This is a genomic window from Variovorax sp. OK212 (assembly GCF_900112425.1).
GTDB lineage: Bacteria > Pseudomonadota > Gammaproteobacteria > Burkholderiales > Burkholderiaceae_C > Variovorax.
Map to the genome: position 1 here is coordinate 1 of NZ_FOLP01000022.1, position 56,642 is coordinate 56,642.

The 56,642-nt window shown below is 64.7% G+C and carries 50 protein-coding genes and 1 pseudogene; 19 read left to right on the top strand and 32 right to left on the bottom strand.

Features of this window, described 5'->3' with window-relative positions; translation table 11 throughout:
- Nucleotides 1-178: 178 nt before the first annotated feature.
- Nucleotides 179-607: a DUF2000 domain-containing protein gene (locus BM004_RS34280; protein WP_093220245.1), complete on the bottom strand. Its 429-nt coding sequence runs from the start codon at nt 605-607 to the stop codon at nt 179-181.
- 243 nt (nt 608-850) lie between these two features.
- Here BM004_RS34280 and BM004_RS34285 point away from each other — a divergent pair, with 243 nt between their 5' ends.
- The 11 genes from BM004_RS34285 to BM004_RS34335 all read left to right on the top strand — a co-directional run bounded on the left by BM004_RS34285 (nt 851) and on the right by BM004_RS34335 (nt 11,844).
- Complete coding sequence (locus BM004_RS34285; RefSeq protein WP_093220247.1) at nt 851-1,342, top strand: Lrp/AsnC family transcriptional regulator; 492 nt, start codon at nt 851-853, stop codon at nt 1,340-1,342.
- A 448-nt stretch (nt 1,343-1,790) separates the two neighbouring features.
- Nucleotides 1,791-2,600 (top strand): hydroxypyruvate isomerase family protein, encoded by an 810-nt coding sequence (locus BM004_RS34290; RefSeq protein ID WP_093220250.1) that lies wholly within the window; start codon nt 1,791-1,793, stop codon nt 2,598-2,600.
- A gap of 122 nt (nt 2,601-2,722) precedes the next feature.
- The gene (locus BM004_RS34295; protein WP_256220185.1) at nt 2,723-3,595 is read left to right on the top strand and encodes a Bug family tripartite tricarboxylate transporter substrate binding protein; all 873 of its coding nucleotides are present in this window, start codon (nt 2,723-2,725) and stop codon (nt 3,593-3,595) included.
- 274 nt (nt 3,596-3,869) lie between these two features.
- The gene (locus BM004_RS34300) at nt 3,870-4,856 is read left to right on the top strand and encodes a LysR family transcriptional regulator (protein WP_093220255.1); all 987 of its coding nucleotides are present in this window, start codon (nt 3,870-3,872) and stop codon (nt 4,854-4,856) included.
- Between the two features lie 317 nt (nt 4,857-5,173).
- Complete coding sequence (locus BM004_RS34305) at nt 5,174-6,721, top strand: acetolactate synthase large subunit (RefSeq protein WP_093220257.1); 1,548 nt, start codon at nt 5,174-5,176, stop codon at nt 6,719-6,721.
- Between the two features lie 39 nt (nt 6,722-6,760).
- The gene (locus tag BM004_RS34310) at nt 6,761-7,768 is read left to right on the top strand and encodes a Bug family tripartite tricarboxylate transporter substrate binding protein (RefSeq protein ID WP_093220260.1); all 1,008 of its coding nucleotides are present in this window, start codon (nt 6,761-6,763) and stop codon (nt 7,766-7,768) included.
- A 2-nt stretch (nt 7,769-7,770) separates the two neighbouring features.
- Entirely contained in the window at nt 7,771-8,565 is a 795-nt protein-coding gene (locus BM004_RS34315) for a hydroxypyruvate isomerase family protein (RefSeq protein WP_093220262.1), read from the top strand.
- Nucleotides 8,562-9,053 carry a lipocalin-like domain-containing protein gene (locus tag BM004_RS34320; protein WP_177206702.1) on the top strand — a complete coding sequence of 164 codons (492 nt, stop codon included), beginning with the start codon at nt 8,562-8,564 and terminating at the stop codon, nt 9,051-9,053. The genes BM004_RS34315 and BM004_RS34320 overlap by 4 nt, the downstream gene beginning before the upstream one ends.
- Nucleotides 9,054-9,099: 46 nt before the next feature.
- The gene (locus BM004_RS34325; RefSeq protein ID WP_177206703.1) at nt 9,100-10,074 is read left to right on the top strand and encodes a zinc-binding dehydrogenase; all 975 of its coding nucleotides are present in this window, start codon (nt 9,100-9,102) and stop codon (nt 10,072-10,074) included.
- On the top strand, nt 10,071-10,817 hold the full coding sequence (locus BM004_RS34330; protein ID WP_093220272.1) for an SDR family oxidoreductase: 747 nt from the start codon (nt 10,071-10,073) through the stop codon (nt 10,815-10,817). Before BM004_RS34325 ends, BM004_RS34330 begins: the two co-directional genes overlap by 4 nt.
- Nucleotides 10,818-10,842: 25 nt before the next feature.
- Nucleotides 10,843-11,844: a Bug family tripartite tricarboxylate transporter substrate binding protein gene (locus tag BM004_RS34335; RefSeq protein ID WP_256220180.1), complete on the top strand. Its 1,002-nt coding sequence runs from the start codon at nt 10,843-10,845 to the stop codon at nt 11,842-11,844.
- A gap of 302 nt (nt 11,845-12,146) precedes the next feature.
- Here the strand turns inward: BM004_RS34335 and BM004_RS34340 are convergent, their stop codons facing one another.
- The 17 genes from BM004_RS34340 to BM004_RS34420 all read right to left on the bottom strand — a co-directional run bounded on the left by BM004_RS34340 (nt 12,147) and on the right by BM004_RS34420 (nt 30,999).
- Nucleotides 12,147-13,037, bottom strand: a complete 891-nt coding sequence (locus tag BM004_RS34340) for a MaoC family dehydratase (protein ID WP_093220275.1) — start codon at nt 13,035-13,037, stop codon at nt 12,147-12,149.
- On the bottom strand, nt 13,034-14,041 hold the full coding sequence (locus tag BM004_RS34345; protein WP_093220278.1) for a Bug family tripartite tricarboxylate transporter substrate binding protein: 1,008 nt from the start codon (nt 14,039-14,041) through the stop codon (nt 13,034-13,036). The genes BM004_RS34340 and BM004_RS34345 overlap by 4 nt, the downstream gene beginning before the upstream one ends.
- Before the next feature lie 52 nt (nt 14,042-14,093).
- The gene (locus BM004_RS34350) at nt 14,094-14,927 is read right to left on the bottom strand and encodes an enoyl-CoA hydratase/isomerase family protein (RefSeq protein ID WP_093220281.1); all 834 of its coding nucleotides are present in this window, start codon (nt 14,925-14,927) and stop codon (nt 14,094-14,096) included.
- Nucleotides 14,924-16,135, bottom strand: a complete 1,212-nt coding sequence (locus tag BM004_RS34355) for a CaiB/BaiF CoA transferase family protein (protein WP_177206704.1) — start codon at nt 16,133-16,135, stop codon at nt 14,924-14,926. Before BM004_RS34355 ends, BM004_RS34350 begins: the two co-directional genes overlap by 4 nt.
- A gap of 35 nt (nt 16,136-16,170) precedes the next feature.
- Entirely contained in the window at nt 16,171-17,142 is a 972-nt protein-coding gene (locus BM004_RS34360; protein WP_093220286.1) for a Bug family tripartite tricarboxylate transporter substrate binding protein, read from the bottom strand.
- Entirely contained in the window at nt 17,139-18,371 is a 1,233-nt protein-coding gene (locus BM004_RS34365; RefSeq protein ID WP_093220289.1) for a CaiB/BaiF CoA transferase family protein, read from the bottom strand. The genes BM004_RS34360 and BM004_RS34365 overlap by 4 nt, the downstream gene beginning before the upstream one ends.
- Nucleotides 18,372-18,396: 25 nt before the next feature.
- On the bottom strand, nt 18,397-20,106 hold the full coding sequence (locus tag BM004_RS34370; protein WP_093220291.1) for an FAD-binding protein: 1,710 nt from the start codon (nt 20,104-20,106) through the stop codon (nt 18,397-18,399).
- Between the two features lie 2 nt (nt 20,107-20,108).
- Entirely contained in the window at nt 20,109-21,284 is a 1,176-nt protein-coding gene (locus BM004_RS34375; RefSeq protein ID WP_093220294.1) for an acyl-CoA dehydrogenase family protein, read from the bottom strand.
- 26 nt (nt 21,285-21,310) lie between these two features.
- On the bottom strand, nt 21,311-22,339 hold the full coding sequence (locus BM004_RS34380; RefSeq protein WP_177206705.1) for a glycoside hydrolase family 88 protein: 1,029 nt from the start codon (nt 22,337-22,339) through the stop codon (nt 21,311-21,313).
- The gene (locus BM004_RS34385) at nt 22,308-23,945 is read right to left on the bottom strand and encodes a CoA-transferase (RefSeq protein ID WP_093220299.1); all 1,638 of its coding nucleotides are present in this window, start codon (nt 23,943-23,945) and stop codon (nt 22,308-22,310) included. The genes BM004_RS34380 and BM004_RS34385 overlap by 32 nt, the downstream gene beginning before the upstream one ends.
- A 5-nt stretch (nt 23,946-23,950) precedes the next feature.
- The gene (locus BM004_RS34390) at nt 23,951-24,928 is read right to left on the bottom strand and encodes a tripartite tricarboxylate transporter substrate binding protein (RefSeq protein WP_093220301.1); all 978 of its coding nucleotides are present in this window, start codon (nt 24,926-24,928) and stop codon (nt 23,951-23,953) included.
- Nucleotides 24,929-25,002: 74 nt separating this feature from the next.
- Entirely contained in the window at nt 25,003-25,974 is a 972-nt protein-coding gene (locus BM004_RS34395) for a Bug family tripartite tricarboxylate transporter substrate binding protein (RefSeq protein ID WP_093220304.1), read from the bottom strand.
- Between the two features lie 125 nt (nt 25,975-26,099).
- Entirely contained in the window at nt 26,100-26,987 is an 888-nt protein-coding gene (locus BM004_RS34400) for a MaoC family dehydratase (RefSeq protein WP_177206706.1), read from the bottom strand.
- 7 nt (nt 26,988-26,994) lie between these two features.
- Entirely contained in the window at nt 26,995-27,984 is a 990-nt protein-coding gene (locus tag BM004_RS34405; protein ID WP_093220306.1) for a tripartite tricarboxylate transporter substrate binding protein, read from the bottom strand.
- Nucleotides 27,985-28,010: 26 nt separating this feature from the next.
- Entirely contained in the window at nt 28,011-28,787 is a 777-nt protein-coding gene (locus tag BM004_RS34410; RefSeq protein ID WP_093220309.1) for an enoyl-CoA hydratase-related protein, read from the bottom strand.
- On the bottom strand, nt 28,784-30,022 hold the full coding sequence (locus BM004_RS34415; RefSeq protein WP_093220311.1) for a CaiB/BaiF CoA transferase family protein: 1,239 nt from the start codon (nt 30,020-30,022) through the stop codon (nt 28,784-28,786). The genes BM004_RS34410 and BM004_RS34415 overlap by 4 nt, the downstream gene beginning before the upstream one ends.
- Nucleotides 30,019-30,999 (bottom strand): Bug family tripartite tricarboxylate transporter substrate binding protein, encoded by a 981-nt coding sequence (locus BM004_RS34420; protein ID WP_093220313.1) that lies wholly within the window; start codon nt 30,997-30,999, stop codon nt 30,019-30,021. Before BM004_RS34420 ends, BM004_RS34415 begins: the two co-directional genes overlap by 4 nt.
- 214 nt (nt 31,000-31,213) lie before the next feature.
- Between BM004_RS34420 and BM004_RS34425 the strand changes: the two genes are divergently transcribed.
- Nucleotides 31,214-32,386 carry an MFS transporter gene (locus tag BM004_RS34425; protein WP_093220315.1) on the top strand — a complete coding sequence of 391 codons (1,173 nt, stop codon included), beginning with the start codon at nt 31,214-31,216 and terminating at the stop codon, nt 32,384-32,386.
- Between the two features lie 28 nt (nt 32,387-32,414).
- Here BM004_RS34425 and BM004_RS34430 read toward each other — a convergent pair whose 3' ends face one another.
- The 7 genes from BM004_RS34430 to BM004_RS34460 form a co-directional block, all read right to left on the bottom strand.
- Nucleotides 32,415-33,086 (bottom strand): RraA family protein, encoded by a 672-nt coding sequence (locus BM004_RS34430; RefSeq protein WP_093220318.1) that lies wholly within the window; start codon nt 33,084-33,086, stop codon nt 32,415-32,417.
- A gap of 9 nt (nt 33,087-33,095) precedes the next feature.
- Nucleotides 33,096-34,049 (bottom strand): 2-hydroxyacid dehydrogenase, encoded by a 954-nt coding sequence (locus tag BM004_RS34435; protein WP_093220320.1) that lies wholly within the window; start codon nt 34,047-34,049, stop codon nt 33,096-33,098.
- Between the two features lie 40 nt (nt 34,050-34,089).
- Nucleotides 34,090-35,535 carry an FAD-binding oxidoreductase gene (locus BM004_RS34440; protein ID WP_093220323.1) on the bottom strand — a complete coding sequence of 482 codons (1,446 nt, stop codon included), beginning with the start codon at nt 35,533-35,535 and terminating at the stop codon, nt 34,090-34,092.
- Nucleotides 35,519-36,106 (bottom strand): amino acid synthesis family protein, encoded by a 588-nt coding sequence (locus tag BM004_RS34445; RefSeq protein ID WP_093220326.1) that lies wholly within the window; start codon nt 36,104-36,106, stop codon nt 35,519-35,521. Before BM004_RS34445 ends, BM004_RS34440 begins: the two co-directional genes overlap by 17 nt.
- 57 nt (nt 36,107-36,163) lie before the next feature.
- On the bottom strand, nt 36,164-37,066 hold the full coding sequence (locus BM004_RS34450) for an NAD(P)-dependent oxidoreductase (RefSeq protein ID WP_093220328.1): 903 nt from the start codon (nt 37,064-37,066) through the stop codon (nt 36,164-36,166).
- Nucleotides 37,067-37,225: 159 nt separating this feature from the next.
- Entirely contained in the window at nt 37,226-38,107 is an 882-nt protein-coding gene (locus BM004_RS34455; RefSeq protein ID WP_093220331.1) for a LysR family transcriptional regulator, read from the bottom strand.
- 341 nt (nt 38,108-38,448) lie between these two features.
- Nucleotides 38,449-39,285, bottom strand: a complete 837-nt coding sequence (locus BM004_RS34460) for an AraC family transcriptional regulator (protein ID WP_177206707.1) — start codon at nt 39,283-39,285, stop codon at nt 38,449-38,451.
- A 145-nt stretch (nt 39,286-39,430) separates the two neighbouring features.
- Between BM004_RS34460 and BM004_RS34465 the strand changes: the two genes are divergently transcribed.
- Both BM004_RS34465 and BM004_RS42175 read left to right on the top strand, forming a co-directional pair.
- Entirely contained in the window at nt 39,431-40,114 is a 684-nt protein-coding gene (locus BM004_RS34465) for a glutathione binding-like protein (protein ID WP_093220336.1), read from the top strand.
- Between the two features lie 148 nt (nt 40,115-40,262).
- Nucleotides 40,263-40,400, top strand: a pseudogene (locus tag BM004_RS42175) (hypothetical protein); the annotation flags it as partial.
- Between the two features lie 100 nt (nt 40,401-40,500).
- Here BM004_RS42175 and BM004_RS34475 read toward each other — a convergent pair.
- Nucleotides 40,501-40,932 carry a MarR family winged helix-turn-helix transcriptional regulator gene (locus tag BM004_RS34475; RefSeq protein ID WP_093220339.1) on the bottom strand — a complete coding sequence of 144 codons (432 nt, stop codon included), beginning with the start codon at nt 40,930-40,932 and terminating at the stop codon, nt 40,501-40,503.
- Between the two features lie 109 nt (nt 40,933-41,041).
- Here BM004_RS34475 and BM004_RS34480 point away from each other — a divergent pair, with 109 nt between their 5' ends.
- The 5 genes from BM004_RS34480 to BM004_RS34500 all read left to right on the top strand — a co-directional run bounded on the left by BM004_RS34480 (nt 41,042) and on the right by BM004_RS34500 (nt 48,685).
- Nucleotides 41,042-41,983 carry a quinone oxidoreductase family protein gene (locus BM004_RS34480; protein WP_093220342.1) on the top strand — a complete coding sequence of 314 codons (942 nt, stop codon included), beginning with the start codon at nt 41,042-41,044 and terminating at the stop codon, nt 41,981-41,983.
- Nucleotides 41,980-43,434 (top strand): efflux transporter outer membrane subunit, encoded by a 1,455-nt coding sequence (locus BM004_RS34485; protein WP_093220344.1) that lies wholly within the window; start codon nt 41,980-41,982, stop codon nt 43,432-43,434. Before BM004_RS34480 ends, BM004_RS34485 begins: the two co-directional genes overlap by 4 nt.
- Nucleotides 43,431-44,555 carry an efflux RND transporter periplasmic adaptor subunit gene (locus BM004_RS34490; protein ID WP_093220347.1) on the top strand — a complete coding sequence of 375 codons (1,125 nt, stop codon included), beginning with the start codon at nt 43,431-43,433 and terminating at the stop codon, nt 44,553-44,555. Before BM004_RS34485 ends, BM004_RS34490 begins: the two co-directional genes overlap by 4 nt.
- An 11-nt stretch (nt 44,556-44,566) precedes the next feature.
- Nucleotides 44,567-47,656: an efflux RND transporter permease subunit gene (locus BM004_RS34495; RefSeq protein WP_093220350.1), complete on the top strand. Its 3,090-nt coding sequence runs from the start codon at nt 44,567-44,569 to the stop codon at nt 47,654-47,656.
- Nucleotides 47,657-47,785: 129 nt separating this feature from the next.
- Complete coding sequence (locus tag BM004_RS34500) at nt 47,786-48,685, top strand: MlaA family lipoprotein (RefSeq protein WP_143072603.1); 900 nt, start codon at nt 47,786-47,788, stop codon at nt 48,683-48,685.
- Nucleotides 48,686-48,974: 289 nt separating this feature from the next.
- Here BM004_RS34500 and BM004_RS34505 read toward each other — a convergent pair whose 3' ends face one another.
- The 6 genes from BM004_RS34505 to BM004_RS34530 form a co-directional block, all read right to left on the bottom strand.
- The gene (locus BM004_RS34505) at nt 48,975-49,643 is read right to left on the bottom strand and encodes a GntR family transcriptional regulator (RefSeq protein ID WP_256220182.1); all 669 of its coding nucleotides are present in this window, start codon (nt 49,641-49,643) and stop codon (nt 48,975-48,977) included.
- Nucleotides 49,644-49,651: 8 nt separating this feature from the next.
- Entirely contained in the window at nt 49,652-51,307 is a 1,656-nt protein-coding gene (hutH, locus tag BM004_RS34510) for an HAL/PAL/TAL family ammonia-lyase (RefSeq protein WP_093220357.1), read from the bottom strand.
- A 391-nt stretch (nt 51,308-51,698) separates the two neighbouring features.
- On the bottom strand, nt 51,699-52,499 hold the full coding sequence (locus BM004_RS34515; protein ID WP_093220360.1) for an aldolase/citrate lyase family protein: 801 nt from the start codon (nt 52,497-52,499) through the stop codon (nt 51,699-51,701).
- An 82-nt stretch (nt 52,500-52,581) separates the two neighbouring features.
- A complete protein-coding gene (locus tag BM004_RS34520) occupies nt 52,582-53,436 on the bottom strand; it encodes an isocitrate lyase/PEP mutase family protein (RefSeq protein WP_093220362.1) in 855 nt (284 codons plus the stop codon).
- A complete protein-coding gene (locus tag BM004_RS34525) occupies nt 53,433-54,752 on the bottom strand; it encodes an MFS transporter (RefSeq protein WP_093220365.1) in 1,320 nt (439 codons plus the stop codon). The genes BM004_RS34520 and BM004_RS34525 overlap by 4 nt, the downstream gene beginning before the upstream one ends.
- A gap of 108 nt (nt 54,753-54,860) precedes the next feature.
- Entirely contained in the window at nt 54,861-56,363 is a 1,503-nt protein-coding gene (locus tag BM004_RS34530) for a M81 family metallopeptidase (RefSeq protein ID WP_093220367.1), read from the bottom strand.
- Nucleotides 56,364-56,642: the final 279 nt, after the last annotated feature.

Genomic DNA, 56,642 nt, shown 5'->3' on the forward strand with positions numbered 1-56,642 from the left:
CTGAGGCAAACTATTACCGGCAACTCGCCAGTCAGACCGCCACGATGGCGGCATGACTTAAACCAACCGGCCTCCATGAAAGCCGGGGCGATTCAAGACAGCGTGCTAGCTTGCAAGGCGAGTCGAGGAGCGAACCTTATGCCCGACTTGGTGCGGCGCAGATTTGTTTGCTGAACAATCATCTAAGCAGCTTCAAATTTCCCACGATCTTGTTAATTGACTTGCGATGGCCGGCAAGGCCGATTGCCAGATATCCCAAACGTTCGGGCATCACATCCGCCATGACTCGGCGGAATTCTTCGTAATCGACGGTCGTTTGACCTTCGAGGGGAAACACGACGACGTCGCAATTCGCGGCCGCGGATGCCTTCTCACTTATTGCGATTAACTCGCCGGGCGAAGCACCGAGGATAGAAATGCCCGTAAAAATCACTCCAGGATAGGACGTTCCTGTTCCATCCTGAAATTTCTCACCAACCAGAGCCGGATGCCTCTGCCCCAGAGTAAATGCGACAACGGCCGCAGCGTTGGCCGCCTTTCCAATCGGCAGTTCGTTATTAATGATGATGACACTTCGCTCGGGCGTTGCTCCGAATGCTTCAAGCATGAATAGACCTTGGTGAATTCTGGAATAGGCAGGGACCGCATGTCGATGCTCGGGGGGCATTCAGCGCGTTGTCGATGATGGGCCGTAGGGTGTCGAAGAGAACGCTACACCTGCAAGCGCTGATCTGACGCGGCTAGCGGCTACACCTGTATCCCCGTTAGATTTGGATGTAAGTACAGAATCGTTTCTCGTAGGATGACGCTTCGAAGTAATTTTATTGAGCAACCGATTGAAGGAACGGCCATGAGCGAAGATACGAAACCTGTTCGGCGCATTCGGGACCATGAGGGTCAGGTGGACGCCACCGACAAAAAATTGTTAGGCCTTCTGGCGCAGAACGCGGAACTTGGCTATGCGGAACTGGGCGAGAAAACTCACCTTTCTGCCCCCGCAGTGCATGAGCGCGTCAAGCGACTCAAGCGCAATGGTGTGATTCGGGCGACTGTGGCATTGCTTAATGGCTCAAAGATCGGAAGGAGTCTCTTGGCGTTCGTGCATCTTGAAACGAGCAACTGGGAGACAACTCGGCGGGTACTCGATATGTCTGCATTCCCTGAAATCGAAGAAATACACACGGTGGCCGGCGATACAGCCATGATCTTGAAGGTGCGCACTGAGAGCCCAGCAGCCCTTGAGGATCTTCTAAGCAAATTCCATCAATTGGACGGATTCAAGGGCGTGAGAACCTTCATCGCCCTAGGGACCTACCTCGAACGTGGTCCTCTACCCAAGTAACTTGACACGCTGAGCACTTGAGTTCCCGGTCTTCTACAAAGGAGAGTCGTGCTGCCGGCCAAGCTTCCACGCCATACAGTCGCTACGCATCATTGTGGCGATCTGCTGGCCCAGCTGCTATTCACTCAGCGAAGGCTGCGGCACCCGTTCGAATCCGCCGTCGCCAGCATGCGCAATGCCCTCTCGCCAGCATAATCGAGCGCTCGTAGGCCGGCCATGCTCCTTCGGGAACTCGAGTATCCATTCGTTCGAAACACGAGGAAATTCCTGTGTTGACGGCGGCTTCGCCTCACCCGTGCCGCGGCGGGTCGACAATGACCACCATGCAGCGTTCGGCCGCGCGGCCAAAGTGCAATTAATAGCGTAAGCTCGTCAATCAAAAAATCTTATCGATCTGTAGGCATCCTGTATTGGACGCTTCAGGGATCACCAGTTCCAATGCGGCATTATGGAAACACCGCTGATTGCCGCCAGCCTAAGATGGTTGTTCACTGAATGGCCGCTGGCCGAACGCTTCAGCGCGGCTGCAGCCTGCGGCTTCCGAGCGGTGGACTTGAGCATTCCCTATGAACTGCCCTTGCCGGAACTGCGCGAGTCGCTACTCCAGCATGACCTGCGCTTTCTCTACTTGCTAGCCGCGCCAGGCGACTGGGATGCCGGCGATCGCGGTTTGGCCACAGTGCCCGGGAGACAGGAAGAATTTCGAGCTGGCATGCATGAAGCGATTCGATATGCATCAGGACTCGGCCGCCCGTTGATTCATCCACCCGCCGGCAACGTGCCCGAGGGTGCTGACCCCGCAGAATGCGCGCATGTGCTGGTTGAGAACCTGCGCTGGGCCTGCATGCAAGCCTCCGAGCACGGCCTGCGGCTGGTGCTGGAGCCGGTATGTCAACGTGACTTCCCGAGATACCCGATCAACACTGTGAGCCAAGTGATCGATCTCACCAAGCGAATCGGAGCGGCAAATCTAGGCATCGTGCTGGATTTCCATCACGCGCAGTGGCAGCACGGGCACGACATGGCGCAAGTGCATGCCGAGCTGCGCCACGCAATGCCATTGCTGTGGTACGTGCAGATTGCCTTTGCGCCGGATCGCCTGGGTCCCGACGAATCGGGCCACGACGTACACGCCACCATCGCCGAGGCGCAGCGTCTCGGTTACCGAGGCGCATTCAGTTGCGAGTACCGGCCTGCCGGCAACTCGCAAGCGAGCCTGCGTTGGGCGAATCGTTATGGCATACGTGGCACCACGTGACCGCAAGAGGAGACACAACTTTGACTTGGCTACATCGCCGCTCCCTGCTGTCATTGGGCTTGGCATGGGCCACGGGCGCACGCGCCCAGTTCACCGCCGGGGACAGCCCTATCAGATTGATCGTGCCTTACAGCGCCGGGGGCTCGCTCGATACCATCGGTCGTTCCGTTGCTGAAGGCATGGGCCGTGCCCTGGGCGTACCGATGATCGTAGACAACCGTACCGGTGCCTCGGGAGCGATCGGCGCGGCAACAGCTGCGCGTGCTGTTCCCGATGGCCGCACGCTCCTCCTTGGCGGATCCAGCACACATGCGGTACTGCCGGCGGCATCACCCAAACTACCCTACGACGCGGTCGCCGACTTCACCCCGATTTCGATGATCGCCGAGGTGGAAAACGCGCTGGTCGTCGGCCCGACGCTGCCCGTCAACAGCGTGTCCGAGCTGGTGGCCTACTGCAAGGCGCGGCCCGGGCAACTGGCTTTCGGTTCCTCGGGCGCGGGCGGCATCACACACCTGGCTGGTGAGCTGTTCAAGATCGCTGCTGGCGTGGACGCGATCCACGTGCCCTACAAGGCGAACTCCGAAGTGGACCTGGCCCTGCTGAGCGGGCAACTCCAGTTCGCATTCGCCACGCTCGCTACGGCCATCCCGCACATACGGGCTGGCCGCATGCGTGCCCTCGCGTTGGCCAGCGCGCAGCGCTCAGCCTTCCTGCCAGCGTTGCCAACCACGTCCGAAGCTGGCTTTCCGAGCATCATTGCAGTGTCTTGGGCAGCCTTGTACGGACCGGCGAAAATGGACAGCGCACACATCACGCGGCTAAATGCGGCAGTCCAGACCTCGCTGAAGCGCCCTGAGTTGAAGACGCGGTTCAACGCAATTGTTACTCGCGCGCTGGGAAGCACGCCGGAGGAACTGACCGAGTATCAGAAGCGCGACCATGCGCGCTGGAGCCGTGTGGTCCAGGCTGCTGGCATCAAGCTAGAAAGCTGAGCCATGCTTCGGTCTAAAGTCGACTTGCGACGGCCCTAGCCTGAACTCTCTGCCCATCTGATCTATCTGCCTCAGCATCAAGCGGCGAAAGCCGGTCGCCGGACAGGCAGGCATCACCTTTGCCCGCGGCAGAAACGGGCCGTCCGGCATACTCCCATTCTTTGATTCGATCGCAGCGGAGATCGAGTGGTGCAGCCCGCTCGTAACCGGGGATAGCCCGATCCAATTAACGGGCTTAAAGTCAGCGAGGATTGACGAGCAACCTTTCATCATCATGAACCTACGCCGCCTTCGCTATTTCGTCGTGGTGGCAGAGGAACTGCACTTCGGACGCGCCGCGCAGCGCCTGCATGTCGCCCAACCCGCGCTCACGCAGAACGTTCAGGCGCTCGAGGCTGAGTTCAACGTGGAGTTGCTAGCTCGGTCAAGCCGTCGCGTCGAACTCACCGAGGCCGGCGCAGTCCTGTTCGTGGAAGCGCAGCGGTTGCTCGAAATGGCGGACCAGGTTCGCCACCGAATGCATGCGTTCGTGCTCGGACGCGAGGGCACCCTGCGGTTGAACTTCGCCCGATCGGCTGCCGGCGGTGCCTCGAGCGAGATCGTGGAAACGCTGCGCAGCGAAGCCCCTGCGCTGCAATTGCAGATCAACTCTCAATACACGGCCAAGAGCATCGAGGATTTGCTCGACGGCAAACTCGACGCGGCCTTCGTGCGCGCACCGCTGGAGCTGGCGGACCCCGCTGCCCAGCAGTTGCAGGTGCTGCCGATCGGCAGCGAGGCTCTCGTTGTTGGACTGCCGCGAACCCATCGGCTGACGCGGCGACAACGCATCCGTACCGCGGATCTCGTCGATGAACCGATCGTGACGGGATCGCCGGATCGGGCGCCAGGCTTCTACCGCATGATGTTCGGCCAGATCTGGGGCGACCGTTCCCCGCGGATCGTCCTTCACGAGCCTGACGAGGAACACATGCTGCGCGCCGTTGCAGCGGGAACTGGCCTCACAATTCTTACCGAGTCACGCGCAAAAGCAATCCAGGTACAAGGCGTCGCCATCCGCCGGTTTGCGGCACCGGAGCCGCGTGCAGGGTTGGCGCTGGTGTGGTCGGCAAGTAATTCCAGCACGGCCCTGGCCATGCTGGTCGATGTCGCACAACGGTTCGTCTCGCAGCACGAGCTCGATGCGACAACAAGCGCCGGCATACCATCGCAGCCGGCTTGGGACCGCGCACCTTCCGCTTCGGACCGGCCCTCCTCCTGACCTCGCTGCTGCCGGCAAGCTGCACGCCCCCGTGCGAGCTCTACAGCGCCCGAGCGCAGTGGAAAGACGCGCCCGCGGCGACATCGATCGAATTCTCTTATCGATCTAGCGCGCAACAGTATTGGACGCAACCTGCGTCAGCCTCTTCTAATGAGCCGCAGGAGACAAACCATGTTCGATATCCCACCTGCGACGGATGACCTCATCGCCTCGCTGCCGTCCGCGCAGTTCGCCGGCTTCGCACGGGCCGAGTCCGCAAGATGGACACGCATCGCGCTACGCACGGATTCATGCGGAATAAACACGGGGCGAGCACGATGAACGGTGCAACGAGCCTAGTGAAAACGCTGTTGGCCTCGGGTGTCGACACCTGCTTTGCCAACCCGGGAACGAGCGAGATGCACTTCGTCGCGGCGTTGGACACCGTGCCCGGCATGCAATGCGTGCTCGGCCTACAAGAGAACGTCGTGACGGGCATGGCCGACGGCTATTTTCGCATCGCGCGCAAGCCGGCCTGCACGCTGCTGCACTGCGGCCCGGGTTTCGCCAACGGCATGGCCAACCTGCACAACGCGCGCCGAGCCCGCAGCGGCATCGTCAACATCGTGGGCGACCAGGCGACCTTTCACCGCCCCCTCGACGCACCACTGACTTCCGATACGGCGGGCATGGCGCAGACCGTCTCGGCCTGGGTGCGCACCAGCGCGCGGGCGGCGGAGCTCGGCAGCGATGCCGTCGAGGCGGTCGCAGCCGCACGTGCCTTCGCCGGTCAGATCGCCACGCTGATCCTGCCCGCTGACGTGTCCTGGGGAGAGGGCGGCGAGGTCGGCACGGCGAAAGAGCCGCCCGCGTCGCCACCGATCGACCCCTCGGCCGTCGAAGGCGCGGCCCGCATGCTGCGCGGGCGGGACGACGTGCTGCTGCTTTTGGCCGGCGAAGCCGTGCTGGGCGAAGCGCAGCGCCTGGCCTGGCGCATCGCAAAGGCGACGGGCGCCATGCTGATGGCCGATTTCGTGAACGCACGCCTGGAGCGGGGGCGCGGCCGCCTGCCGATCGAGCGGGTGCCTTACGCACGGGACGAGGCGCTGGCGGCGCTCGGGCGTTTTCGGCAAATCGTGCTGGTGAACGCGCGCCCGCCAGTCACCTTCTTCGGGTATCCCGGCGTGTCGTCGCTGCAGTACGAGCCGGGCACTCAGTTCCACGTGCTGTCGCGGCCGGACCAGGATGCGCAGGAAGCACTGCGGGCGCTTGCTCTGGCGTTGGATGTGCCGGATGCCGAGATGCCCGATGCCGGACAGCGGCCAGAACCCGCACGCGGTGTGCCTTCGCCCGAAGGCCTGGCGCAGACGCTGGCCGCGCTGATGCCCGAGGACGCCATCGTCTCCGAGGAAAGCGCCACTTACGGCCGCCACTTCTACCGCTTCACCCACAGCGCGCCCGCGCATGACTGGCTGCACCTCACCGGCGGTGCCATCGGCGATGGCATGCCCGTAGCCACGGGAGCCGCATTGGCGGCGGGCAGACAACGTCGCGTGATCAGCCTGCAAGCCGACGGCTCGGGCATGTACACGGTGCAGTCGCTGTGGACCCAGGCCCGGGAGCAGCTTCCGGTCACGACCATCATCATCAACAACGGCAAATACAACATCCTCATCGGCGAATACCGCAAGGTCGGTGCCGGGGCCACGCCGGGCACCACCGCCATGTCCATGCTGGACCTGGGCAATCCGTCGCTGAACTGGGTCAGCCTAGCCAACGGCATGGGTGTGGAGGCCGCCAGGGCGACCACGCTCGAGCAATGTGCCGACCTCATGCGCGCCAGCTTTACCCGCCGCGGTCCGTTCCTGATCGAACTCATGGTGTGAGTTGGCCGATCGCAACTGCAACTTGAACGAAGGAAACGCATGAACATGCTCGACACCAGGTACCGCGGGCCGCGCCCGCTCAAGCGCCGGACGGTCCTTGCCGCCGGCCTTGGGCTGGCGGCGACGATCGCACACGCCCGCGTTGCTGTGCCCGTGCGCAAGGTGACCGTCATTCTTCCGTTCGGTCCCGGCGGATCGGCAGATGTGATCGCGCGTGCGCTGGGTGCGGGCATGGCTGAGGAGCTCGGCCTGCCGATCATCATGGACAACCGCCCCGGAGCGTCGGGCGCCATCGCCGCGTCCGCCGCCGCGCGAGCGCCCAGCGACGGATCGACGCTGTTCTTCGGCGCATCGTCGACCCAATCCGTGCTGCCGAACGTGCGGACCTCGCTGCCGTTCGATCCAGTGGTCGACTTCACGCCGATCTCGATGGTGGCGGAGGCCGAGAACGCGCTGGTGGTCACGACCTCGCTGCCGGTGCGATCCGTCGGCGATCTCGTCGCGGATGGCAAGGCGCGCCCCGGAAAGCTGGCCTATGGTTCCTTCGGTGTCGGCAGCATCACCCATCTCGCAGGCGAGCTTTTCAAGATGTCAGCCGGCGTCGACATGCTGCACGTCCCCTACAAGACCGCGACGGACCAGGATGTGGCATTGATGACCGGCGAACTGCAGTGCGCCTTCGTCACCCTGGCCGCGTCCATGCCGCACATCCAGGCCGGGAAGATGCGGCCACTGGCCGTCGCCAGCCGACAACGGTCGCCGTTCCTGCCGAACGTGCCGTCCACGGCCGAGGCGGGTCATCCGGCCGTTGTCGCAGTGTCGTGGGGGGCGCTCTACGCTCCGCGCAAGATGGACCCGGCGCTGGTCGCCACCTTCAACGCCGCCGTGCGCGCGGCGCTGGAGCGCTCCGATGTACGGCAGCGCCTGGCCACCATCCACGTGCGGCCGATGGCGAGCTCGCCGCAGGAGCTCGCCGCGTACCAGGCGGACGACCGGGCACGCTGGGCAGAGGTGGTCAAGGTCGGCCGCATCCGGCAGGAGGCTTGAGCATGATCCGGCTCGATCCCAACCTGCGTTGGTTGTACACCGAACTACCCATGTCCGAGCGTGCCGCTGCTGCGGCGGCCGATGGATTCCGGGGCGTCGAAGTGGCGTTTCCATACGCGGTCGCGGCGCGCGACTATCGAGCCAGCCTCGAAGCATCGGGACTGGCCCTCGTACAAATCCTATCGCCCACCGACTGGGACGCGGGTGAGCGCGGGCTGGCGAGCCTGCCCGGTCGGGAGGACGACTTCCGGACCACGATCCAGGCCGCCGTCGCCTATGCCGTCGACTGCGGCCGGCCCTTGATCCACGTGCCGCTGGGCAACGTGCCCGCCGGTGCGAAGCGGGCCGACTGCATCGCCATGGCGTGCGAGAACCTGCGCTGGGCTGCCGACGTGGCGGGTGCGCACGGGCTCACGGTCCTCATCGAAGCTTGCTGCAGGGCGCGGATCGCCGACTACCTGATCCATGCCAACAAGGACGCGGTGGCCCTGATCGAATCCGTGGCGCGCAGCAACCTGAAGCTGTGCTTTGACACCTACCACGTGGCGATGGAGGGGAACGCGCTGGCGGAGGATCTCGACATCGCCTGGCCGCACGTCGGGCACGTGCAGATCGGCAACGCGCCGGGGCGCCACGAGCCAAGAGAGGGCGAGCTGGACTTGCACGCCTTCCTAGAAGGGCTGGAGCGGCGCGGATGGAACGGCTGGGTCGGGCTGGAGTACACGCCGCGCCGGAATACCACCGACTCGTTGACCTGGGCGCGCGCACTGGGCTTGTTGCCGGAGCGTGTGCAATGAGCGAAGTGCAAGCCCTGATCGGCAGTTGGCGGCTGCTGTCGTTCCGCATCCTGTACGACGACGGCGGCGTGGAGTTTCCGCTGGGCGCCGATGCCGAAGGCCTGATCGTCTACACCCACGCCGGCTTCATGACCGGCGCCCTGATGCAGCGCGGCCGACCGAAGTTTTCTGCGATGCGCTCCTCGGTGGCAGAGCGTGGCATCGGCTCGGCTGACGAGATCGTTGCTGCGTTCAACGGCTACTTTTCGTATTTCTGCCGCTTCGAGACTGATCCGGCCCAGCGCAAGGTGATGCACCGCGTCATCGGCTGCCACCTTCCGGATTGGGAAGGTCGCACGCTGGAACGGTTCTGGCAGTTCGAGGAGGTCGACGGTCGACGGCAGCTGACGCTGCGGTCCGCGCCGCTGTCGATCAACGACCGCCGGGCCTGCAACGAGTTGAAGTTCCTGCGCGAGCCGGACATTTTCCCGATCGAGGTGCAACCATGAGCAAACGTCTCGCAGCCGGGACATCGGGGGTCGTCGCATGAGGGCCGTGTTCATCACGCGTGACGACAGCGGCGCGCCGTACCCTCAGGTGCACGACGTCGCAGAAGTTGCGCCCGGTCCGCGCGAGGTACTGGTCAGGGTGCTCGCAGCTGGCATGAATCGGGCCGACCTGTCCTTGAAGACCGGCCACTTCCGTGCCATGACAGGCAGCGGGCCTACCGGCGTGGCCGGGCTCGAGATGGCCGGCGAGATCGTCGGCTGCGGTGCCGATGTCCAGGGCTTCAGCCCCGGCGACAGAGTGATGGCCATGTGCAGCGGCGCGCAGGCGGAACGGGTTTGCGTAGACGAACGCCTGCTCATGCGTGTGCCCGATGGCGTGAACGTATTGCAGGCTGCTGCCTGGCCGGCTGCGCTGATGACGGCGCATGACGCACTCGTCACCAACGGACGCCTGGCGCGCGGCGATCACGTTCTCGTGCAGGCCGCCAGTTCAGTAGTTGGCATCGCCGCAGTCCAGCTGGCCCGATTGCTCGGGGCCGAGCAGGTGATCGGCACCAGCACGTCAACGGACAAATGGGAGCGCTTGCGCGCGCTGGGCGTGACCCTGGCCGTGCACAACGGACCCACGCTGGAGGCCGCCGTCCGGGAGGCGACGCACGGGCATGGCGTGGATGTGGTAATCGACCATCTGGGCGCCCTCGCGCTCACCGAGAACATGGCCAGCGCGGCAATCGGCGCACGCATCGTGAGCGTTGGGCGCATGGGCGGCACTGCTGGGGCGATCGACCTCGACCTGCTCTCGCTCAAGCGGCTGTCGCTGGTCGGCGTGACCTTTCGCACGCGCACCGTCGACGATGTGGCTGCGCTGATCTCGCGCATGCTGGCCGACGTTGCCCCGCTGCTGCAGGCCGAGCGATTCAGCATGCCGATCGACACGGTGTTCGCGCTGGAAGACGTGGCCCAGGCCCATGCGTGGATGAAGTCACGCCAGCATTTCGGCAAGGTGATCCTGCAACCATGACACAAGACAGAACCCAGCGGATCGCCTGGATCACCGGCGCGGGCTCCGGGATCGGCAGGGCAGCCGCGCTGGCCCTGGCGCAGACGGGGCACGTCGTTGTCCTGTCCGGCCGCCGGGCCGACGCATTACAGGCGGTGGCCCGCCAGGTCGCCGCGCAGGGTGGCACGGCGTTTAGCTTCGTGCTGGACGTGACGGACAGCGAGGCGGTCGCGGCCACAGTCGCGGACGTCGAGCGCGACTGTGGCCCCGTCGACGTGTTGGTGAACAGCGCCGGCATCAACGTCACGGCGCGGTCCTGGGGCGACGTTGGCGTAGCCGCCTGGCGCCAGATCGTGAACGTGAACCTGACGGGAACATTTCAGTGCATGCACGCCGTGCTGCCGTCGATGCGAGCGCGGCGCGAGGGGCTCGTCATCAATGTCGCGTCGTGGGCAGGCCGGCATGCCTCATCGTTGGTGGGGCCGGCGTACAACGCGACCAAGCATGCGGTGGTCGCTCTGACGCACAGCTTCAACATGGAGGAAGGGCGCAACGGCTTGCGCGGCTGTGTGTTGATGCCCGGCGAAACCGACACGCCGATCCTGGACCAGCGGCCGTCGCCCGTGCTCGCGCAGGAGCGCGCCCGCATGCTGCAGGAGGATGACCTGGGCCGGACCATCGCCTTCGTCGCCGGCATGCCGGTGCGGGTCTGCGTCAACGAGATCCTGATCAGCCCAACACACAACCGGGCCTTCGGCGCATGACGGGCCGGAACGAACCAGCGCGGCCATGACCACCTCCGCGTCCACACTTGCCAGCCTGACTCGCCGAGACCTGCACGGCCTCATGGCCGCAATGCTGCTGGGGGCTGCCTGCGGCGCGGCCGCACAAAGCTATCCCACCAGACCCTTGAAGCTGGTACTCGGATTTCCTCCCGGCGGAGCTGCCGATGGCGCAGCGCGACAGCTTGCCGAGCAACTCGCGGTCCAGTTCGGGCAGCCCGTGATCGTGGAGAACAGGCCAGGAGCGTCCGGCAACATCGCTGCCGCGAATGTGGCAAGAAGCCCAGCGGACGGCTACACGCTGTTCTTCGGCACGAACACGACCCACGCCGCCAATGCGACGCTGTACCCCAAGCTCGAGTTCGACCCCGTCAAGGATTTCGAACCCGTCGTCATGACCATGCATGTGTGGAACGTGCTGGCCGTCAACCCGGACTTCCCGGCCAAGAATCTGCGGGAATTTCTCGCGCAAGCCATGGCCAGGCCGGGCACCATCAATGTCGCCACACCGGGCAACGCCACCAGCCCGCACATGTCGCTCGAGTTGCTCAAGACCATGGCCGACGTCGAGCTCACGCACGTGCCGTACAAGGGCAGCGCCTTCGCGCTGACCAATGTCATGGGTGGCCAGGTTCCGGCGATCTTCGACAACTTACCAGCCTCGCTGGCGCTGATCAAGGCCGGCAAGATCCGCGCCCTCGCGGTTTCGTCCCCGCATCGGCTCGAGGTATTGCCGGATGTCCCGACCTTCGACGAAGCCGGCATCAAGGGTTACGAGGTCTCCGGCTGGGGAGCTATCTGGGTTCCGGCTGGAACCCCGCAGGCCATCGTTCAACGGCTCAACATGGAATTGAACGCCGCGTTGAAAGCGCCCCGCGTGCTACGCGTCATGGCAGACAACGCGATGCAGCCGGGCGGCGGCACGGCGGCGAGCGCGGCGGACTTCGCGCGTGCCGAAACAATCAAGTGGCGCGATGTGATTCGGCGGGCGGGCATACAGCTGCAGTGATGAAGATGCGTATCGCTGGCGCGACATTTCACCACGCGGAGTGGGAATAGAAGAGCGTCTGCCGGATTCGCACATTTCGAGGCGAAGAAGCACGCCAGATGCAGCTAGGGCGCGGCGGATGACAGTCACCACGCGATGTCACCCGGCCTGCACCGAGGCGCGCATCCGCCCATCCAGAGCTCGGCTGCAACGAGCGTCGGCATAACCAGTCCAAGATGTCTACTGCGCCGCGGGTAGCTCGCTTTCACTTCGGGACGGCAGGCACATCTTCTGTCCGGCCCCGGGGCCCCTGGCGCTCATGATCAGCGATCACGTGATTCCATGGTCCCCTTCGCGATCTCGGCCTCGCCGTGCGACAGCACGACGGCGCCGCGCAGTGGCACCGACGCGCGAAAGTGCACGCCCGCGCCCTCCTGCCAGATCTCGGTACGCACGGTCTCGCCAGGAAACACCGGGCTCGAGAACCGGCAGCGCATGCGCTTGAGCCGCTGCGCGTCGTAGCCGCAGCACAGCCGCAGCAAAGCCCATGCAGCCACGCCGAAGGTGCAGCGACCGTGAAGAATTGGCCCCGGGAATCCGGCTCTTTCGGCCACCTCGGGGTCGGCATGCAGCGGGTTGAGATCGCCACTCAGTCGATAGATCAGCGCGGCCTGCGGCAGCGTGGCGATGTCGCAGACCGCATCGGGCGCGCGATCGGGCAAGGGCCACGCGCTCGAGGCCGGGCGCGATCCTGCATCGAAGCCGCCGTGGGCCCGTGCGAGCGAGGCCGAATGCAGCGTCGAGATCAGCACGCGACGTGCCGAGTCATAGATCTCGCACCGCGTCGTCAGGAGCGCACCGACCTGCGCGCCCTTGTCCTCGACCGCCGTGACACGGGTCTCGCCGCGCACCGCGCCTTCGACCGGAATCGGCGCATGGTTCTCGAAGCCCATCTCAGCGTGCACCACGTTAAGCAGATCCACGCCAGTGCTTGGTTCCGCATACCAAAGAAAGGGGTACGCCAGCACCGTGGCAAACGAAGGCAGTGCTTGCAGCTCGTTCTCGTAGACGAATCGCAACTCGTCGGCACTGCGCGGATCTCCGCCCAGCCCGATACCCAGCGCGTAGAGCATGGTGTCCTGCCGCGTATACCTGCGCGCGGTGTCGGGAATGCGCCAACGCCGCAGCCGCGGTGCATCGAAGGCCCCGCTCATTCCATCTTGATTCCCGCAGCCTGGATGATCTTGCCCCAGCGCTCCGTCTCGCTCTTGAGCAGCGCGCCCAGTTCGCGCGAGTCGCCCGGTGCCGCGATCGCGCCGCCCCGCTCCGTGGCCTGCCGCACCGCCGGCTGCCGCAGCGCGTCGACGCTGGCCCGGCTGAGGATATCGATCACCTGGGGCCGAGTGCCGGCCGGCGCGGTGACCGAAGCCCAGGACGACATCTGCAGTTCCGGGTGTCCGAGCTCTCCCACCGTCGGCACGTCGGGCAGCGATGCCAGGCGCCGGGGCGACGTCACCGCTACCGCGCGCAGCTTGCCCGCAAGGATGTGCGGCTGCGACGAAGCCACCTGGTCGAACATCACGTCGACCTGTCCGCTCAGCACATCCATCAACGCCGGGCCATTGCCCTTGTATGGAATGTGATTCGTGCGGACCTTGGTGCTGTACTGGAACAGCTCGGCAGCCATGTGGCTCGACGCGCCGTTGCCACCGGAGGCGAAGCTCAGCTTTCCCGGCGCGCTCTTCGCGTGCGCCACGAGCTCGTCGAGCGTCTTGATGTCGCGGTCGGGCCTCACCACGATGACCAGCGGCGTGTCGACGACCTTGGCCACCGGCACCAGGTCGCGCTCGACCGAGAAACGCTGGTTGCGGTAGATGCGCGGGTTCATCACCAACGTGCCCATGGAGGTGAACAGCAGCGTGTAGCCGTCGGGCTTCGAGCGGGCCACCGTCTCGGCGCCGATGCCGCCGTTGGCCCCGCCCTGGTTCTCGACAACCACCGGCTGCTTGAGGCTCACGGTCAGCGCTTGGGCGAGCACGCGGGCACCCGCATCCGTGGCGCCGGGCGGGAACGGCACGAGCATGCGGATCGGCTTGGACGGGTAGTCCTGCGCGGCCGCGCCGCCTGCAAACAGCGCGAGCGCGGCCACGGCGCACATGCAGCGCCGCAGCGACGCGCAGCGCGAACGAAGTCCCCGTGAAGGGTTTTTCGAACGCATCGTTGTCTCCTGTGTCCTCTTTGAAACCTGTGCAGGCCCGTCGCCCCGCACTTCAGCGACCCGAGAAATCGGGTGCCCGCTTCTCCGCGAACGCGCGGAAGCCTTCCGCGTAGTCCGCAGTTGTTCGCAAGTTGCGGCCCAGGTTCTCGGCAATGGCCAAACCTTCGTGGGCGCCCGCGCCGGATGACCTGATCACCGCATCGCGCAGCGCCTGCACCGCGAGCGGCGCGTTGCGCGCGATACGCTGCGCCATGGCGCTCGCGGCCTCGTCCAGCAGATCGCGCGGCACCAGCTTGTTGACGAGACCGATGCGCAGTGCCTCTTCGGCGTCCAGTGATTCGCCGGTCAGCAACAGCTCCAGCGCGCGGCCCAGGCCGACGATGCGCGGCAGCCAGTAGATGGCGCCGCTGGTGGGGATGATTCCGCGCGTCACCTCCGGCAGCGCAAACACGGTTCCCTCGGCCGCGATGCGCAGGTCGCACGCCAGCGCGAGCTCCAGCCCGCCGCCGCTCACGCGCCCGTGCAGCGCGGCGATCACCGGCTTGCCCAACTCGGGCGGCGGCACGTACAGCAATCGCCGCCGCTCGCCTGGCAAGGCCTCGTGGCGCCGCGCAGCATCGCGTTCGACATCGTCCTGCCTGGCAGCGGCTTCGGGCAGGTAGCCGAAGCCGGGGTGCGTCTCGCCGATGTCCATGCCCGAACAGAAGCTCGGCCCTTCGCCCGACAGCACGGCGACGCGCAGCTCGCGCGCCAGCATGAAGTCATGCCAGATCTCGCCGAGCCGGCGCATCGCGCGGGGGTTGAGGGCGTTGTGGCGCTGCGGCCGGTCGAGCGTGACGCGCGCGATCGGGCCGTCGGCCTCGTAGCGCACGGTCTCGCCGGTCATCGCTTCGCTTCCGGGTCGAGGCCGGGCACGAGCACCACGCCGCGCGCGGCCAGCTCCGCGATGCGCGCCGCATCGAAGCCGAGCGACGCCAGGATCTCCGCCGAATGCTCGCCCAGAGCCGGCGCATGGCGGCGGATCGAGGCCGGCGCGTTCTTCATCCGGATGGGCGTCGCCAGCAAGCGGGTGTCGCCCGCAACCGGGTGCGTGTGCGGCACCAGGCACTCTCGCGCGCGCACCTGCTCGCTCTCGGCGGCTTCGGCCACCGTCAGCACCGGGCTGATGCAGACTTCCTTGTCCTTCAGTTGTGCGAACCATTCGTCGCGCGTGCGCGTGAGGAAGATGCGCCGCAGGTCGGCGCGGATCTCTTCCTGCCGCGTGTCGTCCGCGTACTGCAGCTCGGTCCATTCGGGCCGCCCCAGCGCATTGCAGAGGTTGCGATAGAAGTGCGATTCGATCGCCGAGATGGTGACAAAGCCGCCGTCCGAGGTCTCGTAGATGTCCGACCACGGAAAGCGCCCGTTGTGGCGCTCTTCGCCGCGCGTGGGCGCGGTGCCGCTGCCCACGTAGGTAGAGAGCGCCGTCACGGCCAGCGAGAAGGCGCTGTCGAACAAGGCGATGTCGATGTATTCGCCCTCGCCCGTGTGCTCGGCACGCCGCAGCGCCAGCAGGATGCCGATGGTCGCCATGTGCGCGGCCGCGAGGTCGGAGATCTGCGGCCCCGTCATCGCGGGCGCTTCGCCACGCCGCCCGATCAGCCCCAGGATGCCGCTGACGGACAGGTAGTTCGGGTCGTGCGCCACAACGTCGCGCAGCGGCCCGTGCTGCCCGAAGCCCGACAGCGCGCAATAGACGATCTTCGGGTTCGCCGCGCGCACGGCGTCGTAGTCGATGCCCAGGCGGCGGACCACGCCGGGCCGGAACTGCTCGAACACCACGTCGGCGCGCTTCGCCAGGTCGAGGAAGATCGCGCGGCCTTCCAGGGACTTGAGATCGATCGCCAGGCCACGCTTGTTGCGGTTGATCATCATGTGGCGCGCCGACACGCCCTTCGTGCGCGGCTCCACGCGGCGGAAGTCGTCGCCGGTGCGCGTGTCCTCGATCTTGATCACGTCGGCGCCGAAGTCGGCCAGGATTTGCGTGGAGACCGGCCCCGGCAGCTGGCGCGAGAGGTCGAGGACAGTGACGCCCTCGAGCGGCAGGGATTTCATGCGTTGGCTTTCTGTGGAAGATAGAGATGTCTTCTTCATTCGACACGCGCGCCCGAGTCGCGCACGACCTTGGCCCATTTGCCTGCCTCGGCGCGCACGTAGGCGGCATAGGCATCAGGCGTGGCGGACGTGGGTTCGGAGCCGCCGGTCTGCATCTGCTTGCGGACCTCAGGTATCGCGGTCACCGCCGTCATCGCGGCATTGAGCTTGCGCACGATGTCAGGCGGCGTGCCGACCGGCGCGAAGATGCCGTACCAGCCCTGCACCTCGAAGCCAGGCACGCCGGCCTCGGCCAGCGTCGGAATGTCGGGCGCCGCGCCCGCTCGCTTCGAACCAGACACGGCCAGCCCGCGCAGCACGCCGGACTTCACCAGCGGCAGCCCGGTGGGCAGCGTGTCGAACATGATTTTCACCTGCCCGCCCGCGAGGTCCGCCAGCGCGGGGCCGCTGCCCTTGTAGGGGATGTGCCGCATGTCCAGGCCGGCCATGCTCTTGAAGAGTTCCACCGTCAGGTGGCCGAGCGAGCCGTTGCCGGCGGACGCGTAGGCGGCCTCGCCGGGATGCGCCTTGGCGAGCGCGATGAGCTCCTTCGCGCTCGACACGCCCAGCGACGGATGCACCACCAGGATGTGCGGCATCGATCCGATGGGCGCCACGGGCACGAAGTCTTTCAGCGGTTCATAGGCCAGCTTGGGATAGAGCGCCTGCGCGATCGCGTGCGTGGCGACCGAGCCCACCACCAGCGTGTAGCCGTCGGGCGCGGCCTTGGCGGCGATGTCCGTGCCCAGCGTGCCGCCCGCGCCGCCGCGGTTGTCGATGACCACCGGCTGCTTCAGCTGCTCCGCGAACTGCACTTGGACCACGCGGGCCATGTAGTCGGAACCGCCGCCCGGCGGAAAGGGCACGATCAGGCGGATCGGGCGGTTGGGGTAGCCCTGCGCCCACGCGCCCGCGGTGCCCAGCAGGGCCAGGCCGATAGCGGCCAGCCACTTGTTCCAGCGGTTCATGCGCTCTCTTTGTCCATGTCCGCGACGGCGCGCCGGTCCAGCAACCGCTCGATCTCGTCCGGCGCAAAGCCGAATTCGCCGAGGATTTCCAGCGTGTGTTCGCCCAGGCGCGGCGCAGGGCGCTTGTACTGCGCGGGCGAGCCGTGGAAATTGACTGGCAACGCCAGCATCTCGAAGCGGCCCGCGCTCGGGTGCTCCATCGCGATCACCGATCCGTTGTGGCGGATCTGCGGGTCGTGGCGCAGCGCCTGCACCAAGTCCTGCACACGCGCGGCCGGCACGCTGAAGCGTGCGAACAGAGCCATCAGTTCGTCGGCGCCGCGCCGGTCGAACTCGGCCTGGAGCTCTTCATCGACGAAGACGCGGTGGGCGCAGCGCGCGACGTTGCTCACGCTGCGAGCGTCCGACGCGAGGTCGGGCCGCTCCAGCGCCTTGCACAGGGACGTCCAGAACTTTTCCGTGAAGCACGCAAGGAAGAACAGCACGCCGTCCTGGCTGCGGAAGTTGCGGTAGGGGCAGAAGCTCGGATGGCCGCTTCCCAGCCGGGGCGGCGCCTTGCCGGTGACGAAGGTCTCGCCGTCGCGCGGCAGGGTGCTGAACACCGTCGCGCCCAACAGCGACAGCTCCAACCGCTGGCCTCGCCCCGTGCGCTCGCGATGCAAGAGCGCGGCCGTGACCGAGAACGCGAGCAACGCCGCCGCATTGAAATCGGGCAGGGGCGTGCCCACGCGCACCGGCTCGCTGTCGGGATGTCCCGTCATTGCCATCGCGCCACTGAGTGCCTGGATGATCGGATCGTTGGCCGGCAGGTGCGCGTAGGGGCCGTCCTGGCCGAAGGCTGAGATGCTCGCGAACACGATGCGCGGATTCACCGCGCGCACCGCCTCGTAGCCGATGCCCAGGCGGTCCATCGTGCCCGGGCGGAAGTTCTCGGTGATCACGTCGGCCTGCGCAGCCATGCGCAGAAACGCCTCGCGGCCCTCGTCCGTCTTGAGGTCTAGCCGCACGCTGCGCTTGTTGCGGTTCTGCGAAAGAAAGTTGGCGCTTTCCTTGCCGACATAGATCGTGCCCATACTGCGCGACAGCTCGCCGTCCTGCAGTTCCTCGATCTTGATCACGTCGGCGCCGATGTCGCCGAGCATCATCGTGCCCACAGGGCCTGCGGTCATCACGGTGAGGTCGAGCACGCGGTATCCCGACAGGGGCTGCGCGGAAGGCGAGGCGGACATGGGGGTTCCTGGCGATGAAGGGGAATCAGTAGTCATGGCGGGCAAGCTCCGGGCCGCTCTCGCCGCGCCGCACGGTGTAGCTGTGCGTCAGCGCCGCCTCCTCGGCGGGGTGATCCAGTCGGTAGTGGGCGCTACGGGTCTCGTTGCGGTGGAGGCAGGCTTGCAGCACCAGTTCGCTGGCCAGCGCCATGTTGCGCACGCTGAGCGTTTCCATCAGCGTGTCGGGCGTCGCGCCGCCGCTCGCCGCGATCTCGTGCTGCACGGCCCGCACGGTGTCCAGCGCCGAGCGCAAGCCGCCAGCGGTCTTCTCGACCAGGCATTCGCGCTGCATCGCGCGACGTACCTCCCGTGCGAGTTCGGCGGTCCGGCTCGGCCGCATCGGGCGGTTCAGCAGCCCGCCGAGCTCGCCCAGCGAGCGGTCAAGGGTTGCCGCCGGGGCGCGCGGCCGGCCGGCCATCGCCAGCGCGCGCCGCGCGGCGGCGACGCCGCTGCGGTGGCCGAACACCTGGCCCTCGGCCAGCGAATTGCCGCCGGGCCGGTCCGGCCCGCGCACGCCGCCCGCGAGTTCACCGATCACATAGAGACCAGGCACCGTGCTTTGCGCGTCGCCGTCCGTCATGCGCACGCCGCCGTTCATGCACTGGAAGGCGACGCCGACTTCCAGCGTCTCGCGCCGCAGATCGATGCCGCGCTCGGTCAGCCAGCGCAGGGTGTTGGGCAATTGCACGGCCAGCGCTTCGGAATCGACGTGCGCGAACGAGAAGAACACGCCGCCATGCGGCGAGCCGCGCCCGGCGCTCACCTCGTGCGCCATCGCGATGTCCAGGTAGCGCGAAACATTGGTCGCTGTGAAAGGGAATCCTTTCTCGTCGTAGACCTCTTTCGCGCCGACACCCTGCGGAAGATAGTCCCCCAGGAACTCGCGGCCCTGCGCGTTCAGCAGCTTCGGGTACAGCCGGAAGGCGGAACCGCTGAAGAGCTGCACATAAGGATGCACCAGCGCCGGCCCGACCTGGTGGAACTCGAGATTCACCAACTCCGCGCCGTGGCGATAGCAGATCGCCTGGCCGTCGCCGGTCATCTCCGCCGTGGAAACCTGCAGCTCGAAGGCGCTGTGCAGGCCGCCCGTGCCAAGCACGACCGAAGGCGCGTCGTAGTGCACCAGCGTGCGCTGCTTCGCGTCGTAGCCTAGCACGCCGGCCACGGTGCCATCCGCGTCGCGCACGAGGTCCACCAGCGCGATGCCTTCGTCCACCTGCACGCCCGCACGCAGCATCTCGTCCGAGAGCGCCTCCACGAAGGCCTTGCCGGTCTTGCCCCGCACACCAAGCGCGCGCGCATGGCTGCCGAAATCGCTCTGGATCAGCTTGTAGCCCGCGCCCTCCTGATCGAAGGGCACGCCCATCGCCATCAGGTCATGGATGCGCTCTGGCGCTTCATCGGCCAGCACGCGCACCAGCGATTCGTCGATGAAGCCGCGGCCCGCGCGCATCGTGTCGTCGAAATGCTTCTGGCGGCTGTCGTCGGCCACGCCGAAGCCGGCCGCACCCATGCTCATGATTTCGCTGGCGCCGTGCACCGTGCTGCCGCCGGACTTGAACGCGGCTTTGGTGAGCAGGCGCACGTTCGCGCCCTTCTGGCTGGCGGACAGCGCGGCGCGGCTCGCGGCGCCACCGCCGCCGACCACGAGAACGTCCGCACTGCGCCTGGCGATAGCGAGAGAAGTTGCCGCCATGCTCAGCCCACCATCTCGCGCGCGACGATGTTGCGCAGGATCTCGCCCGTACCGCCCAGGATCTGGAACACCTTGGCTTCACGGAAGTGCCGCTGCATCGCGTACTCCATCGAGTACCCATTGGCGCCCATCACCTGCAGGCCCTCCAGCGCGACCTTCATGTACGTATCGCCCGCCAGGAACTTGGCCTGCGCCGACTCGACATTGCATTTCTGGCCACTGGCCAGCAGGCTCGCCCCGCGGTAGGCCAACAGGCGCGCGCAGTCGATCTGGGTTTGCAGCTCCACCAGCCGGTGGCTGATGGTCTGGAAGGACGCGATCGAGCGGCCGAACTGCTTGCGCTCCTTCGCATAGCCGAGCGCGAGGTCCAGCGCGGATTGCGCCGCGCCCACCACGATGGCCGCCAGCGCGATGCGCTCCTTGGCGAGCACCCCCATCAGCTGGGTCCAGCCACGGTGCAGGTCGCCTATCAGCTGCGCCGCCGGCACGCGCGCGTCGACGAAATTGATCTCGCACGAGCGCACCATGTGCCCGCCCAGCAGATCGATGGGCCGCACCTGCATGCCTGGGGTCGGGTTCGGCACCAGCAAGAGGCTGATGCCTTCGTGCTTGCCCTCGCCCTTGTCCGTGCGGCAGGCCAGCAGCACGTGGTTGGCCTGCACAGCGCCGGTGATCCACATCTTGGTGCCGTTGACGATGAAATCATCGCCGTCTCGCACCGCGGTCGTCTTCAGGCTCGCGGCGTCCGAGCCCGAGCCGTTCTCACTCAGCGCGAAGGAGAAGAAGGTCTTGCCCTCGCTCAGCAGCGGCAGCAGCTTCTGCTTGATGGCCGGGGGCGCCAACTGCACCAGCGCGCCTCCCACCATGTTCACATTGATGTTCCAGTAGCGGGCGAGCGTGCTGCTGTGATAGCCCATCACCTCCAGCATGCCGATCATGTCCATGTAGCCACCGACACCGCCGTACTCCTCGGGCAGCGTGACGGCGAACCAGCCCTGCTTTCCGAGCAGGTCGACGAGCTCTCGGGGAAAGAGCTTCTCCTCGTCGTGGCGGCGCAGATAGTCCGGCGTCGCATGTTGGGCCAATGCGCGGTTCACGCTCTCGCGGAACTCGAACTGCTCGGGGGTCAGGTAGGGCGCAAGGTCGCGGCGGCCCATGAGTCTTTCGAAGTTTTCCATGCGGGTTTTCTCGTTGTCGGTTTCGATCAGGCGGCCTTCAGGGCGCGCACGTTCATATCGCGCACGTTCACGTCGGCGGCGACCAGTGAGTAGAGGCTGGCGAGGAAGCCCTGCCCGTAGGGGTTGGCAGAGCTCAAGTAGCGCGGGTTCGGGCTACCGACGTTGACGATCAGCGGGCCCTTCTGCTGGTGGTGCAGGGTGCCGTCGCGCAGGTCGAAATGGTGGCGAAGCACGTACTCGAGCGCGCGCACGCCGGCCTCTTCATAGGTTTTTTCCAGCAGGCCGAGCTGCCAACCCTTGACGAAGCCGTAGCCGATCATCACGGTCGCGCTGCTGTCGATCAGCGAGTAAGCGTCGTCCACCGTCGCGCGCCAGAAGCCGTCTTCCTGCAGCGCGAGCAGGCTTTCGCAGCTCTTGCGAAACATCGCCAGCAGCTTGTCGCCCGGCGGCACGACTTCCACCGTGTCGACCACCCCGGCCAGCCACCAGCCGTTGGCGCGGCCCCAAGCGGTGCCGTCGATCCACACATCGATCTTGCAATAGCTGTCCTCTTCCGGCACGGCGGCATTCAGCACGTGCCGGATCAATCCCGTTGGCGTGGCGAGCAGCTCGTAGGTACGAACGAGGTCCGAGATCGCCCTGCCGCCCTCCCCCATGATCGCGAGCGAAGGCGGCACCATATAGGCGGTGTCCGCGAAGATCCAGCCCGGCGTGCTCGGTGCCGTCGAGAAGACCGGCGCACCGGCCACCTCCACGCGCTCCTTCAGGTAGATGGGCAGCGCCTCGCGTGCCTCCTCCTCGTAGCCCGCCAGCACGAGCGGGCGGATGCGCGACATCGAATCGCTGATATTCGGATGCGCGACGATGCGGCCCAGCGGGTGCTTGCTGCGCGGGATGTTGCCGGTGCCCGCGAGCGTGTGCCTGAGCTGCTCGTCCAGCATGGCCGTGTGCCCCGACAGGTGCATGCCGTTGAGCATGGCGGCGTGCTTGCCGCCGGTGTCGATGGGCTCGCGCAGGCCGCGCTCAAGAATCTTGCGAACGATGGTTTCTGGCATGGGAAAAGCTCCTGGAATGAAGAGAAAGCCGCATGGGCTCCGGCGCGAACAGGCGTGCATCCATTACGCGGCAGGCCGTCGCGACGCGCAGCGGGAAGCCCACGTGCGGGCGGATCTGGGTTTCGATGTCGATGCCCGGTGCGACCTCCGCGAGCACCAGGCCGTGCGAGTCGAGGGCAAACACGCAGCGCTCGGTGATCACGCGCACGTGCGCGCCGCGCGCGAAGGCCGTGGGCCCGTGCAGGTTGATCTGCTCGATGGCGGGCAGCAGCTTGCGGTGGCGCCCCTCGCGCGCGATGCGCAAGAGCGGTCCGCCGGCAGCGTCATGCGCGATCTCGACAGCGAAGGAGCCGCTGGTCAAGGTCCCGCACAAGAGGATCTTCCGCGTGCGAAAGGTAATGTCCACGAAGCCGCCCGGCCCGCGGATGGCGCCGTTAAAGCGCGCAACGTTGGCGTTTCCCGCGCCGTCGATCTGCGCGAAACCCAGCAGCGTCGCGTCGAGGCCGCCGCCGTGATAGAAATCCAGCAGATCGGCCGAATCGATGATGGCCTGCGGATTGAAGTGCGCCCCGAAGGCGCCGGTCTGGCCCGGCACGCCCATGGCCGGAATGCCACCCAGGGCGCCATGCTCGACGCTGAAGGTCAGAGCGCCAAGAAAACCTTCTTCCGCCGCGATGGCCGGCAGTTGCGAGCCGATGCCGACGCCGAGATTCACCACGTCGCCACGCTCCAGCTCCATCGCCGCGCGGCGCAGGATGATCTTCTGGTGGTCCAGCGCCATCGGCTGGGGCGCCGGTGCGCTGCGCACCGCACCGGTGAATGCGGGCTCGTTACCGATCTGCGTCTGGATCGCTTGCTCGTCCACCACCACCGCGTCCACCCAGATGCCGGGAATCTCCACCTGCCGCGGATGCAGCGAGCCGCGCGGCACGATGCGCTTGACCACGGCGATCACGCGCCCGCCGCAGGTGCGCGCGGCCATCGCCATGTGCCGCACTCCACCGGTGATCGGCTCGTCCTCGAGACTGATGTTTCCGTCCTCGTCCGCGACGGTGCCACGAACGATGGCGACATCGAACTTCATGCTGCGCACGAAGATGCAGTCCTCGCCGCCCACGTTCACGCGGTGCACGAGGTCCAGCGACTCCGCATCCGGATGCACACGGATGTCGCCGGCCTCGGGCGCCGCCGGGTCGAAATAGGTGCCCATGCCCACCTGCGTCAGCAGGCCCGGCGAGCGCGCGGCGCATTCCCGCATCCAGCGGAACATCACGCCCATTGGCAGCACGTAGGTTTGCACCTCGTTGCGCATCGCGCTGCCGATGAGCCTCGGCGTGTCTCGCACGTTGTGAGACGACGCGATCAGGCGCCGCATCATGCCCTTGCCGGCCAGATGCTCGAGGCCCGTCGCCGTGCCGGGCGCGGACCAGCCGGTGCGGCACGGGCTGACGACCGTCAGCGCGTTCGGCGCGCCGGTGGCCTCGAAGCGCGTTTCCAGCGCCTTGAGCACGGCCTCGGTAGACAGCAGCGACACCACGCCGCAGATGGCGACCGTATCGCCGGAGTTCACGAGTTGCGCGGCCTCGGCCGCCTGCATGACCTTCATCGTGCTCAATCCGCCTTGAGCCCGGCGCGCTGCACCACGTCGCCCCAGCGCGTGATCTCGCCGCGAATGAAGGCGTCGAAGTTCTTCGGCGTGTTCGGCGAGAACTCCGCGCCGAGCCCGGCCATGCGCGTTTTCACTTCCGGCAGCGCCATGATCTTCGTGATCTCTGCGTTCAGGCGCGCGACGATCGGCGCCGGCGTGCCCTTCGGTGCGAGGAGGCCGGCCCAGGCCACGGCCGCGTAGCCGGGCACGCCCGATTCCGCGATGGTCGGAAGATCGGGCGCGGCGGGCGAGCGCGCCGCCGAGCTCACGGCCAGCGCGCGCAGGCGTCCCAGCTTGACCTGCGGCAGCACCGACACCATGGATGCGAACATCATGTTCACCTGGCCGCCCAGCAGGTCGGCCTCCGCCGGCGCGCTTCCCTTGTAGGGCACGTGCACCAAGTCGAGATCGGCCATGGTGGCGAACATCGCTGCGGCCAGGTGCTGCGACGAGCCGTTGCCTCCGGATGCATAGGTCACGAAGCCCGGCTTCGCCTTGGCGAGCGTTACCAGTTCGGCGACGCTCCTGGCCGGCACCGTCGAATGGACCACCAATATGCTGGGCTGCGAGAGCAGCAGCATGATTGGCTCGAAGTCTTTCAGCGTGTCGTAGGGCAGGCTCTTGTACAGCGCGACGTTGCTCGCGTGCCCGGGTGCCACGATCACCAGCGTGTAGCCGTCGGCGCGCGAGCGAGCCACGGCCTCGGAGCCCAAGATGCCATTGGCGCCCGCGCGGTTGTCGACGATCACCTGCGTGTTCAGCGCGGGCCCCAGGTGCTGCGCGATCATGCGCGCCGCGATGTCCGTGGTGCCGCCGGCCGCGAAGGGAACGACGATGCGGATGGGCCTGGTTGGCCAAGCTTGCGCCAAGGCGGGGCCGAAAGACGCGCAGAGCGCTGCTGCCGCTGCCAGCGCGAACGCGCGGCGGTCAAGGAACTTCATGGGGTCTCCTGAAGGAACTACAAGATCGGGAAGAGGCAGGTGCGAGGGATCATCAGTAGCGAGCGTTCCCGGCTTCAATCGGCGTTCGCACCCGACATTTCGACCAGCGTTTTCCAGCGCGAGATCTCGCTGACCATGAAGTTGCGGAATTGCGCCGGTGTGTCGACGGCCGGCTCGGAACCTTGCTCGGCCAGTAGCATCTTGGTCTCCGGCTGCTTGACGATGCGGTTCAGGGCCGCATTGAGCTTCGTGATGATTTCCGGCGGGGTTTTCGCGGGTACGAGGATGCCGTTCCACAGCGTGACTTCATAGCCTGGCAGGGCTTCGCTGATCGCAGGTACCTCGGGAAGTTGAGGCGAGCGCTTCGTCGTCGTGATGCCGATCGCCTTGAGCTTGCCGCTCCGGATGTGCGGAAGCACGTCGACCAGCGGAGAGAACACGGCCTCGATCTGCCCGCCCAGCAGGTCCATGATGGCGGGGCCGCTGCCCTTGTAGGGCACATGCAGCATGTGGCCGCCGGCCATGCTGTCGAACAGCGCGCCCGCGATGTGCAGCGATGAGCCGCTGCCCGCGGATCCGTAGCGCACCTCGTTCTTGGGGTCCCGCACGTAGGCCAGGAACTCCTTGAGATCGTTGGCTGGCACCTTGGTGCTGACGACCAGCGCGTTCGGGATGTACGCCACCTGGGAGACCGGTGCGAAGTCCTTCATCAGGTCGTAGGGCAGCTTCTTGTACAGGCTGATGTTCGTCACGTGCGTGCTCGTGGCAAGGAAGATGGTGTAGCCGTCGGGCGCCGATCGCGCGACGTAGTCCGCGCCGACGTTGCCGCCCGCGCCGCCGCGGTTGTCGACCACCACCGTCTGGCCAAGTTCGTCCTTGAGCTTTGCGGCCAGCATGCGGCCGGTGACGTCGGTGCTCCCGCCCGCCGCGAAGGGCACGACCAGTGTGATGGCCTTCGACGGCCACGGCGCCTGCGCCGAAGCCACGAGCGAAAGTCCGCAGGCCAGGGCCGTGGCGGCACGAAGAATGAACTGAACTGAACGCATGCAAGTCTCCATTGGTGTTTCGGCTCCCAATCACTTTTCGCACGCCTATGCAGGGAGTGAAGAAATCTTATAGAGCGGGCCGCTGCAAGACGATTGCCGATTTGGCCGCTTCCTATGTCTTGTTGTTAACCTGCGCGCGTGCGCCGTTCGAGGCCACGCAACAACTCGGCACGTCCGTTGTCCAGCACCACGGCGTTGCGCGTTGCGACGCGCGCCCTGAACAGCACCGCCCCGCCCTCCTCCCAGATCTCGGTGGTGATGCGGTCGCCCGGGAACACCGGAGCGGAGAAGCGCGCGTGCATCGATGCGAGGCGCGCGGGGTCGTAGTCCGCACGGGTCCTGAGCAAGGCATGCCCCACAATGCCGTACGTGCACAGGCCGTGCAGCACGGGACGGTCGAAGCCGGCCGCGCGCGCGGTGGCGGGGTCGGCATGCAGCGGATTGAAGTCGCCGTTCAGGCGGAACAGCAAGGCCTGCTGCGGCAAGGTCTCGATGTCGCAGACGGCATCCGGCGCGCGGGCGGGCAAGGCCTGCACGGCGTGGACTTGGCCCGGCGGCCCGTCGTAGCCGCCGTCCGCGCGGCAGAACATGCTGGCCGTCAGCGTGCACACGAGCTCATCCGAGACCGCATCGCGCAATCGGCGCTCGAAGTAGACGATGGCCCCTTTGTCGCGGCCCTTGTCGACGATGTCGGTGATTTCGAGCTCGCCGATGAGTTCGCCCGTGGCAGCCAGCGGCCGGTGCATACGCAGGCCCTGCTCGCCGTGCACGCACTTCGCCGGGGTGATGCCGGCGTCCGCGCGATACAGCCAGCCGAAGGGCGAAGCCAGCACGGTTGCCATCGTCGGCAACGCGCGCAGGCGCGTCTCGTTCACGAAGGCCAGCTGCGACGCGTCCATCGGGTTGGCGCCAAGCCCCACGCCGAGCGCATACAACTGCGTGTCGGCCGCGCGGTAGGCATGGCGCAGCGGCGGCTCGCGCCAGTCCTTCAGCTTCCGGTAGTCCAGTGGCAAGGCGGCCTCAATCGACGCGCGCGCCTGCGAGGTCCACCAGGGAGCGCCACTTCGGCACTTCGGCGGCCACGAACTTCCTGAACTCGTCCGGCGTCTCGATCAGCGGTTCCGACCCCTGCTCGGCCAGCAGTCTTTTCGTTTCTTCCTGCCGCAGGATCGCGCCGATCGCGGCGTTGAGCTTGGCGACGACCTTGGGCGGAGTCTTCGCCGGCGCGAAGATGCCGTTCCAGAGCACCACGTCGTAGCCCGGCAGCGCCTCGCCGATCGCGGGAAGCTCCGGCAACAGCGGAGATCGCCGCTTGCTGGTCATGCCCAGCGCGCGCAGCTTGCCGGCCTTGATGTAGGGCAGGGCGTCGACGAAGGGGGAAAACACCGCCTGGATCTGCCCGCCCAGCAGGTCGACCAGCGCGGGGCCGCTGCCCTTGTAGGGCACATGCACCATTTGCCCCTTGGCCATCTTGTTGAAGACTTCCGCAGCCAGATGCGGCGACGATCCGCCGCCCGAGGAGCCGTAGTTGACCTTGCCCGCCGGATCACGGATGAGCTGGATGAACCCGGCAAGATCCTTCGCGGGCACGGACGGATGCACCACCAGCACGCTGGGAATGAAGGCCACCGGCGCCACCGGCACCAGGTCGCGCACGAAATCGTAAGAGAGTGACTTGTAGAGCGCCATGTTGGTCACGTGGCTGCTGGTGGCCAGCAACAGCGTGTAGCCGTCGGGCGCGGCCTTGGCCACCATGTCGGCACCGATGTTGCCGGCGGCGCCGGCGCGGTTGTCCACCACGAAGCTCTGGCCGAGCTGTTCTCTCAGCTTGGCGGCGATCATGCGCGCGGTCAAGTCGGTGCTGCCGCCGGCGGCAAAGGGCGCGATGATCGTCACCGGTTTCGCCGGCCAGGCGTCGGCGGCGGCGGCAGAAAGGGATGCGAAGGCCGCGCCGAGCGTGCCGAACGTGCAAAGGCCCGCGAGCGCGAGGTGCGCGATTCTTGTCGTCATGTCTGTCTCCGGTGGGGTCGGGGAAACTACTTGCCGCTGAACACGGGCTCGCGCTTCTCGATGAAGGCTGCCATGCCCTCCTTCTGGTCCTGGGTCGAGAACAGCAGGTGCAGCGCACGTGTCTCGAGCGTGAGCGCTGCGTCGAGCGGCATGTCCATGCCGCGCAGCACCACGTCCTTGATCTGCTGTACCGCCAGCGGCGACATCGCGGCGATCCGGGCTGCGATGGCGACTGCGTGGGGTTCGACCTCTTCGTCTGCCACCACTTCGCTGACCAGACCCATCGCTTCGGCGTCGCGCGCACTGAAGGGGTCGCCGGTCAGCAGGTAGCGCATGGCCTTGTGCTTGCCGATGGCCTGGGTCAGGCGTTGGGTGCCGCCGCCGCCGGGGATGATGCCGATCCTGATCTCCGGCTGACCGAATTTCGCCGATTCGCCGGCGATGATGATGTCGCACAGCTGCGCGAGCTCGCATCCGCCGCCCAGCGCGTAGCCTCGCACTGCCGCGATCATCGGCTTCGGGCTCGCCGCGGTGGCGCGCCACAGATCGAGCACGCCGCGCTTCATCATCTCCACCGTGCCCGCGCCGGCCATCTCCTTGATGTCGGCACCCGCCGCGAAAGCCTTCTCGTCGCCTGCCAGCACCACGCACCGCACACCGGGATCTGCGCTGCACGCGGCGATGTGCTTCACCAAGAGGCGCCGCACCGCCATGTTCAGCGCATTGCGCGCCTCGGGCCTGTGGATACGCAGCAACCGGACGCCTTCGGCCGGCGACTCGACCATGATTTCGGCGCCGCTCATGACAGCGTCGGCTCGCGCTCGCCCGCCACCGCCCCGCAAGCCAGCAGCGCATCGATCTCGCCGGGCGCGAACCCGAACTCGCGCAGCACCTCGATGCTGTGTGCGCCCAGCACGGGGGCGGCCCGCTCGTAGCGCGCAGGCGTACCGTGAAAGTTGACCGGCAGCGCCAGCATCTCCACCGTGCCCGCCGTCGCATGCTCTACCTCGATCACGGTGTTGTTGTGGCGGCACTGCGGATCGTTGCGCAGCGCGTGGTGAAGATCGTGCACCGGCGCGGCGGGTACGTTGTATTCCTCGAAGCGGGTCAGCCATTCGGCCAGGGGCCTTTGCGCGAAGACGGCCTGCAGCTCCGCGTCAACGAAGGCCCGGTTGGCGCAGCGCGCGACGTTGGTCGCGGTGCGCGGTTCCGTCTTGAGATCGGGGCGTTCGATCGCATCGCAGACCGCGGCCCAGAACTTTTCGTTGAAGCACGAGAGGAAGAAGAGCGCGCCGTCCGACCCCTTGTAGTTGCGGTAAGGCACGAAGGATGGGTGTCCGCTGCCCAGGCGCGGCGGCGCCTTGCCGGTACGCAAGGTCTCGCCGTCGCGCGGTATGGCGCTGAAGATGGTGCCGTTCAGCAGCGACAGGTCCAGCCGCTGCCCTTCGCCGGTGTGCTCGCGGTGCAGCAGCGCCGCGCAGATACCGAAGGCCATCAGGGCCGCCGCGCCGAAGTCCGGGTAGGGGTGGCCCACGCGCACCGGCTCGCCGTCCGCATCGCCCGTCATATGCATCAGGCCACTCAGCGCTTGGATGATCGGATCGTTGGCCGGCAGGTGCGCGTAGGGGCCGTCCTGGCCGAAGGCCGAGATGCTCGCGAACACGATGCGCGGATTCACCGCGCGCACCGCCTCGTAGCCGATGCCCAGGCGGTCCATCGTGCCCGGACGAAAGTTCTCGGTGATCACGTCGGCGGCGCGCACCATGCGCAGGAAAGCTTCGCGGCCTTCGGGCTTCTTCAGGTCCAGCCTGACGCTGCGCTTGTTGCGATTCTGAGAGAGGAAGTTTACGCTTTCGTCCCCCACGTACAGCGTGCCCATGCTGCGCGACAGCTCGCCGTCCCGCAGCTCCTCGATCTTGATCACGTCGGCGCCGACGTCGCCGAGCATCATCGTGCCCACCGGCCCGGCCGTCATCACGGTGAGGTCGAGCACCCGGTAGCCCGACAGCGGCAGGCGCGGTTTTCGCTGCCCGCTCATTCGCCGGCCCCTCCCGGCGACTTCCTCGTGTCCGACTTCTTCAGCGCGGCGGCGATGCCGTTCGACATGTTCTGCATCGTCTTGCCGAAAGTGGGCCCGTCCATGTACTGCACCTCGAAGTTGCTGCGTTCCACGACGCTCTTGAAGGCCGCCGTCCGCATGGCCTTCTGCAGGTGGTCGTTGAGGTAGGCATAGACGTCTTCGGGCAGCCCGGCCGGCGCGACGATTCCCTTCATGTTCTCAAGGTAGACGTCGTAGCCCAGCTCCTTGAGCGTCGGCACGTTGGGGAAGCCGGGGTAGCGGTCGTTCGAACTGAGCGTGAGCGGCGTCATCTTTCCACTGTCGATCCAGGGCTTGAGCTGGTCGGGCGAGCCCAGCGCGATCTGCACCTGGTCGCTCAGCAGCGCCGTCATCACATCGGCATCGCCCTTGTACGGCACATGGAAGGTGTCGATGTCGGCCGCCTTGTTGACCATCAACATCATCGAGTGCGTAAGGCTGCCGACGCCCGAGGTGCCATAGGACATCTTTCCCGGATGGGCCTTGGCGTAGGCGACCAGTTCCTTGAAGCTCTTGATCGGGCTGTCGCTTTTCACGGCCATCATCATGCGCAACCGGATCACGTGCGCCACCGGCCGGAAGCTCGCCGCCAGGTCGTAGGGCACCTTCTGGTGATTGGGCAGCGACGTGCTCTCGCTGCCGCCGGCCACCAACAGCGTGTAGCCGTCGGGCGCGGCGCGCGACACTTGATCCGCCGCGATCACGCCGGCCGCGCCAGGCCTGTTGACCACCACGATGGGCTGAGGCATCGCCTCCTGCGCGCCCGCCGCGATGGCCCGCGCGATGACGTCGGTCCCGCCCCCTGCGCTGAAGCCAACGATGAGCTGGATGGGCTTGGTGGGCTCCCATGCCAGCGCCTGAGTCGCGAAGGCGCACAGGCCGATCAGGCATGCGCCGATGAGCTTCGAACTTTGCATTTTGTCTCCTACAGTTCTGTTTCGATGGCCCCGGACGTCGAGGTTCAGGGCCGGCCGGAAATCTTAGGTACCAGTGCCGTGCGAGACGATTGCCGTTTTGGCTGCGCCCTATGTCCCACGGTTATCCCGGGGATACCCTTCACGACAAGGCGGGGTCGCTGATGCACACTCACGCGCCGCCGCGTTTACGCCTTCCTCCCCTCCCTCGTACGTCATGATTTCCAGACCTGTCGCCGCGCTGCTGAACATCGGTCACGCGGTGGATCACATGTTCCTGCTGATCTTCGCCACGGCCGTAAGCGCCATCGCCACCGATTTCGGCTTCGAGCGGTGGGAGGACCTGATGCCCTACGGCGTCGGCGCTTTCTTTGTCTTCGGACTGGGCTCGCTGCCTTCTGGACGGCTGGGCGATCTCTGGGGCCGGCGCTCCATGATGGTGCTGTTCTTCTTCGGCATGGGCGCGGCCGCGCTGCTGGCCTCGATCACGCGCTCTGCCTGGGAGATGGCCGGCGCGCTCACGCTGATCGGCCTCTTCGCCTCCATCTACCACCCGGTGGGCATCCCCATGTTGCTGCAGCAATCGGCCCGGCCGGGCGCGACCATCGGGCTCAACGGGCTGGTCGGCAATCTCGGGATCGCAGTGGCGGCCGCCCTCACCGGCCTGCTCGTCAAGTGGCTCGGCTGGCGCGCGGCCTTCGCGGTGCCCGGGCTGGTGTCCATCGCGGTCGGCTTCGTGTTCGTCTTCGTCTGCCCGCCCGAGCGCGAATCCCCCGCGAAGCGCCCCGGCGGCGCCGCGATCACCCTGCCTGCCGGCCTGCTGGCGCGCGCGCTGGCAATCATGACCGCCGCCGCGGCCACAAGCAGCCTGCTGTTCAACTTCACCACCAACGGCAATGCGCAGTTGCTGACGGAACGCCTGCGCGGCGTGGCCGAAGACCCCGCGCTTCTGGGCGCCCTGCTGGGCAGCGTGTATGCGGTGGCCTCGCTCGCCCAGCTCGTCGTCGGCCGGCTCATCGACAGGATGCCGCTCAAGCCGCTCTACATGGGCGTGACGCTGGCGCAGGTACCGCTGCTGCTCCTGGCCTCGCAGGCCCAAGGCTGGTGGCTTTACGGCGCGCTGCTGTGCGCGATGACCTTCATCTTCGGCGCCATCCCGTTCACCGACGCGATGATCGTGCGCTACGTGGATGACCGGATCCGCTCACGCGTCGCCGGCATGCGCCTGGCGGTGTCGCTCAGCGTCAGCTCGCTGGCGGTGTGGATGCTCGGCCCGGTCGTCAAGGGCATGGGCTTCGGAACGCTGCTGTGCGTGCTGGCCGCGATCTCGCTATGCACCGCGGCCGTGGTCGGGCTGCTGCCGCGGGAACACGCGCGCGAAACGCCCTGAGAAGCCGTCCCAAAGCAACCCGTGGAACTCAGGGCACCGCGCAGCCCAGACCCCTCAGCCGGGCGTCGACCCAAGACGTATCGTGGCGGCCGCTCTCGATGTTGGCGATGGTCCGGGCCTCTTCCTGCATCTTGCGGCACACCTCGACGTAGATGGCCCCAACATCGGCGAAGGGAATGCACAGCACGCCATCGTCGTCGCCAACGATCAGGTCGCCGGGATGCACGACCATGCCGGCGATCGCGACAGGCACGTTGATCTCGCCCGGCCCGTCCTTGTAAGGGCCGCGATGCGTTACTCCCACCGCGTATACCGGCAATGCCGCCGCGCGCAGCACAGCCGTGTCGCGTATGGCCCCGTGGATGACCATGCCGCCAAGCTTGCGATGGATCGCATAGCCGACCATCAGCTCGCCAATCAGCGCATTGCTCAGCTCGCCGCCCGCGTCGACCACGATCACGTCGCCGGGCTCGGCCATGTCCAGCGCCTTGTGGATCATCAGGTTGTCGCCGGGGCGCGTCTTGACGGTAACCGCCGCGCCGCTCAGCACACCGCCTTCGCGCACCGGCCGCAGCGCGGCGCCCCCGGCGGTCATGCGCGCCATGCAGTCGCTGATGTTGGCCACTGGCAGGCCGCGAAAGTTCTCCACCACCTCCGCATCGACCTTGCGCGTGCGCTCGCGTATCTGGAAGCCAATCATGGAAATCCCTCAGTTGATGGGCGTGAGTAGCGGCTCGCCCGCGAAATGCCGCGTCGCGTTGTCGATGAAGCGCTGGACCGAAGCCTGGATGGCCTCCGGCGAGATGCCGCCCACGTGCGGCGTGAGAATCGCGTTCTCCAGCCCGAGCAGCGCCGCGGGTGGCGTGGGCTCGCCTTCGTACACGTCGAGCGCCGCGGAGAAGATGCGGTGCTCGCGCAGCGCATCTGCTACTGCCGCCGTGTCCACCACGCTGCCGCGCGCGATGTTCACCAGGACACCGCCAGGCCCAAGCCGAGTGAGCACCTCGGCATCGATCAGGTGAAAGGTTTCCTTGCCGCCCGGTGTGGCAACGATCAGGAAATCGCACCAGGCCGCCAGCGCATGCAGGCTGTCGAAGAAGGCGTACGGCGCGTCGTCCTTGCGGTTGCGCCCGAAGTAGCCGATCTCCATGTCAAAGCCCTCCGCGCGCCGCGCGATCTTGCGGCCAATGGCGCCAAGCCCGACGATGCCGATACGCTTGCCCGACACGTGCGGCGGCCGGGGGATGTCGTCGCGCCAAACGCCCTGGCGCACCAGCACGTTCAGCGTGGGCACCCGGCGGATCGCGCTCAGCAGCAGCGCCATCGCATGGTCGGCCACGCAGCTGTCGTTGGTGGCCGCGGCGTTGGCCACGCGGATGCCGCACGCCGTGGCATGCGCGATGGCGACGTTCTCGAAGCCAACGCCGAGCGTACAGATGATCTTCAGCCGCGGCATCGCATCGATCTCCTCGGGCGTGATGCCGTTGGTGCCGTTGGTGAGCACGACCTGGATCTCGCTGCCCCGTGCGGCGATCTGCGCCGCGCCGTTGGAACGGTCAGCGCCCAGCCCTTCGTTGGGCGCGTAGATGAGCTCGAAGGATTTCGACACGAGCTTGCGGTGTTCGGGAGTGATATAGACCAGGACGAGTAGCAAGGGCTTCATGGGATGAAAAAAACGAAGGACCAGATGGAGAAGGAACGGATCAGGGCGCGAGCACGCGGCCGGGATTGAGGATGCCCGAAGGATCCAGAGCTTGCTTGAGCGTGCGCATCAGGCCGAGCGCCACCGGGCTCTTGCTGCGCACGAGTTCCTCGCACTTGGCCGAACCGATGCCGTGCTCGGCGGAGATGGAACCGCCCGCCGCCGTCACGGCCGCATAGACGGAACGGCTGACCCGAGGCTCGAACTCGCGCAGCCACGCCGCGCTGTCCGCGCCCTCGGGCGCCTGCAGGTTGTAGTGGAGGTTGCCGTCGCCGAGATGGCCGAAGTTCACCAGCCGCACGCCGGGGAAAGCCTGTTGCAGCGCGGCATCGGTCGCCTCGCAGAAGGCCGGGATGCGCGAGACCGGCAAGGCGATGTCGTGCTTGATGTTCAACCCCTCTTCCATCTGCGCCAGCGTGATGGTCTCCCGCAGGTGCCACATGTCATGGGACTGCGACAGGGTCTCCGCGACGGCGGCGTCGCCCGCAAGGCCATCTTCCATCGCCGTTTCGAGCAGTCTCTCGAGCACGTCGCGTGCATGGGCCTCGCTTTCGGCATCGGAGAGCTCGATCAGCACCGTCCACGGCGACGCCGGCAGCGGATGGCGCAGATGGGGGAAATGCTTGCGCACCAGCGCGAGCGAGAACGCGTTCATCACCTCGAAGCCGGTCAGCGCAGAACCCGCGCGCGCCTGTGCGAGTTGCAGCAGCGCCACGGCCTGGGCCAGGGTCTCGCAGGCGGCGAGCGCGGTCAGGGTGGCGGCAGGCTGCGGATACAGCTTCAGCGTGGCGGCGGTGATCACGCCCAGCGTGCCTTCGCTCCCGATGTAGAGGTCGCGCAGGTCATAGCCGGCGTTGTCCTTGCGCAGGCCGGTCAGGCCGTTCCAGATCTCGCCCCGGGCCGTGACCACCTCGATGCCCAGACAGAGTTCGCGCGCGTTCCCGTAACGCAGCACCTGCGTGCCGCCCGCGTTCGTCGCGAGGTTGCCGCCGATGGTGCAGCTGCCCTCCGCGCCGAGGCTCAGCGGCAGCAGCAGTCCCCTGGCCTGCGCGGTTTCTTGCACCGTCTGCAGCACGCAACCCGCCTCGACGGTGAGCGAGAGGTTGGCCTCGTCGACCTCGCGCACGCGATTCATGCGCGAAAGGCTCAGCAGCACTTGCGTGCCGCTCTCGTCCGGCGTGGAGCCGCCGACCAGGCCAGTGTTGCCACCCTGCGGCACCAGTGGCACGCCGTGCGCCGCGCAGGTGCGCAGCACTGCGGCGACTTCCTCAGTATCGCGCGGCCGCACGACCGCCAGCGCCCGGCCCCGCAGACGCTTGCGCCAATCCTGCTCGAAAGCCGACAGGTCGCCGCCGATGAGCACCTGCGCTTCGCCGACGGCCGCGCGCAGCGCGGCGACCACGGCGTCCGTGTCTCGCCGCGGCCTGTCGTCAGCGCTGGCCGTCATACACGGAGATCTGGTCCACGCGCAGGCCGCCCAGGCGCTCGTGCACGCGGGGGCCGGTCGACATCGCAAGCGCATACAGCAGCTCATCGGGACGCGGCGAATCGGAGATGCTGACCTCCATCGTGTTGAAGTGGCTGCGCACATAGCAAGCCTCGATGTGGTGGAGCGGCACCTGCAGCCGGCTCCCCGCCGCGCCGACGAACTTGCCCGCGGGAACGATCGACTTCGCGTGCGTGAGGACGGCGCGCATGGCCCAGCCTCCCGCCTCGTGCCACATCGCGCCATGCTCCAGCTCGCCGTTGGTGCCGACGATGGCGCCCTTGCCGTAGGTCTGGATCTTGTCGTTGCCGCCCAGCGCCGAGATCAGCTCTGGCACCATGTCATTGGCCAGCACGCGCGCATCCTTCACGAAGGAGGCCAGCTCCTCGGCATTGGCGTAGCGGCCAGCGAAGGGGTTGGCCACGACGACGGCGATCACGCCGAGCTTCAGCGGCGTCGCGGCGACGGCACCGCCTTCATGGTAGACCGTCTCGATGTTGAGTACTTGCTTGCGAATCTTGATCTGCGACATGGGGGTCCTTGAAGGTGCGCGCTGGCGAGATGAAAAAGAAAGTCAGTCGATGGCGGATCAGGCCGCCTTGGGCTCGGCACCGAACTGCACGCCGGCCCATTGCTCGAAGTGCCGGATGGTGTGGACGTTGTCCAGCGCGCCGTCGCCCTGGGTGATGGCAAAAGCCAGGAACTGCCGCGCCGCGGGGCCGACCTGCATCGGCACGCCGAGCTTCTCGGCCTCCTCGATGCACATCTTCACGTCCTTGTGCAGCAGTTCGGTGGTGAAGCGCACCGGGAAGTTGCGGTGCAGCACGCACTGCGGAATGCGCTCCAGCGTGGCAAAGGAGCGACCGCTGGAGACGTTCAGCACGTTGAGCATGGTCTCGGGGTCGAGCCCCGCCTTCACGCCGTAGACCAGCGCCTCGCAGCTGGCGACCATGCTGGCCGCGTACAGCGTGTTGTTGATGATCTTCATGGTCTGGCCTAGGCCGGGCTCGGTGCCCAAGTAGAAGATGTTCTTGCCCAGTACCTTGAGCAGCGGCTCCACCTCGCGGAACACGTTCTCCTTGCCCGAGGGCATGATCGCCAGTGTTCCCTTCTCCGCCGCCACCGTGCCGCCGCTGACAGGCGCGCCGACGAATTCGATGTTCTTCTTCGCCAGCGTGGCCGCCACCTCGTTGGTGACCGAAGGGCCGGTGGTCGACAGGTCGAGAACGATTCGCACGGCCTTGCCTTGGATGACGCCGCCCGGCCCCGTCGCCACCTGGCTCACTACGGCTGGCACCGGTAGGCACAGCAGCACGATCTCGCACTGGTTGGCGAGGTCCAGCGTGCTCGAGGCGGTCTTTGCGCCTTTGGCCCGCAGGCGCTCGACAGCCGCCGGGCTCGTGTCGAACACGCACAGGTCGCGGCCTGCTGCCAGCAGGCGCGTGCCGAAGTGCACGCCGATGTTGCCAAGGCCGATGAGTCCGATTTTCATGAAAACAGCTCCAGTGTTGTGATTCTTGGGCGCCGCGCACGTCCTTGAGATACGGGGCACTCGGCAGCATTGCCGTGCGTCAGGAATCGTAGGGACATGGAGCCCCGCTGTCCTATGCCATTTCTGGCGCGGGATATAGCCTGTTGTTAAGGCCTGGCGTCAGAGCAGCGCCGTCAGGATCTCGATGAACTTGTCGGCGTGCGTGACCTGCCGGCCGAAGACCGAGCGCGCGATGCTGGGCGCCAGGGGAATCTCCTCGACCAGCGGCCGTATCTGCAAGCCAGACCACGGGCCGCCGCGCGCGGTGTACTCGTCGACGATCGCCGCGCCCGTGCCCGCGCGCACGAGCGAGCATGCGATCTCGGTCTGCAGCACGGTGATGCGCGGCGTCAGCTCGACGCCGGCGGCCTCGAAGGCTGCGGCCACCATCTTGCCGAATTGGATGCTTGGATGGTGGGTGATCAGCGGGTACTTGCCGAGATCGGCTAGGCCAACCACGTCGAGCAACGCGAGGTCGTGGCTGTCAGGCATCACGCAGACCATGCGACCCTTGGCGAAAGACTCGACCTTCAGGTTCGGGTGCTCCAGCGGCAGCACCGAGACCACGAGATCCACCTTGTTGCTCAGCACCTCGGCCGCCATGGTATGAAGCAGAGCCGTATGGTAGTTGACCCCGATGCGCGGATAGCGCTCGGTGAAGCGCGCGATGGCGGCGGGCACCACCGCGTAGCTCAGGCAGGGGCTCGAAGAGAGATTGAGCGTGCCGGACGGCCCGCGCGAGAGATCGGTCGCGAAGTCGTTGACGCGCATTGCGTTCTGATAGAGCCCGTCGACCTCGCGAAACAGCGCCTCGCCTTCGAAGGTAGGGATCAGCTTACCCTTGGTGCGGTTGAAAAGCTTGAAGCCCAGCGACTGCTCCGTGTGCGAGATGATCCGGCTCACGGCCGGCTGCGAGACGAAGAGCATCTTGGCGGCGCCATTGATCGAACCGGTCACCATGACCGCTCGAAATACTTCCATCTGGCGCAGCCTGAATTTCATTGGTCGCCGCAGTGTAGCAACGCACAGCCTCTCAGCGTCCGCGTCTTGCCGCTGGACGCAGCTATTGCGCTTACCGGCAAGCATCGAGCTCTGAAGGTACGCCGCCAAGCCGTTAGCTCAGGCACGAGCGCGACATAGAGTGACTCATATTTGTGCGCAGCGGCGAGAAAGCCAGCTGCTGACGGGTACATGTCCCGATCCATCTCTCACAGATGCAGCGCCGTTGGAAAAACTGACGAAAGAGGCTCGCGCCGATGGCCAAGGAGCTGCAGGCCGAGGGACGAGGCTGGGTGGACGTGGTCCCGCGCGCCAGCCAGCAGGCTAAGGCGAGTTCGTGGCGGTCACGATAGGGTTTCAAGTTGTGATGGGGTGCCCCTGACAGCCGTTGGCGAGAAGCCAAAACGCTTTTTGAATCGGACCGAGAAGCGTGAGGCCGATTCGTAGCCGACTTGAGAGGCGATATCCGAAATTGGCCGGTCCGTCACCTGCAGGAGCGTCAGTGCCGCCGTCATGCGCACATCAATCAGAATGTCGTTGAATGACTGCCCCTGATCCGCAAGACGGCGCCTGAAAGTCGCTTCGCTCATGGCAAGAGATTGCGCCAGATCTCTTGCAATCCACGTGTTTTCCGGTGCAGCTCCGATCATGAGACGCACTTTCCTTTGCAGATCGGAAGACGTCTCCACACCGAAGATCATCCCTGTATGTGCTAACCAGGCCAGCAGCTCCTGCATCTGGTGCTCCGCAACGATGTCGGGAATTCGGTCAGGCAAGACGATGGTTTGCATGACGCGCTCGAACGATTGCACGAATTCATCGCCCATGTTTTTCAAGGTGGCAATATGTTTCAGCCTCTTATGATCAGGAAAAGCCTTCTCCACTTTCGACAGGATAGGGGTTGCGCAGACGATCCAAGAGGATTCAAACTCTCCACGCTCTGTTTCGTTTTGAACATCGCAAGTCGTGCCCGGTGCAATCGCCACCGCGTCGCCTGGTAATAGTCTGATCTTCTTGCCGGTGATCGTGATGGTTTTCCGACCACGTCTGAGCAAAATGAGCGCGGGATGATCGGTGACGAAAGTGTGAACGAGCAAATCGCTTCGTTGGCGCACCGATGCGGCCAGACCCAAGTCCTGTCTGAACCATACTTTCCGTTGGATTCGGGCTTCCGAGTTCATATGCAACCTCGACATGAGCCTAGCCGATGTGCTCGACGGAGTAAATCACATTGATCGAATCGGCACATCAAGTGATTGCATCGGCACATTCAAGAAAGTGCGTTAGGTCTATCTTTCGCAGAACCTTGAACAACGGAGAAGTTTGATGATTCTGTATTCCTCGCCGCTAGCCTGCTCGAGCGCAGCTCACATGATCCTGCTTGAGCTTGGCATCCCCCATGAAGTCGAGTTCGTTGACATCTACGCGCGGCCGCACATATTGATTGAAGGCGGGACACCGTTCACTGATGTGAATCTCAAAAACTCAGTTCCCGCGCTTAGGCTGGATTCCGGGGAGTTGCTGACCGAAATCGGCGTCATCCTCCAATACATTGCCGACCTGAAGCCGGAATCCGGCCTGCTCCCGAAAGCAGGCAGTTTGGCGCGCTATCGCGTGATGGAGTGGCTGAGCTATGTGGGCTCCGATGTACATAAAACCATAGGGCCATTGTTCCACCCGCATATGCCAGCCGCTGGAAAGGAGATACACAAACAGAACCTGGATCGCAGGCTGACTTACATCGAACAGCGGCTGGCACACCAAACGTATTTGATGGGCGAGACTTTTACGGTAGCTGATGCCTACCTGTTCGTGATGATCGGGTGGAAGCCCTACTTCAAATTCGAACTGGCGCCATATCCAAATCTCGCCAAATTCCACAAACGCGTGGCATCGAGACCGTCATTTGCAGATGTTCTTCAGCTCATCGAACCGGTGCTTAAGCTGGTGAATCTTCCGGTATTCCCCAGCGCGGCCCGCGTCCGCGACGACGTGGTGCGGCATGCTTGATGCATGGACCAAGACCTCATCGCTTCCGCCTTCGTGAATACATCGCGCCGCAGCAGTTTGAGAGAGTGGTCTTTGGAGAAGCGATGCATCGGAACTCCGACATCTTCGCTGTTTCCTTGCTGTAGATAAAGGACTCTATCTCACTGGTGCGGCAAAGCGCCTGCATATCGAGCAGTCGCTACTGTCGCGGAAGATCAGGGCGTTGAAGAAGACCTCAGCGTTCGGCTACCCATCCGCACTCATGCAGTCCGCGCCAGTCGCGTGCCAGAAGGAGGCGACGCCTTGATCAGAGCCTGGCGATGTGGCTCACCACGATCGCTGGCACAGGCTGAATTGATCTCATCTTGAGAGATTTTTGGCCGCCTGGCTAGCCGCCCGTTCGACCTTCAACCTTTCCGCGCTTCGAACATGCGCTGAAGCAACTTCTGAAGGAGTTGCTGATCTGACGCGCTCAGCTGTTCGACGATCGGGGCCAGTGCCTGCTGCCCTTGCACACGCAGCCGCTTGACGAGCTTGGCCCCGTCGCTCGTCAGAAAAACGTCCGTCGCCCTTCCGTCATCTTCGTTCGGCGCGCGCGCTACCAGTCCCCTCTTTTCTGCTCGGGCGATAAGCCCTGACATCGTCTGCTTCTCCAGCCCGAGATAGTCGGCGAGTTCGGTCATTCGCGGGCGTCGATCCCACAGGATTCCCAGGACGCGGATCAGCGAGAGAGACAAGTCGTTCTCGGCGCCTATCTTGTTGATCACGGCCATCGTGACAAAGGCAGTCGTCACAAGGGCGTTGGCCAGCCCTTCGTCCGACGCGGGGGCTTGCTTCATGGATTTTTTTTCTCTCGTCATGGCTCCATGTTGACATAGTTCGTATTGCGCATCAATAATAGATCGCACTACGAACTTTATGGCCCGCGTGCCCACCGAAGGAGAACCCATGAAAGCTGCTGTCATCACCTCGTTCGACCAACCGCCGCACTACAGCGACTACACCGCTCCCGTACCCCAAGGGCCGGGAGAAATGCTCGTCGAGGTGCTCGCGGCCGGCCTGCATCACGTCACTCGCGGCCAAGCTTCGGGCGTTCATTACTCCAGCAGTGGGGGGCTGCCGCTCGTCCCGGGTGTCGATGGCGTCGGGCGCGGTACCGACGGCAAGCTGCGCTACTTCGTGCAGAGCCCCGGGCAAATCGGCACGATGGCCGATAAAACGGTGATCGAAATCGACCACAGCATCGAGCTGCCGAGCGGCAGCGATCCGGTAACGGTCGCAGGCGCGATGAATCCTGCGATGGCTTCCTGGCTAGCCCTGCGCTGCCGCGTGCCGTTTCAGAGCGGGCAAAAAGTGCTCATCCTCGGTGCCACCGGAAGTTCAGGCAGCATGGCCGTGCAGATCGCCCGGCATCTGGGAGCGTCGCAGGTCATCGCCGCTGGGCGCGACGAGGAGAGACTCGCGAAGCTGCCCGCGCTTGGCGCCACAGAGATCGTGGCGCTGGGGGATGCCGGGTTGGGCGCCCTTGCGCGCGACGTGGATGTCGTGCTCGATCTCGTTTGGGGTGAGAGTGCGGTTCGCGTCATGGAGACCGTACTCAAGCAACGGACGGATCGCAGCTTGCCGATCACCTGGATACACATCGGCTCGATGGCGGGTGAAGTCGCTGACATTCCAGGCGCCTTCCTGCGATCTGCAAAGCTCCAGATCGTGGGCAGCGGGTACGGCTCGGTGTCGGGTCGCGAGATCCTCATGGAGTTGCCAGCGCTGGCAAGAGAGATCGCAGGCGGAACGTTCCGGATCGACGTGAAGGCCATGCCACTGCGCAATGTGGAACTAGCGTGGGCCGAGGCAACCCACGCGAGCGAGCGCATCGTCTTCACGCCATGACGAACGGTCGGCTATCCTCCCTGGTCGCGACCTGCGGGCTGGTCCTGCTGTTGGCAGCCTGCGCCAGTCCGTCATTGCGCGCGCCTGTAGCCATTGAGCTGCCCGAGGTCTGGCGCGCGCCCTTGCCCCATGACGGATCGACGGTGGCACTCGCCGATTGGTGGAAGGCATTTCCCGATCCGATGCTCGTCCATTTGATCGAACGTGCCCAGGCAGCCAATCCGAACCTGCAGGTCGCCGCCGCCCGGCATCGGCAGGCGCGCGCCCTGGTCGCACAAGCCCGAGCCGGCCTGCTGCCGCAACTTGGCGTAAATGCCACATCGAGCCGTGGCAAGAATCTGAACAGCGTCCCCGGCGTTTCCACCCAGTCCGACGTCCAATTCAATGCCAGTTGGGAGATCGACCTTTTTGGTGGCAAGCGCGCCGAAGCCGATGAACAGGCGGCGCAAGCTGACGCCGCTCAACATGACTGGCACGCCGCCCGCGTGACGCTGGCAGCCGATGTCGCCGGAGCCTACGTGAACCTACGGCTGGCTCAGGCGCGCGAGGAAGTAGCCGAACTCGACGGCCTCCTGGCAGCTCAGCTTGCCGTTTGGGGGCGGCAACAGCAGGCGGTAGGCCTCATGAACGCCAGCGACGTGGCCTTGTTGCAGACCGATGCTTCCCTCGCCACTGCGCGTCGCAGTGCCGAGCGAGCGGAAGCGCAGGTAGCCCTGCAGGAACTGGCCTTGCTGCTCGGCGTGTCGGCGGCCCCGTTGGCGGCCGAGCTGCAAGCCCCCGCCTTGCCCGCCGCCTGGATATCTCCTCGCCGCTCGCTTCCCCGCGCGCCCGCCTTCGCGGTCCACACAATGCCGGCACAGTTGCTGGCGCAGCGTCCGGATGTGGCCGCAGCCCATCGGCGCTGGTTGGCCTCGCAGGCCCACCAACGCAGCGTGGACGCCCAGCGTTATCCGCAGCTCAGTCTGGGTGCATTGATCGGCGAAGCGCGTCTGCGTGTGGGCGGAGAGAGTTCGGTGAGTTCCCTGTGGTCGATCGGCCCGAGCTTGACGCTGCCGCTGTTCGACGGTGGGGCACGCCGTGCACAAGGCCAGGCTGCGCTCGCCGCAGTCGATGAGGCGGCTGCAACCCTGCAAGCGAAGTGGCAAACCGCCGTCGCCGAGGTCGAGGAGTCAATGGAGCGCACGGCAGCAACGCGCGACCGCCAGCGCGAAGCTGAATCCGTAGCGCGTGAGTGGCAGGGCATTGCACAGCGTGCCGTCCTGCAGGCGCAGGCAGGCCTGCACAGCGGAGCGCAGCGTGTCACTTCGCAACGCAATGCATTGACGGCGCACGGCGACTTGCTTACCGCCCAGGCGGATCAGGCACAAGCCTGGTTCCGTCTGTACCGCAGTCTTGGCGGCGGTTGGAACGCCGGCCCAGGTCCCATCGATCAACTTGCCGCTCAACCATGAAACTTCACCCCGTCTACCCCTTTTCTGCAGTCGTCTGTCTTTGCGTTGCCTCCGCCGTGCTGCTTGTCGTCACGCGCAGCGCCGCTCAACCGACGCACTCCCCTGATGCGCCACCCGCACTGACGGTCAAGCCAATTTCCGCCGTCTCACAGCGATGGCCGCAGACACTGGCCGCAGTCGGCAGCATCGCTGCCTGGCAGGAAGTGGTGGTCGGCGCCGAGATAGGTGGCCAGCGCCTGTCGCGGCTGCTGGTCGATGTCGGGGACAGGGTGAAGCAGGGGCAGCTTCTGGCGCAACTCAGCCCTGGCACCCTCGAAGCCGACCTGAACGCCAGCCGTGCTGCGCTTCAGGAGGCCGAGGTCAATGCCGCAGACACGGGCCGCGCTGCCGCCCGCGCCAAAGCGCTACAGGGCACCGAGATCTTGTCGGCCCAGGCCATTGATCAGGCCCTGGCGGCCGGCGACGCCGCGCAAGCCCGTCTGGCCGCAGCCCGTGCACGCGTGCAGGCCGATACGCTGCGACTGGCCTACACCCAAGTGCGCGCGCCAGACGACGGTGTGATCAGCGCCCGGCCCGCTGTTGAAGGCGCGCTCGTTCAAGCGGGGGCAGAAATCATGCGCCTGCAGCGCCAGGGCCGGCTGGAATGGCGCGCCGAATTGCCGGGGCCGGAACTTGGACGCGTGGCACCAGGCCAGGCCGTGGTCATCAGACCAGGCGGTGCGCAGGCCACCGAAGGCCGCGTGCGCAAAGTCTCGCCTCAAGTCGATCCGCAAAGTCGTACCGGCATCGTGTACGTGGACCTCAAGCCCTCCGCGCCGGTGCGCGCCGGCCTGTTCGCCCGTGGTGAGCTGCTGTTGGACCAGCACACGGTGCTGACGCTGCCCGAAACCGCCGTCCTGCTGCGCGATGGTTTCAGCTATGTGCTCCGTATCGATGGCGACAGGGTGCGCCAGCAGAAAGTAACGTTAGGCGCGAGGCGCGGTGACCGGGTGGAGATCCGCGAAGGGCTTGCCGCCGACACGGCAGTCGTCGAATCCGGCGTTGGCTTCCTTGCGGATGGCATGACGGTGCGCGTCACGGCCGCCAGTCCGAATACATCTCCCCAAACCACCACGCGCTGAAGGGAAAGACCATGAACTTCTCCGCTTGGTCGATCCGCAACCCTGTGCCGGCCATCCTTCTATTCGTCATGCTCACGGTGGCTGGGCTGTTCGCGTTCCACGGCGCCAAGGTCCAGAACTTCCCGGACGTGGATCTGCCCATGATCACCGTCATGGCCAGCCTGCCAGGCACTGCTCCGGCCCAGATGGAAACCGAGGTTGCGCGCAAGCTGGAGAACGCGATGGCCACGATGAAAGGGCTCAGGCACCTGCACACGAAGGTGCAGGACGGCGTGGCCACGGTCTCCGCGGAATTCCGCCTCGAGAAGCCGCCGCAGGAAGCCTTGGACGACACCCGCGCCGCCGTGGCCCGTGTGAGGGCGGATCTTCCTGCGGCCTTACGTGATCCCGTCATCAGTAAGGTCGAGTTCAAGAATGATCCGATCCTGACCTATACGGTGGCATCGCCACGCATGGACGACGAAGCACTGTCGTGGTTCGTCGATGACCAGATCACCCGGCGCCTGCTCGCCGTGCCCGGCGTCGGTTCCGTCATCCGCGTGGGCGGTGTGAACCGAGAAGTGCGCGTCGAACTCGACCCGGACCGATTGCTGGCATTGCGTCTGAGTGCAGCCAATGTCTCGCGCCAGCTTGTCCAGGTGCAACGCGAGGCACCGGGCGGACGTACCAGGCTGGGCAGTGGCGAACAGCCTGTGCGCATGGTCGTCACGGCACCCTCGGCCGGCGCCCTCGCTGCCATGGAGATCCCATTGCCCGATGGGCATGTCGTGCGCCTGGATCAGGTGGCCACCGTCACGGATGCGCTGGCCGAGCAGCGCAGTGGAGCCTTCCTCAACGGCAAGCCAGTGGTCGGCTTCGAGATCCTGCGCACCACAGGCGCCGGTGACATCGACGTTGCCAACGGCGTGCGCCAGGCGCTCGCGGTACTGAAGACGCAACAACCGGACATCCAAATCACGGAAGCGATCAACGCTGTCGATCAAGTGGTAGAAAATTTTGAAGGCAGCATGTCGCTGCTCATCGAGGGCGCCTTGCTCGCGGTGCTGGTGGTGTGGATCTTCCTGCGCGATCTTCGCGCGACGTTCGTCGCCGCCGTGGCGCTGCCGCTGTCCATCGTCCCCAGCTTGTTGTTCATGCAATGGATGGGGTTCACGCTGAATCTCATCACCTTGCTGTCGCTGTCGCTGGTGGTCGGCATCCTGGTGGATGACGCCATCGTCGAAATCGAGAACATCATGCGCCACCTCGCGCAAGGCAAGGAGCCCCTGGTGGCTGCCCGCGAGGCGGCCGACGAGATCGGGCTCGCGGTGATCGCCACTACTTTCGCGCTGATCGCCGTCTTCCTGCCCACCGCTTTCATGACAGGTCTGGTTGGCAAGTTCTTCGTGCAATTCGGCTGGACGGCATCCGTCGCCGTGTTCTTCTCGCTGGTCGTAGCGCGTTTGCTCACGCCGATGATGGCGGCCTACCTGCTAAAGAGGCCGACCCGACCCCATGCCGAACCATTCTGGATGCCAACCTATTTGAAAGCGGCACGCTGGGCCTTCACCCACAAGGTCGCCACACTGGCGATCATGGTGGCCTTCGGTATCGCCAGCTGCACGCCGCTGCTCATGGGTGCGATCAAGGTCGATTTCATGCCGCCGGGCGACCTGAGCCAGACCCGGATCAGCGTCGAGCTGCCGCCAGGCAGCACCTTTGAACAGACGCGCGCCATCGCCGATCAGGTGCGCGCCGCCGTGACGTCGCATCCGCATGTGACGATGGTCTACACAGCCATAGGCGGCGGTAGCACAGGAGGCAACTTGACCGGCGGTGTTGCCGAAGCGCGCACGGCAAATTTGACGCTAAACCTGACGCCACGCAAAAAGCGCCCGGGCCTTACCCAGCAGCATATCGAGAGCGAGCTGCGCACACGCCTGCAGGACGTTGCCGGTGCACGTGTCAATCTGGCCGCAAATGTAGGCTACACACTGGTGCTCTCCGGTGAGGACAGTGACCTGTTGGCGCAACATGCGGCCACGGTGGAGCAGGAACTGCGTAGCCTGGCAGGGATCGGCCAGGTGACCAGCAGTTCGAGTCTGCAGCGACCCGAGTTGATCGTGCGCCCGGACACTGCCCGCGCGGCCGATCAGGGGGTAACGACCGATGCTATTGCAGAGACGGTGCGTGTGGCGACCTTGGGAGACTACGACCAGTTACTTCCGAAGCTCAACCTGAGCCAGCGCCAGGTGCCGATTGTGGTGCGACTGCCTGACGAAGCGATGAGAGACCCGGAACTGCTGAGTCAGCTTACGGTGCCGGGTGCGCGCGGTCCGGTTCCGCTGCGTGACGTGGCGCAGGTGGAGATCGCCAGCGGCCCCGCACAGATCAATCGCCTCGACCGTTTGCGCAACGTGAACTTCGAGATCGAACTCAACGGTCAGGCCCTGGGCGATGTGCAGAAGCGCGCCGCCGCGCTGCCCAGCCTACTGCACCTGCCGCCTGGTCTAGTCAAGAACGAGATTGGACCAGCGGAAACTTCCAACGAGCTTGGCCGGAGTTTCCTGCTGGCGATGGGCACGGGCGTGGTCTGTATCTACATCGTGCTGGTGCTGCTGTTCCACGCCTGGGTACAACCGGTGACGATTCTCGGAGCGCTGCTCTTGTCGATCCCGGGAGCGATCCTGGCGCTGTTCGTGACGGGCACCAACCTCAGTATGCCCGCCATGATCGGGATGATCATGCTGATGGGCATCGCCACCAAGAACTCCATTCTGCTTGTGGAGTACGCCATCGTGGCGCAGCGCGATCACGGCATGTCCCGGCTCGACGCGCTGCTCGACGCCTGCCACAAACGCGCACGCCCGATCGTGATGACCACCCTGGCGATGGGCGCAGGGATGCTCCCCATCGCGCTGGGCTTTGGCGCCGATCCGAGTTTTCGCGCGCCGATGGCCATCGTCGTGATTGGAGGCCTCATCACCTCCACCTTTCTGAGCCTGCTGGTCATTCCAGTCCTCTATGAAGTCGTTGATGACTGCGTCCAGCGCTGCACGCCGAAGCGCTGGATGGCGAAGCGCGAAGCAGTCTCGATCGTTCGCCCTTCCCCCAACCCTTGAATCACGACTGAATCGCCTGCATTGGCAGGCGCTCTGCCCCCACGCAACTGATGCGACGACTCAACGGCCACGTCGAGCGACGGCCCTGTAGTCAACACGCAGCGACCGAACAATGCGTCCACCAACCTCGTGACTTTTTTCATCAACACCTGCCTACCGGACATCCATATGAAAGCTCACCCTACCCTGTTGCTCGCCGCGATGGTTCTGGCCACCAGCGCGTGCGCCAGCAGTTCCGCCCCACATCAGATACAGCGCGCGTCAGTTCCCGTCGCTCCATTCGACGCCGCGCCAGCGACGCTTGCAGCAGCATTGCCCCAAGATGAGTCAAGTGCCATGCGTTCCAGTGCCGACACAAACGACATTGCCTCGTCCGATCCGGATGCAGAAGCGATCTATGAACAAAAATGGGCGCGCGATCCTTGGGAGGGCTTGAATCGAAAGATCCACGGATTCAACAACGCGGCGGACAGGTGGGTGCTTCGGCCGGTGGCGGTGGGCTACGACACGATCACGCCTGCGTCGGTACAGGCGGGCGTCTCGCGCTTCTTCGCGAATCTGCGCATTCCCGCGACGGCCCTGAACCAGGCCCTGCAGGGGCGCCCCAAGCACGCGGCGCAATCGCTCGGGCGACTCGTAGTCAACAGCACCGTTGGCATTGGGGGACTGTTCGATCCGGCTTCCCACCTAGGAATTGCGAAGCGCAACGACGAAGACTTCGGCCAGACGCTCGCGACCTGGGGCTGGCGCGACTCGCGCTATCTGGTACTTCCGCTGTTGGGCCCGCGCACGGTGCGCGATACCGTTGCCATTGCGGGCGATCACCCGATGTCGCCCATCGGGCAGATTGACGACAACGGAACTTACAACGGACTCCTGTTGCTGCAAACAGTCGATGGTCGAGCGCGGATGCTGCCGCTGGACAAGTTTCGTCAAGATGCGTTTGACGACTACCTTCTCGTCCGCGACGCATGGGTTCAGCGGCGAAACCATCAGATTCGGCACGATCTGCGGCTCCATAACGATTGAGGTGGAAACGCAACCGGGCGTCCGCTTCGGGACAGCGATTGCCCAGAGTGCGGCACTGTGAACGGACGGCGGCAGCGGCCACGAACGCGACCGCTTGAACTCGCACCGTTCGACGGGCGCGTTGGCGGCTTTCAGGCCCCAAGTGCAACACCGGGATACGTCTTCGGTCCTTACCTTAGGTCGCGTGATTGCAGATGGAACTTCAGCAGCGCTGCCTTGCCGAGTACTGGCGAAGTGCTCCGACGACGGCAACGCACTTGCCTGTTGCATGCCTTCTGCCTGCGGAGAACTACGTCTCGATGATTGCTTTGACCAGAACGGTTCTCGACTCGCCGATGTGCTTCTTGAGCAACTCGCAAGCGCGGGCAACCTCGCCAAACCTCACCGCAAGAAGAATTTCCACGTGATCGGCACTCGAGGTTGGATCCCAGTCTTCGGCGTGCGTGGCGCCGATCATGTAGCGTGTTCTTGCGACATGGAGTTCCCTGATCGAATTGAGCAAGATCGGCATTCCGCAGGGCTCGTACAAGGCCATGTGAAAACGCCGATTTGCCTCCTCCCAATCTCGCATGTTCTTGGCTTTTTCGCTCGCGGCGATGGCCGCCTTCGCCAGGGCAAGACTCTCGTTCGTCATCCTCTTCATCGCCCCCGCCAGTGCCAACGGTTCCAAGGCTTCACGCATCATGGTGATTTCGACGACAGACGCGAGATCCAAAGGTGCGACCTGCACACCTTTCCTTGCTGTTGCAACGAGCAGCCCCTCGGATTGAAGCTGCCGGAATGCTTCGCGTACAGGGATGTGGCTCGTGCCGAACTCCTTGGCGATCGCATCCTGAAGCACTCTTGCGTCCGCCTTGAGAGTGCCATTGACAATTCGCTCTTTCAGGATGCGTGCGATCTTCTCGGACCATGGCAAGTTCGATAGATCGTCCAACATCAGGGAAGAGGTCGTTTTCATCTTGTCGGCTACAGATCAAGCGAGCCCACCGCTGCCTCGACTGCGGCGAGTATCGAACCGTCAACGACGGCCTTCTTCAGCGTGTTCAGGTCATCATGAACCCAGCGGTCCTCGCCCCATGTTGCGGGAACCACCGCTCGTATGGCTTTGAGCGCGGCTTGGCTGCCGACCCCCAGTGCAAAATGCTTCAAGTTGCGCTCGCTCAGGTCGAGCGCCTGGGCGGCCAGGAGCAACTCAACCGTGACGACAGCCTGCGCATTTTGGACCACCGTGCGGCTTCGCCGGGCTGCGAAGCATGAGTTGCTGATGTGATCCTCAGTGTTGCCTTTCGCAGGCAGACTCGTCGCGCTGGCAGGACTGCACAGGCCCATGTTCTCAAGGACCAGGCCCGTTCCCATGCTTTGCACTGTTGGAAAGCCAGAATTCACACCAGGCCGTTCCGCAATCAAATTGGCAGGCAGTCCGAAGTTGCAAGCCGGATCAATCAAGCGTGAGCTGCGGCGATCGCAGATGGCACTGAGATCGGTGACGACCAGCGCGAGCAAGTCCATTGCCTGCGCGATGTACTGGCCGTGGAAGTGACCTGCCGAGACGATCTCGTAGGCATCATCTTCCGGAAAAATCAGCGGGTTGTCGGTCGCGCTGTTCATCTCTGTCTGGAGAATGCCATCGATGTATTCGAGAGCGTCAAGAACGGGTCCATGAACTTGGGGCGCGCAGCGCAGGGAATATGCGTCCTGAATCCTCGGCGATAGTGGCGGATTCTGCGGCAGCCCCACTGTCGAGCTCTCGACATTCGGCGTTCCCCACAGAACGATCTGGCGCGCAGGTTCCGTACAGCGCGCCGAATTCTTGATGAGCTTGCGGATCGATGCGGCCACGCGCCGCTGACCTTTGTGGGGTCGCGCCAGCATGACGCGATCCTGGAAGCACGCGACATCCGCGCGCAGCGCCTCAAGCGAGAGCGCAAGTGAGACCGTTGCGCTTGAAAGTAGGACACGGGCGTCATGCGCTGCAAGCACTGCGTACGCCAGGGACGCAGTTGCTCCATTAATCAACGCCGTCGCGTCTTTGGCCTGCACGTCCAGGGTCGGTGCAAGTCCCGCTCGCTCGAATGCTGCGGCCGCTGAGAGCACCTCGCCTTTGTATTCGACTTTGCTCTCGGGCATTCCCATCATCGCGCCCGCCATCAGCGCCAGCGGTGCAAGATCACCACTCGCTCCTACGCTGCCTTTGGACGCGACGATCGGCGTGATGTCGTGATTGAGCATGTCGAGCAGGCGGTCGACCATGACCAGCCGAACGCCGGAGTGATTGCTTGCGAAGGCATTCACCCGCAAGACCATCATGGCGCGCACGACCTCCTTCGGCATCAACTCACCCGTGGATGCCGAGTGCGACCGGATCAAGTTTGTCTGGAAGGCGACGACATCCTTCGCGCCGATCCGCAGGCTCTTGAGCGAGCCGACGCCGGTATTGAAGGCATACATGAGGGGCGCCGCGTCGGTCAGCCAGTTGGTCTCAATGTATTCACGCGCCTGGGCAAGCGCAGTCCTGCACTCCTTGTCCAGCTCGAGCAATTGGTGCTCTCGTACGACCGCGACCAGCGCCGCCGGGGTGAGAGTTTTTCCATCAAGCACGACAGGAGCATGTTCGGTGTTCATAGACTGCCAGTTTCGTTTTATATATTATCTATGATAACCCGCAGCAATAATCCAGCCAAAAAAAACTCACCTTGATCCTGCCGATCACACCTTTGGCGGGCTCGGTCGAATGCAGGTGGCGAGCTCGGCTGAGCGGACGACCCTGCCCTGAATGAGGCAGACGTGTCCGCACAGCGGACTTCAAGAGAGTGTTCGAGCCCGCATGCGCCCGCGGCATACGCTGGCCCAATATTCATGCCTCGGCCAACGCGCTCACTGACTGCCGAAGACCGTTCGCCTTCAGAGCCCAGGAGAAGCCGTGAACTTCGAGTCCCAGCGGCACATCATTCAACCCGAGTAGGGCATGCCAACGGGCCGCATCGAAGTCCAATCACGTTCGATGCGACTGCTTTTAGCTTCTTATGCTTCGCTTGAATCTCGATGCGAGCAGGTCAGTCGCCTCGACTAGCAAACCCGTGTCGATGCCCACTGCGACAAAGGTCGCACCCGCACCCAGATATCGATCCGCAGACAGTTGGTCGGAGGTGAAGATTCCTGCCGCCTTCCCAGCAGCAACGATGCTGAGAATCGCATTCTCGATCACCGCTTGAACCTCCGGGTGCTCTGGATCTCCGACGTGCCCTAGCGAGGCTGAGAGGTCCGCCGGTCCGATGAGAAGACCGTCGACACCTTCGGTTCCAGCTATCGCGAGAATATTTTCAATAGCTTCGCGCGTTTCGATCTGAACAAGGATGCACGTCTGCTTGTTGGCCTCTTGCACGTACGCAGAATTGCGCCCCCAACCTGAGGCCCGGGCCCCGCCGATCCCGCGAATTCCGCCGCCACCGCTGTCTTGCGGGTAACGCGCCGCACGCACGATTGCGGCAGCTTGGTCCGGCGTGTTGACCATCGGCACCAGAAGAGTCTGCACGCCGAGGTCCAGATACTGCTTGATGAGCATTTCGCCGACATGCCCGTGTCCCTGCGGGACTCTTGCAACGGCGTGTACATTGGGGTAAGCGGCAAGGATTTGCAGCTGCGCAAGGATGCTGTTGAGATCGTTTGGGGAATGCTCACCGTCGATGAGCATCCAGTCAAATCCGGACTGCGCGCAGATTTCCGTAGCGCAGGAGCTAGCGAGTGCTAGCCACAAGCCGATGCGAGGCTCTCGAGCCAACATTGCGGCCTTGAAGGGGTTAGCAGCGGCTTGCATAGATTAGAAAAATAAAAAAGGCTATGTGGTGATCAACAAGCAACGACTCATTTGAGATTGATCCGTGCAGATGCCACAGCGCTTACTCAAGACCATACTTCTTGCCACGCCGAATCAGGCCGGCGTAGTCGACGAGGGATTCGACAGTTGCCGCCACGCCGAGCGACTCTGCAATGCTCTGAATATTCGATGTCGCACTGAACTTTTGCAACATTGATGCCACGGCTGCGTGTGCCGCTTGCAAGCACAGGGAGTGGTAGATGACAACGTTGGCGCGGGAGGCTCGCTCCTGCGATAGCGATTGGGATCCGTTGTTTACGAGCACCACAAGCCCTGGCACATTGGCGCGAACTTCTCTCAGTTGACCAGCGCTGAAGCCCGCAGCCATTACAGCGTCAGCGCCAGCCTCATGGTAGGCGGACATGCGTTCGACCGCGTCATCCACACGGCCGCTAGCCCATAGCGCATCGGTGCGCGCTATGACCATCAGTTCCGGGTCGTCGCGCGCGTCCAGCGCGGCATGAATCTTTTGCACCATCTGCGCCGGCTCCAAGATTCGCTTTCTTAGCTCGGTGTGTTTGCCACTGACATGGTCTTCAATGTGGATCGCGGCCACGCCGCTGCGCTCCAGCGCGCGGACGGCACGGCCGATGGACGCGGCGTCGTAAAACCCGGCTTCGGCGTCGGCGATCAAGGGAATGCGAAGCACATCCGAGACCGATGCAAAGCGGCTGCACAGTTCCGTCAAATCCAACAGTCCGACATCCGGCAGCCCAAGACTCGACGAGATCGCATAACTGCCTATGTAGGCAGCCTGGAATCCCGCATGCTCGACCTGCAACGCAGTCAACGGATCGAAAACGCCTGGCACCGCCAAGGTTGCCCCGGTACGGAGCAGCTCGCGCAGCCGCCTGCGAATTCGCGTACTCTTTGTCATTCTCGTGTGCTCGCGCGCCCGGGGCTTGCTGGTGACGGAATACGGTTAATGACCAAAAGCACACTGCCTGCGAGCAGGATGCCGGTCATGCCGAGCAGTCCGGACTGCATATTCCCTGTCAACGTTTTGAAATAGCCGATGATCGTGGGACTGAAGAAACCACCAAAAAGACCAATGGTGTTTACCAGCGCGATACCACCAGCGGCGCCCTCACCCTTGATGTAGTCCGAAGGAATTGCCCAGAACACGGTGTAGGCGGCCCACAGCGCAGCAGTGGCGATCGACATGCTCACTAGCGTAACGATCAGACTTGTTCCATTGAGCGCGGCAACCAGCATAGCCGCCGTGGCAATCAATAGCATCGAAGAACTGTGCCAGCGTCGCTCTGCCGCCCGATCCGAACGACGCCCCCACCAGATCATGACCACAATCGCAATTGAGTAGGGAATTGCAGAATAGAGCCCGATTTCCATAGTGCTGCTGACGCCTGCGCTTCGCAGCATTGTCGGGAGCCAAAAACTCACCGTGTAGTGTCCACAGATGATGCAGAAATAGGAAATTCCTAGAAGGAGCACCTTGGGATCTCTAGCGACTTGAAGAAAGCCAGGGTGTGCACTCGATCCACTAGCGACTGCCTGTTGCGTCCGAGCGGACAAATAGTCCACTTCTGCGGGCGTCATCCATTTCGCTTCCGAAGGACGGTCCACAATGAAGGAAAGCGAGATCACACCGAGCAGGACGCATGGCAAACCCTCCAGGAGAAACATCCATTGCCATCCCGACAGTCCCAGGTTTCCTGCAAAAGTCGTCATGATCCACGTCGAAATCGGCGCACCGAAGATTCCACCGATCGGTCCGCACAGCATGACGACCGTGATGGCACGTGCCATGCGATGCTGCGGATACCAGTAGGTAAGGTAGTAAATAAGCCCTGGGGCAAAGCCTGCTTCGAACATGCCAAGCAGGAAGCGAAGCACATAAAAATGGTTGGCATTTTTGACGAAGAGCATTGCTGCCGACGTTAGTCCCCACAGAATCATGATGCGGCTAAACGTGCGCCGGGCCCCGATGCGCGGGAACAGCAGATTGCTGGGAATCTCAAACAACATGTAGCTGAGAAAAAAGATGCCTGCGCCTAGACCATAGGCGGCATCGCTCAACCCAACATCGGCTTGCATACTCAGCTTGGCGAAGCCGATGTTGACGCGGTCGAGATATGCAAAAACGTAGCAGAGAGTCAGGAGCGGCAGCAATCGCCAACTTATTTTTTTAAAGAGTTGAATCTCATCGACCTGCATTGCGTTGATTGAAGACATGAGGAATCGCCTAGCTGATGTTGATCAGATCAAAGAACCGAATTTCAGAAGTACTGCGTACGATGGCCATCGCGATGCTGTGCGGAACAATTCGATTCGCATGCATGCTCAGGGCCGCAGCGACATCGAAGCAGGCAGGTGCTGCCATGGCAGATCTGCGGGATCCGCTGCCATCGGGCCGGCTGCTTTAGCTACCAGGATGGCACTTGCGATAGGCGCGAAATCGGCGCGAAAATGGACTGAGCTCTTGGCTACAAGGATCGCCATCTTCTCGGGATCGATGCCCAAAAACCGGAAGAGCTCGCGGTCGAGCATTTGAGTTTTCTTGCTGCACACCGCAACCAGGACCCCCTGAATCTCGAGGCACGCGCTAGGCCCCAGGCAGACGCCGCCTCCCATGGACATCGGTCCTTTGAGCGCAACATCTCCATCGCTCAGGCGCTCGACAACCGCTCGCACACGAAGTGGCGGATCGCTCACCTTCCCCGCCCATGTTGGTACTGATTTACCGAGCGATAGGTCGAGCGTGGCGCCTACGCCCGCCAAGTGCGCCGCAGCGGCTGCTTGGGGATCGCACAGCAGGCCCAACGCCGCCCTGCGTGAAAATCGTTCGCCAGCACGTAGTGCCAGCAACGCATGCAGCATCCCTGTGGTGTTAGCGTCAGCGCCGGCGCCGGGATTGTCCTGGGTGTCCGCGATAACCACAGGACCAGACGCCCCACAAGCCAATGACAGTGCGCGTGCCACCGCGTCTTCTGGCGAGAGCAAATCCAAGCGCCATTGACTTCGCGGCTGGTCAATCTGCGCGTGCAGTTTGGACACGGCGACTTGCGCCTCGTCCCCATAGCCCCACACTGCAGGCCCGCAATCGACTATGTCGGCCGCAGGAAAACCCATTGCGAAACTCATGACAGTGCCATGTAGGGCGTCCAATTCTGCTAGCCGATCGTAAATCGTGCTGGCTGGTTCGGTCATGGTGCACTGCGCGTTGAGAGGCAGCAGGAAGTCCAATCGCTTGAGCGAAAGTGATTCCCGGACCCCTCTCTGTAGGCGCCGTTCCAGCATGAGTGCGGCCCGGCGACCCGTGTCCGCCATGTCGATGTGCGGATAAGTGCGGTATGCGATCAACGCATCTGCCTCCTGAAGCATGCGCCTGCTGACATTTGCGTGAAGATCAAGGCTGCCGACCAGCGGCACCTCTGGCCCGATGACACGCCGTACGCGGGCCAGCAATTCACCCTCAGGATCCTCGAGAGCCTGCGTCACAGCGGCGCCGTGCAGGTCCAGATAGACTGCGCCGACCTCGCCGCGGATCACAGCCTCCTGAAGGTCTTCCTCGATGTCATGCGCAATGCGCTCGAAGGCGTCATTGGCGATGTGTGCCGCTGGATTGGCGCCGGCCCAAGACGATGCAACTAAACCCCATCCCCTTTCATCGGCTGCAGAGATGAATCCGCCAATAGGCAAATCCGATCCCCTGTAGGTCTCCACGATGCCCTGCCCTCGGCGATAAGGCGGAAATCCCGAGCCGTCCGTGAACGCGGACCAGGGTGTGGGGCTTGGCGCGAAGGTGTTGGTTTCGTGCTGGAAACCGGCAATGAAGACTTTCATTCACGATCCTCGGGGAGAACAGGGGATAACAAAGCGATTGCGACGTGACGCAGAGAAAATTGGCTTAGGAGCGAAAAGTTAATCGCTGCAGGTGACCGCATACCTAAGAAGCCGGCCGCCATATAGAGCCGCGGTCTCATCCCAGGGCGCAGCACAAACTCGGCACTGACAGAAGGCTGCCGCTGTGGCCAATGGAGCAGATCCAAGCCGTTAACACAAACTTGAACGTTCCCGATCCGCAACCGCGCAGGCGCCGGCGCACTCAGACGAGATGCACAG

What these genes read in the sequence shown, in the direction of transcription:
- BM004_RS34280 (WP_093220245.1), bottom strand. Translation starts at nt 607, where the DNA reads ATGCTTGAAGCATTCGGAGCAACGCCCGAGCGAAGTGTCATCATCATT.
- BM004_RS34425 (WP_093220315.1), top strand. Translation starts at nt 31,214, where the DNA reads ATGATTTCCAGACCTGTCGCCGCGCTGCTGAACATCGGTCACGCGGTG.
- BM004_RS34465 (WP_093220336.1), top strand. Translation starts at nt 39,431, where the DNA reads ATGATTCTGTATTCCTCGCCGCTAGCCTGCTCGAGCGCAGCTCACATG.
- BM004_RS34290 (WP_093220250.1), top strand. Translation starts at nt 1,791, where the DNA reads ATGGAAACACCGCTGATTGCCGCCAGCCTAAGATGGTTGTTCACTGAA.
- hutH (WP_093220357.1), bottom strand. Translation starts at nt 51,307, where the DNA reads ATGAACACCGAACATGCTCCTGTCGTGCTTGATGGAAAAACTCTCACC.
- BM004_RS34355 (WP_177206704.1), bottom strand. Translation starts at nt 16,135, where the DNA reads ATGAAATCCCTGCCGCTCGAGGGCGTCACTGTCCTCGACCTCTCGCGC.
- BM004_RS34490 (WP_093220347.1), top strand. Translation starts at nt 43,431, where the DNA reads ATGAAACTTCACCCCGTCTACCCCTTTTCTGCAGTCGTCTGTCTTTGC.
- BM004_RS34475 (WP_093220339.1), bottom strand. Translation starts at nt 40,932, where the DNA reads ATGAAGCAAGCCCCCGCGTCGGACGAAGGGCTGGCCAACGCCCTTGTG.
- BM004_RS34340 (WP_093220275.1), bottom strand. Translation starts at nt 13,037, where the DNA reads ATGAGCGGGGCCTTCGATGCACCGCGGCTGCGGCGTTGGCGCATTCCC.
- BM004_RS34315 (WP_093220262.1), top strand. Translation starts at nt 7,771, where the DNA reads ATGATCCGGCTCGATCCCAACCTGCGTTGGTTGTACACCGAACTACCC.
- BM004_RS34335 (WP_256220180.1), top strand. Translation starts at nt 10,843, where the DNA reads ATGACCACCTCCGCGTCCACACTTGCCAGCCTGACTCGCCGAGACCTG.
- BM004_RS34405 (WP_093220306.1), bottom strand. Translation starts at nt 27,984, where the DNA reads ATGACGACAAGAATCGCGCACCTCGCGCTCGCGGGCCTTTGCACGTTC.
- BM004_RS34380 (WP_177206705.1), bottom strand. Translation starts at nt 22,339, where the DNA reads ATGCCAGAAACCATCGTTCGCAAGATTCTTGAGCGCGGCCTGCGCGAG.
- BM004_RS34495 (WP_093220350.1), top strand. Translation starts at nt 44,567, where the DNA reads ATGAACTTCTCCGCTTGGTCGATCCGCAACCCTGTGCCGGCCATCCTT.
- BM004_RS34350 (WP_093220281.1), bottom strand. Translation starts at nt 14,927, where the DNA reads ATGACCGGCGAGACCGTGCGCTACGAGGCCGACGGCCCGATCGCGCGC.
- BM004_RS34285 (WP_093220247.1), top strand. Translation starts at nt 851, where the DNA reads ATGAGCGAAGATACGAAACCTGTTCGGCGCATTCGGGACCATGAGGGT.
- BM004_RS34360 (WP_093220286.1), bottom strand. Translation starts at nt 17,142, where the DNA reads ATGAACCGCTGGAACAAGTGGCTGGCCGCTATCGGCCTGGCCCTGCTG.
- BM004_RS34435 (WP_093220320.1), bottom strand. Translation starts at nt 34,049, where the DNA reads ATGAAGCCCTTGCTACTCGTCCTGGTCTATATCACTCCCGAACACCGC.
- BM004_RS34485 (WP_093220344.1), top strand. Translation starts at nt 41,980, where the DNA reads ATGACGAACGGTCGGCTATCCTCCCTGGTCGCGACCTGCGGGCTGGTC.
- BM004_RS34370 (WP_093220291.1), bottom strand. Translation starts at nt 20,106, where the DNA reads ATGGCGGCAACTTCTCTCGCTATCGCCAGGCGCAGTGCGGACGTTCTC.
- BM004_RS34530 (WP_093220367.1), bottom strand. Translation starts at nt 56,363, where the DNA reads ATGAAAGTCTTCATTGCCGGTTTCCAGCACGAAACCAACACCTTCGCG.
- BM004_RS34460 (WP_177206707.1), bottom strand. Translation starts at nt 39,285, where the DNA reads ATGAACTCGGAAGCCCGAATCCAACGGAAAGTATGGTTCAGACAGGAC.
- BM004_RS34430 (WP_093220318.1), bottom strand. Translation starts at nt 33,086, where the DNA reads ATGATTGGCTTCCAGATACGCGAGCGCACGCGCAAGGTCGATGCGGAG.
- BM004_RS34505 (WP_256220182.1), bottom strand. Translation starts at nt 49,643, where the DNA reads ATGAAAACGACCTCTTCCCTGATGTTGGACGATCTATCGAACTTGCCA.
- BM004_RS34365 (WP_093220289.1), bottom strand. Translation starts at nt 18,371, where the DNA reads ATGTCCGCCTCGCCTTCCGCGCAGCCCCTGTCGGGATACCGCGTGCTC.
- BM004_RS34310 (WP_093220260.1), top strand. Translation starts at nt 6,761, where the DNA reads ATGAACATGCTCGACACCAGGTACCGCGGGCCGCGCCCGCTCAAGCGC.
- BM004_RS34420 (WP_093220313.1), bottom strand. Translation starts at nt 30,999, where the DNA reads ATGCAAAGTTCGAAGCTCATCGGCGCATGCCTGATCGGCCTGTGCGCC.
- BM004_RS34480 (WP_093220342.1), top strand. Translation starts at nt 41,042, where the DNA reads ATGAAAGCTGCTGTCATCACCTCGTTCGACCAACCGCCGCACTACAGC.
- BM004_RS34515 (WP_093220360.1), bottom strand. Translation starts at nt 52,499, where the DNA reads ATGCAAGCCGCTGCTAACCCCTTCAAGGCCGCAATGTTGGCTCGAGAG.
- BM004_RS34395 (WP_093220304.1), bottom strand. Translation starts at nt 25,974, where the DNA reads ATGCGTTCAGTTCAGTTCATTCTTCGTGCCGCCACGGCCCTGGCCTGC.
- BM004_RS34440 (WP_093220323.1), bottom strand. Translation starts at nt 35,535, where the DNA reads ATGACGGCCAGCGCTGACGACAGGCCGCGGCGAGACACGGACGCCGTG.
- BM004_RS34390 (WP_093220301.1), bottom strand. Translation starts at nt 24,928, where the DNA reads ATGAAGTTCCTTGACCGCCGCGCGTTCGCGCTGGCAGCGGCAGCAGCG.
- BM004_RS34375 (WP_093220294.1), bottom strand. Translation starts at nt 21,284, where the DNA reads ATGGAAAACTTCGAAAGACTCATGGGCCGCCGCGACCTTGCGCCCTAC.
- BM004_RS34320 (WP_177206702.1), top strand. Translation starts at nt 8,562, where the DNA reads ATGAGCGAAGTGCAAGCCCTGATCGGCAGTTGGCGGCTGCTGTCGTTC.
- BM004_RS34525 (WP_093220365.1), bottom strand. Translation starts at nt 54,752, where the DNA reads ATGTCTTCAATCAACGCAATGCAGGTCGATGAGATTCAACTCTTTAAA.
- BM004_RS34455 (WP_093220331.1), bottom strand. Translation starts at nt 38,107, where the DNA reads ATGAAATTCAGGCTGCGCCAGATGGAAGTATTTCGAGCGGTCATGGTG.
- BM004_RS34330 (WP_093220272.1), top strand. Translation starts at nt 10,071, where the DNA reads ATGACACAAGACAGAACCCAGCGGATCGCCTGGATCACCGGCGCGGGC.
- BM004_RS34415 (WP_093220311.1), bottom strand. Translation starts at nt 30,022, where the DNA reads ATGAGCGGGCAGCGAAAACCGCGCCTGCCGCTGTCGGGCTACCGGGTG.
- BM004_RS34345 (WP_093220278.1), bottom strand. Translation starts at nt 14,041, where the DNA reads ATGCGTTCGAAAAACCCTTCACGGGGACTTCGTTCGCGCTGCGCGTCG.
- BM004_RS34385 (WP_093220299.1), bottom strand. Translation starts at nt 23,945, where the DNA reads ATGAAGGTCATGCAGGCGGCCGAGGCCGCGCAACTCGTGAACTCCGGC.
- BM004_RS34410 (WP_093220309.1), bottom strand. Translation starts at nt 28,787, where the DNA reads ATGAGCGGCGCCGAAATCATGGTCGAGTCGCCGGCCGAAGGCGTCCGG.
- BM004_RS34450 (WP_093220328.1), bottom strand. Translation starts at nt 37,066, where the DNA reads ATGAAAATCGGACTCATCGGCCTTGGCAACATCGGCGTGCACTTCGGC.
- BM004_RS34305 (WP_093220257.1), top strand. Translation starts at nt 5,174, where the DNA reads ATGAACGGTGCAACGAGCCTAGTGAAAACGCTGTTGGCCTCGGGTGTC.
- BM004_RS34445 (WP_093220326.1), bottom strand. Translation starts at nt 36,106, where the DNA reads ATGTCGCAGATCAAGATTCGCAAGCAAGTACTCAACATCGAGACGGTC.
- BM004_RS34520 (WP_093220362.1), bottom strand. Translation starts at nt 53,436, where the DNA reads ATGACAAAGAGTACGCGAATTCGCAGGCGGCTGCGCGAGCTGCTCCGT.
- BM004_RS34300 (WP_093220255.1), top strand. Translation starts at nt 3,870, where the DNA reads ATGAACCTACGCCGCCTTCGCTATTTCGTCGTGGTGGCAGAGGAACTG.